Genomic DNA, 56815 nt, shown 5'->3' on the forward strand with positions numbered 1-56815 from the left:
GCCGTCCGGGGAGAGCCGGATCGACGGCGCGCACTCGCCGTTGACGGTGAGGCGGGACAGCCGTCTCCCACCGGCGAGTCGACGTACGTCGAGCTGGCATCGCGTCATGTCGGGCGGGCCGGTCACCGACACCACCAGGCCCGCCGCCAGCGCCGCCTCGCGGAACGGCAGCTGGCCGTCGGCGCCGGCCGGAGCGGTGATCATCGTCTTCTCCCGGCCCGTGGTCAGCTCGTGAGCCACCAGACCCACACCGTCGCGGACCAGGTAGGCGTACCGCGCGTCGGCGCCGGCCAGCTTGAGGCCCTGCCCCTTGATCCGGACCTCCCGGCTGATCTCGACCCGATCGTTCGCGTCCAGCACCATGAGCCGGATCGAGAGGCCCGCCACGTCCGGGCCGTCCGTCCGCCGCACGCCGGGCATGAGGTCGGTGAGCTTCAGGCCGACCAGCCGTCCGTCGGGCAGCGCGACGGTTTCCTGCCAACCGGCGGGGACCCGGTGCCGGAGCACCGAGCCGTCGCTTCGCAGCTCGTCCGCGACGCCCCCGACCAGACCGATCTCCGGGCCGGCCCGGTGCGGTCGCACGGTGCCGCCGTCACCACTGAGCATCAGCCGCTGCGCCGGCGCCGGTGTCGGCGGCGGCAGGTCGGGAGCGGCCGGTGACGCCGACGGTGCGGCAACCGTCGGTGCCGGCCGGCGCTCCTGGACCAGCAGCGGCACGGCGCCCCCGGTCAGGGCGATCAGCGCCACCAGCCCGGCCGCCCCGGTCACGCCCCGCCGGCGACGCCGGGCGCGGGCACGCCGACGGATGGCCGCCAGGTCCGCCGGGTGCGGGCCGGTGGCGCGAGCGGCGCGGTGGACCAGCTCGGCCAGTTCTTCGGGTACGGCGTCCACGGTCACTCCTCCTCGGCCAGCGCGGCCCGCAGCTCGGCCAGCCCCCGCGAGAGGCGGCTGCGGACGGTGCCCTCGGTCAGGTCCAGCACGGCGGCGGTCTCGGCGGTGGAGAGATCCAGCAGCACCCGGCAGACGATCACGGTGCGCCGGCTCACGGGCAGCAGTTCCAGGGCCGACCGGGCGGCCAGCCCGGCGGGATCCGGGGCGGCCGCTGCCGGATGCCGGTCCTCGGCCGGTGGCCGTTCCCGGCGCACCTTCCGCCACCAGGAGGTGGCCCAGTTCAGCCCGACCCGGAAGACCCAGCCACCCGGGTTGTCCAGCCGGCGCACCCGGTCCCACCGGGCGTACGCCCGGGCCATCGCCTCGTCGGTCGCCTCCCGGGCCACCGCGGTGTCCCCGACGGCCAGCGCGAGCGCGCGGTGGATCCGGTCCACGTGATCCCGATAGAACTGCTCGAACGGCAGGTGCGGGGGCGTGTCGCGCGAGCGCGTCAACACGTCCGCCGGACCGGCCGGCGCCGAGGGGTGGCTTCCCATGTCCGGTACACGCTCCGGGGGTCGATTTCGTTCCCGGCCCCGGCTCGTCGCGGCCGGACCGACCGGTCGGTACTGGCCCGGGGTGGAACTGACGGCCGCGCATGGTCACTCTGCGTTCCGTGGATCGGCGCCCCCGCCCCTCACCCCCGCTCGCTTTGCTCTGCAGCCATCGGCGCAGCAGCAACCCTCCGTGTCCGGTGCGTATGGGGCTGCAGAGCAAAGCGGGGTGGAGGGGGTGAGGCCACCGCGGCTGGTGCGCCTGCTTCGTCCATATTGAGGCCGTTTCGCGGTGCGGGCGGCTCGGGTCCGGGGCCAGGGGTGCCTGATCGCCGACCCGGAGCCCGGGGAGTGGTGGGCCGACCTGTACGGGCTGGCCCGCCCGCCGGAGACCTTCTACCGCGACCGGGCATACCGCGACGCCCTCCGACGGCGCAGCCAGTGGGAGGTGCGGGTGGCCAAGTACCGGGGCGTGCCGCCGCCGCGCGACCCGCAGCGGTGCGGCTACCGCAACGGCCCGCCGCCCGGCTGGTGAGCCGGGCGACGGGCCGCTTCGCGGTACCGCCGTCAGTCGTCGTCGCGGATGGTGCCCACGCCGACCGGGTCGGCGAGCCGGAGGCCCGGCACGCCCGCCACGTACAGCTTGAGCTGCTCGTCCCCCTCGCGCTTCCGGTCACCGCGGACGGTCACCGGGAAGGTCAGCGAGGTCTGGCCGGCGGCCAGGGTCTGGCAACCCACGTACGGGTCGTAGTCCGACCCGGCCTGCGCCGTCGTGCCGTAGGTGGTGGCGCAGAGCAGGGCCGGCTCCGAGAGCGGGCGGGAGACGGTCACCGTGAACGTCATGGTGCTGTCGCCCTTGTCGCCCTCGGCCACCGCGGCGTCGGAGACGCTCAGCGACGCGCGGGAACGGAACCGGGCCACCTGCGGGTCGTGGTCGCTGGCCCCGCGGTCACCCAGGCCCTCGGCGTCGGTGGGGTAGTCGGCGTTGATGTGCGCCGTGCGTACCTGCACCAGGTCCTCGTGCAGCGGGTCGTTGACGAAGAGGTTGTCCAGCGTCTGCGCCTGCCCGTCGTAGGTGTACGAGTACGCCGCCGCCGGCACGTCCGCCACCAGGTCGTCCCAGAGGTTGTGCAGGCCGGCCTGGTACAGCGGGGCGAGCTGGTCCGACGGCGTCGGGTTCGCCCCCGTGGCGATCGGGTCGTCCGGGCGCGGGAAGACGTTCAGGTCACCGCCGTAGATCACCCGCGCGTTCGGGTCGGCCGCCTCGACGGCCTGCACCAGCGCCGCCCCGTACGCGGCCTGCTCCCGCCGCTGCCCGACCCGGCTGTCCGGCCCGGACGAGAAGTGGTTGGTGGCCGCCCAGAGCGTGAAGTGCTCGGTCGAGCCGGGTGCCGCCGCCACGGTGAACCTGGCCAGCTGGACCGCCCGGGTGTAGACGTTGCTGCCGTCCACCCCGGTCGAGCGGTCCACGTCGGCCGGAAGGACCGCGTTGAACCCCTTCGGGTTCTGCACGTCGGCGTTCGACGACAGGGCCGCCGAGCGGTACTGCACGGTCGGCGCCGAGCCCAGCAGCGGGTCACCGGCGGTCGCCTCGGCCAGCGTCAGCCGGTCGGTGCGGTAGAGGAACGCCGAGGCGATGCCGCGGGCGTCCGCGCCGGTCCGGTCGTACGCCGCCGCGTAGGCGGGGCCGCCGTTGGCCGCGATGGCCAGCGCCAGCTCCTGGACGGTGTCCGGCGCGCCGTCGGCGTTGTTCGTGTCGCCGCAGACCAGCTTGCCGTCGGCCACGGTGCAGATGTCCTGGTCCTCGGCCTCCTGCACGAGCAGCAGGTCCGGGCTGTGCAGGGCGCCGATGATCTGCCGCGCCTGCACACCCAGCTTCTCGGTGTACGCCGCCTCGCTGGCCGGCACGTAGTCGAACGGCGGGTTCACCCCGGCGCAACCCGAGTTGCCGGCGAAGTCGCAGCCGTCGAACGGGTCGTCCCGGTAGTCGTACAGGTTCTCCACGTTGTAGGTGGCGACCGCCACCTCGCTGTTCCGGTCGGCCGGTTGCGGCGGGTTGTTCTCGGCCGGGTCCGCGCCGCCGGTCAGGGTGAGCTGCTCGGGCTGCACGCTGTACTTGCTGAACGCGTACGAGATGGCGCCGTAGGCGTCCTCGGTCAGCGTGTCGAAGGTGCGGGCCTCCGGCAGCAGGGCCTTCGAGTCCCCGGCGGTCGCCTTCACGCCGCCGGCGCCCAGCAGGATGCGCTGGTAGTTGCCGTTGTCGAAGAGCGTGCCCGGGATGTCGTCCAGCGGGTGCGCGTCCCGGAACACCCGGCGGGCGTACGGGTCGGACCGCTTCATGATCGGGTCCTCGCGGTCCAGCACGTAGACCTCAGAGTCCAGGGTGGACGCGAAGATGTGCCGCGGGGCGGAGACCCCGCTGCCGGAACGGACGCGCATCCGCTCACCCTCGTGCCGCTCCCAGAACAGGCCGGCGGCGGCCGCGTCGGCCGGCGGCCGGGCGTCGTCCACGCGTACGGCCGTGTCCACGTCCAGCCCGGAGTCGAGCTTGCGCACCAGGGAGGCGCTGGAGAGCTGGGTCTGGTTGAAGTACTCGGAGACGCGGCCGCGCAGCACCACCTCGTCGCCGACGGTCGGGGCGTAGCCGCCGATCAGCGTGGTGAAGGAGCCCATGAAGACGAAGATGCCGTCCGAGGTGAGCGGGTCGCCGTCCTCGGCGCCGGTGCGGCTCTGCAGGTAGAAGCCCCACTGGTCGGCCCCGGCGGAGGTGCGGGTCAGCGACTTCTGGGTGATCACGCCCCGCACGTCGTACAGCATGGAGCTGGTGCCGTTGCCGCTGGCCGGGGCGAGCGGCGACCGGTCGGTGCGGCCGTCCTCGTCGTCACCGGTGCGACCCTGCACCTCGCCCACTGACAGCACGGCGGTGGCCTGCACGGTCAGGGTGCAGGTCGCGGTGCCGCCCTCGGCGTCGGTCGAGGTCACGGTGACCGAGTAGGCGCCGGCCGGGAGGCCGGTGGCGGTAAGCGTCGCGGTGGCCGTGCCGCCGGCCGCGGTGGCCGGGGTGAACGCGGTACGGCTGATCGAGCCGCTCGCCGGCGCCGGGTTGACCGCGGTGACCGCGAGGTCGGTGACGGTGTCGTCGGCGTCGGTGGCGGTGACCTGGCGGGTCGCGGTGGCGCCGGCCTCAAGGGTCAGCGTGCCGCCGCAGGTCAGCGTCGGCGCCTGGTCGACCGGGCCGCCGCCGTCGATGCTGTGGCTGCCCAGCCCGTCGAAGGTGTCGGTGGCGAAGCCCGCCCACTGGGCGGCCGGGTCGAACGCGTCGGCCGGGTCGGTGTCGCCGGCGCTCACCGAGGGCAGCCGCCGCAGCGTGTTGTCGGCGGTGCTGGTGAGCCCGGTGCCCCACTCGGAGCCGGGGTCGACGCCGACCTGGCCGATCGAGTCGACAACGGTCGTGCCCTTGCGCAGCACGATCGCGTCGTCGCCGTTGTAGAGCGAGCCGCCGTAGGTCTGGTCGGCCTGGGCGAGGATCGCCGGGGCGGCCGTCGAGGCGGCGAAGACGAAGGCGTCACCGGAGGCGACCGTGCCGGTCAGCGGCACGTTCGTCGAGGTGGTGGCGCCGTTGAAGAAGAGTTGGAGCTGGTAACCGGCGGCGGCCAGGTCGATCGGCGCGCCGGTGCCGTTGTAGAGCTCGACGGCCTTGTTGTTGGACGAGCCCTCGACGTACTCGGAGATGAACAGATCGGTGGGCGCGGCGCTGGCCGCGGGGGGTGCGATCCCGATGGCCGTGACGGAAACGGCGGCGGTGGTCGCGAGCGCGGCGAAGGTGCGGCGCGTGCGCATGGAGCCTCCACGATGGGTGGACAGGAACTAACGCACGTTAAGTGCCGTTACGGTCCGCCGTCCATCCCCCGGGCAGCCGTTTGATGAATATCCGTCAGCGCTGGTTGTCGAGCCGGTGCACCAGCTCGGCCACGTCGACGCTGTATTCGCACCAGTCCCGGTCGGGACGGTAGCCCAGCTCCGCGTTGACCTTCAACATCGCCTCGTTGGCCTGCGCGTTCCAGGTCTGCACCTCGGCCAGCTCGGGCTCGGCGGACCGCAGCTCCAGCAGCATCCGGGCCTTAATGGCCCGGTCGATGCCGTAGCCCCGGTGGTCGCGGACCACGATGGTGTCGTACTGGTCGGCCCGGGTGGGATGCTGCGCCGGCACCACCACCTCGGTCAGGCCGGCCACCTCGCCGGTCTGCTCGTGCAGGGCCAGCACGATGTAGGGCTTCATGCCCCGCCGGTGCAGCGTGTCGAGGCTCTCCCGCAGCCGCTGCGGGTCGTAGGAGCTGGGCCGCAGCTCGCCGTCGTCGACGTCGCGCACCTCGGCCTTGGCCCGCGCGTACGCCTCGATCAGGTCGTCCGGCGGCCCGCCCGGGCAGAACTCGACGTGGTAGCCGGCGCCCACCTCGGTGGCCATCTCGGCCAGCGCCGGCCACTCCACCGCGCCCAGGTCGAGCACGCTGCGGGTCTCGACGTACTCCTTCGTGAAGCCGAGCGCCTCGTAGAACGCCACGGCCGGGGTGTCGCCGACCACCTCCACGCCGATCGACTGGAAGCCCTCGTCCCAGACCCGGCGGGCGGCCACCCGGACCAGCTCGCGGCCGAGCCCGGTGCGCCGCAGCTCCGGGTGGACGAGCACCTCCAGCACGCCCATGCCGCCGAGGAGCAGCACGTTGACGTGACCGAGCATCGGGCCGGGCGTGCCGTCGGCGGCGGGACCGCCCTCGGCGACCCAGGAGATCCGGCGCTCACCCGGCATGACCTCGGAGAGGTACTCCCGCAGGGAGTTCGCCCGCCAGGGCGGATCCTGCGGCAGGTCGGCCGCCAGCACCGCGTTCAGCGTGTCCAGCAGCGACGCGATCTCGGCGGACGACGCGGTCCGAGGGTCCCACTCGCGCACCATCACCCGTCTAGCTTGCCGTCAACGGCTGCCCGGGGGAAGGGTCCAGTCCGTGAATGTACGCGAGCGGTCACGTCATGTACCGCTCAGCCGTCCGTATTCGTCGGCCTTGTCGAAGACGTCCTGCGCATAGCGGCGTACATCGTTGTAGGAGAGGATGGCGCCCCACCAGTCGCCCGGGATGGTCATGTTCCGGCCGCCCTTGCACAGGTAGCGCCCGGCGGCCAGGGCGGCGTCGTCGATGTCGTGCGGGTTCTTGACGCCGTCGTTGTCGGCGTCCGCGCCGATCTCCTGCCACGTGCTGGGGATGAACTGCATCGGGCCGAGGGCCTTGTCGTAGACCGGGTCGTGGTCGAGCTGACCCCGGTCGGTGTCGAGGATCCGGGAGCGGCCGCCCTGCCCGTCCAGCGGGGCGCCGAGGATCTCCGGCGCGGCGACGCCGTTGGGTTGGAGCGTGGCCCTGTTGGCCGACCCGTGCCGGGACTCGACGTAGCCGATCGCGGCCAGCGTGGTCCAGCTCAGCTGGCAGCTGCGCTGCGTCTGGGCGAGCACCAGCTCGGCGTAGCCGTACGCCTGCATGGCGACCTGCGAGATGCCGGTGGCCGCGCTCACCTGTTGCGCCCAGGCGGCCAGCGCGTCGGCCGGCCGGCCGGGGGTCACCGGGCCGACGACGGGCCCGGTCGGCGTGCCACCGGGCGTGGCCGTGAGGGTCGGCAGGGGAGTGCCCGGCAGGCCGGTGACGCCGGGGACTGCCGGGAGGCCGGTCGCCCCGGGCACCGCGCCCGTCTGGGGTACGCCCTGGACCGGGGCGTTCGTGGTGGCGTCGACGGCCGCCGGCTGCGGCTTGCGGACCGCCGCGGGCACCAGCAGCGCGCCGGCCGTGGCGGTGGCCGCCACCAGGGCGAGCAGGAAGAGCGCGGGCAGGGTGGTGCGCCCGCTGGGCCGGCGTGACCAGGCGCGGGTGGCCCGGGCCGCGCCGACGGCGAGCTGTCGGGGCGGCGGCACCCGGAGCGCGTGCGCGAACGTCACCCGCCGCCGTCGACCGGCCTTCGGCCCGGCTTGCTCGGCCGCGGCGGCGGCCGGCTCCACCTTCGGCTCGGCCGGCTTCGCCTCCGGCTCGGCGACCGGCTCTGCCTTCGGCTCGGCCCGCTTCGGCTCGGCCGGCGCCGATGCCGGGGCCGGGTTGCTGCGGGGGCGGGGGACGGGGCCGGCGCCGCCGTCGGGCGGCGCGGCCGGTCGCAGGGGCCGAACCGTCGATCGCTGCTCGCCGTCCACCACCCGTCGAGTATCACCCATGGCTGTCGACGCGTCAGGTCCGGTCGTACGCTGATGGCATGCCCCGCTACGACTTCCGCTGCCGCGCCTGCGGCGACACCTTCGAGGTCAACCGCCCCATGGCCGAGGCCGGTCAGCCGGCCTCCTGCCCCCAGGGACACGCCGACACGGTGAAGCTGCTCTCCACCGTCGCGGTCACCGGCCGGGGCGGCTCCGGGCCGGTCGGCGGAGCCTCCGCCCCGTCCGGCGGTGGTTGCTGCGGCGGCGCCTGCGGCTGCTGACGGCCCCGCCCACCCTCGGCCCGCCGGTCGACCCGGTCTGCCGCCCGTGTGATCCTTTGGCACCTTGGGTCGGGATCTGCCCGACCGTTCTCACGATGCGTGACCGCGTGACCATAGGGCAGCATGAAGCCGACGTCACGGGGCGGAGGTTCCACGCATGTCGCCACGGATCGACCTCCCGAGCGGTTGGGTGACCTTCGTCTTCACCGACATCGAGGGCTCCACGCGGCTGGCCCAGCTGCTCGGTCCGGGCTACCGCCCGGTGCTGCGGGAACACCGCCGGCTGCTGCGCCACACGCTGGCCGGCACCGACGGGGCGGAGCTGCTGACCGAGGGCGACTCGTTCTTCCTCGCCTTCCCGGACGCGGCCACGGCGGTGCACGCCTGCCTCACGGCGCAACGCGCGCTGTCCGGCCACGACTGGCCCACCCCGGAGGCCGCGCCCCGGGTCCGGATGGGCCTGCACACCGGCTACGCCGAACCCCGCGACGGCGAGTACGCCAGCCCCGAGGTGCACCGGGCGGCACGGGTGGCCGCCGCCGCCCACGGTGGACAGGTGCTCTGTTCGGCCGCGACCGCCCGGCACGCCGACCCGCTGCCGGACGGAGTGTCCCTGTTGGACCTCGGTCTGCACCGGCTGCGCGGCTTCGACGACCGGGAGCGGCTGTTCCAGCTCGTCGCGCCCGGCCTGGAGCGGAGCTTTCCGCGGCCGCGTACCGCTGACGCGGTGGCCCACAACCTGCCCACCCAGGTCACCTCGTTCGTCGGCCGCGAGGCCGAGCGGGCCGAGCTGCGGCGGCTGGTCGAGACGTACCGGCTGGTGACCGTGCTGGGCGCGGGCGGCGCGGGCAAGACCCGGCTGGCGGTGGAGCTGGCCTCCGGCGTCGTCGAGGCGTACCCGGACGGGGTGTGGTTCGTCGACGTCGCCGCGGTGACCGACCCGGGGCTTGTCGCGTTCGAGATCGCCGCCGTGCTCGGGCTCCGCCCGGAGCCCGGCCGGCCCATGGTGGACACCCTCGTCGAGTACGCGGCGGCGCGGCGGATGCTCGTCGTGCTGGACACCTGCGACGCCCAGCCGGCCGCCTCGGCCGAGGTGATCTCCCGGCTGCTGGCCGGTGGCCGGGGCGTGCGGGTGCTGGCCACCAGCCGGGAGTCGTTCGGCGTGCCCGGCGAGGTGGTGTGGCGGATCCCGCCGCTCTCGGTGGATCCGGGCCCGGACGGCGGGGCGAGCGACGCGGTGGCCCTGCTGCTGGACCGCACCACGGCGGCCCGGGGCGGCCGGGCGCCGGACCCCGCCGAGCAGGCAGACCTGCGCCGGGTGGTCCGCCGGCTGGACGGTCTGCCGCTCGCCATCGAGCTGGCCGCCGCGCGGCTGCGGGTGCTCTCGGCCGGGCAGCTCGCCGAGCGTCTCGACGACATGCTGGGCACCCTGGACGCCGGGCGGGAGGAGCCGGAGCCGGGCCCAGTGGAGGCCGGCTGGACCGGCAACCAGCAGGACACGGTCGACCTGGTGGCCGCCGCGACCGGGGCCGCCCCGGCCACCGAGGCGAGCCGGGCGGTGCAGCGCTCGGCGAACGAGCGGCACCTGACGATGCAGGCCACGGTCACCTGGTCGTACCGGACGCTGGGGGCGCGCTCGGCCCGGCTGCTGCGCTGGCTGGCCGTCTTCGCCGGCCCGGTGGACCTGTCGACCGTGCAGTGGCTGCTGGACGACGACCCGCTCGACCCGCTGTCGGTGCTGGTGGACAAGTCGATGGTGCTGGCCGAGCCGCACGCCTCGGGCAGCACCTACCGGATGCTGGACCCGATCCGGGCGTACGCGGCCCGGCGGCTCATCGAGGCCGGCGAGGAGCAGCACGCCCGGGACCGGCACGTCGCCTGGTCCCGGCACGCCCTGGACCGCGCCCACCTTGGCCCGGACGGCCGGCCGGTCACCCTTTCCCTGTACGCGCTCGACCCGCTCGCCGGGGAGCTGCGGGCCGCGCTGCGCTGGTGCGCCACGGGCGGCAGCGCCCGCTCCGGGCTGCGCCTGGCCGGCGGGCTGGACCAGTGGTGGCGGGAGCGTGGGCTGGCCCGGGAGGGGCGCCTCTGGCTGTTCCGGCTCTACGGCCGGATCGCCGAGACCGGGGAGCCGATCCCGGAGGCCGAGCTGGCGGCGGCGTACCACATGCACTCGCTGCACGCCGGCGCGGACGGCGAGTTCGCCGAGGAGCTGCGCTACTCGCAGCGGGCCGAGGCGGCCGCCCGGCAGGCCGGCGACCTGGGGCTGCTGGCGCGGGTGCTCGCGGGCCGGGCCGCGCCGCTCGTCGACATGGGACAGTTCGTCGAGGCGGAGCGGGTCTGCCGGGAGGTCATCGACTGGGCGTACGCCCAGGACGTGGTCTCCGACGCGCTGCTCGCCGTCTACAACCTCGCCGAGTTGCTCTGGCGGCGGGGCGCGCTGGACGAGGCGGCCGAGGTGCTCGGCGCGGCCCGCCCGGTGGAGGCGGCCCGCCCGGTCGAGCGGGGCCGTCGCTCGGTGGACATGCTGCTCGGCCTGGTGGCCCTGGCCCGGGGCGATCTGGTCGCGGCGCACGAGCACCTGCTCGTGGCGCTCCGGTCCCGGATGAGCCACGGCTACCTGGGCCGGGCCTGCGACACGGTGAACGCGATAGCGGTGCGCTGCGCGCTGGGCGGGGAGCCGGTGAGCGCGGCCCGGCTCTTCGGCGCGGCCCAGGCGACCCGGGCCAGCCTGCGCGCCACACCGGGCATCTACGGCCCGTACTGGCTGGCCCGCCAGGCGGAACTGCGGCGCACCCTGGGCGACGCCGCGTTCGACGCCGCGTACGCCAGCGGCGCCGCCCTCCGCCTGGAGGAGGCCGCCGCCCTGGCCCTGGACCTGGAACACCCCGACCTGACCACCCCCGACTCCCCGCGCTTCACGGCCCCCGCCCCGCGCCGCTCCACCGCGAGTTGACCAGGAGGTTCGCGTCGGGATCCGGGCCTCCGGCGACGCGAACCTCCTGATCAACGACGGAGGAGCAGGATCAGCGGAGGGCGGCCCGGCGTTCGGCGTCGGACTTCATGCGGGCGGCGCGGTCGATGTCGGCCTGCTGGACGGCGGCGACGGAGCCGAAGACGCTCACCGCCTCGTAGTAGGTCCAGGCGAGGCTGTAGCAGGCCGGCCGGACGACGTAGCTGTAGGTGGCGCAGACCCGCTTGAGGTCGGCGTAGAAGGCGCTGTCCAGCCGGGACTTGTTGGCCGAGAACTGGCCCATGGCCTTGTAGTTGCGGTAGCCGAAGTCGTGCCGGTAGCAGGAGAGGCTGAAGTTGAAGCCGAGCGGGTTGTCCGGGCTGGACGAGCAGTAGTCGGTCGACCAGTCGAAGGCGTACTCGGTCCAGGCGGACTTGTTGAGCCGGGCGGAGTTCCAGGCGCTGTAGCTGCTGGCGCTGGTCTGCGTCCAGCTGGAGAGAACGGCGAGCTTCTGTTCGGTGCTCACCGCGGCGGCGGCGGGGGTGGCCACGCCGATGGCGGTGAGCAGGGCGATCGTGCCGGCGGCGAGCAGGGTGCTGAGACGTCGGGACACCGGTACCTCCCCGGGGGTGTTGGGTCAGATGTCGACGATTTTCGATCACCGGCGGAACCGGGGGCGATGCTCCGGCCGACGTGTTGGTGACATGCGTCGAAACAGACGAATGCCTTGTGCGGACGCGCCCGGACCGTATACTCGTACACGAGTAATCGCGTGCGAGGAGGACGGTGGTGGCGAAGCGACGCCGGGTCGGCAACCTGATGGCCCTCGCCGTGCTCGCGGCCCTGGCCGAGCGGCCCCGCCACCCCTACGAGATCGCCGCTGTGCTCCGTGAGCGCGGCAAGGACCAGGACATGCCGATCAAGTGGGGCTCGCTCTACACCGTGGTGGCGAACCTGGAGCGGCACGGACTGGTGGCGGCGGTGGAGAGCGGCCGGCAGGGGCGGCGCCCGGAGCGCACCGTCTACCGGATCACCGACGCCGGGCGCGCGGAGCTCGTCGACTGGACCCGGGAGCTGGTCGCCGTCCCGGAGCGGGAGCAACCCCGGTTCGAGGCCGGCCTGTCGGTGCTCGGCGTCCTCGGGCCCGACGAGGCGATCGAGCTGCTGCGGCAGCGTCTCGACCGGCTGGAGGGCCAGCTCGCCGCGCAGCGGGAAACGCTGGCCGGCCACGCCCGCGAGGTGCCCCGGATCTTCCTCATCGAGGCCGAGTACGACCTGGCCGTCCGGGAGGCCGAGGCCACCTGGGTGCGCGGCCTGCTCGACGAGCTGACCACCGGCGCGCTGCCGGGGGTGGCCGAGTGGCGGGCCTGGCACGAGACCGGCGCGGTCCCGCCCGAATGGGCGGACCTGGCGGAGAGGGGGATCGACCCGCACTGAGAGCGGACCCCGGCGGGGGTGCGGGAACACCACCGCCGGGGCCCTGACCTGCGAACCGAGACCGCGGGAACGGCAACCCGGCCGCAAGGTGGCAACCGCAACGATAACCGGGCTCCCGTCCCCGGGTCGGTTCGTGCCCGCACGACCCGAGACCGGAGGAAGAGATGAGCACGAAGGACCTGCACGCGCCCAAGCGCAAGCTGCTGCCCGAGATGGAGGGGCGGACCGCCCGCTGGTACGCCCGCAACCGCGGCTCCGCCGCACAACTGGCCGAGTACCGGCGGCAGGCCGCCCGGCTCGCCGAGGGGCTGCCGCCCGGGGCGGCGGTGCTGGAGGTGGCGCCCGGCCCCGGCTACCTGGCGATCGAGCTGGCCCGGCTGGGGTCGTACCGGATCACCGGGCTGGACGTCAGCCGGACGTTCGTCGAGCTGGCGGGGGAGGCGGCCCGGCAGGCCGGGGTCGAGGCGACCTTCCGCCAGGGCGACGTGCACGACCTGCCGTTCCCGGCGGACTCGTTCGACCTGGTCGTCTGCCAGGCGGCGTTCAAGAACTTCGTCCGCCCGGTCCGGGCGCTGGACGAGCTGCACCGGGTGCTGCGGCCGGGCGGCCGGGCGGTGATCCACGACCTGCGGGCCGACGCCTCGCCGGCCGACATCGAGCGGGAGGTGGCCCGGATGGGGCTGCGCGGGCTGGACGGCTTCTGGACCCGCTCCGCGCTGCGGATGCTGCGCCGGCGGGCGGTCACGGCCGGCGCATTCGCCCGGCTCGCCGCGGAGAGCGCCTTCGGCGGCGCCGAGGTGGACCGGGACGGGCTGATCGGGCTGGAGGTCCGGCTGCGCAAGGCCGGCTGAACACGGCGACGCCCGGGACCCGCGAGCGGGCCCCGGGCGTCAGCGGTCGGGTCAGCGCACGAAGCGCGGCGGGCTGACCGGGCCCTCGTTCCAGACCCGGTCCAGCGCGGTCACGTAGTAGGTGTGCGCGCCGGCCGTCGCGGTGGTGTCCACCCAGGACTGCACGTCGCCGTCCGTGCCGCGGACGGTGGCGACCAGGTGGGACGCGTCGGCGAAGTCGCAGCGGTCGGCCAGGCCGGCGCCGTCGAACCGGTAGATGGCGTACGAGGTGGCCTCGCCGAACGGGCCCTCGCCGTCGGCCGGCTGCCGCCAGCTCAGGTGCACCCCGTCGTCCTGCCGCTCGGCGCGGGTGATGACCGGCATGAGCAGCGGCTTGGACGGCAGCTGCGACATGGTCGGCACCAGCGCCGGGCGGGAGTAGTGCTCGGCCGCGTAGATGTCGGTGGCGCCGAGCCGGTTCGCCCGCACCTGCACCGCCGAGAAGTGCACGTTGCCGAGCACCTCCGGGTACGACCGGTTGAGCGTCAGGTGGTTCGACAGCTCCCGCGGGTTCATCCAGAACGAGCCGTACGCCGGCTCACCGCTCTTGTAGTCGGCCTGCCCGATGTAGAGCTGGACGTTGGTGCCCCGCACGGTCTCCGCCCACCACGGCACCAGGCGCGCGTAGTCGGCGGCCGGGTACTGGCCGATGTACCAGTAGAGCTGCGGCACGATGTAGTCGATCCACTCCTCCTTGACCCACTTGCGGGTGTCGGCGGAGATGATGTCGTACGACTGTGAGCCGGTGGTGTCCGAGCCGAGCGGGTCGGCCGACTTGTTGCGCCAGATGCCGAACGGGCTGACCCCGAACTTCACCCACGGCTTCTCCGCCTTGATCTTGGCGTTCATCTCCTGGATCAGCAGGTTGATGTTGTCCCGCCGCCAGTCGGCCTTGTCGCTGAAGCCCCGGTTGTACTGGGCGAAGGTGGCGTCGTCCGGGTACTGGTACGTGCCGCTCGGGTACGGGTAGAAGTAGTCGTCGAAGTGCACGCCGTCGATGTCGTACTTCTTGACGGCGTCCATCATCGCGGTCTGCACGAACTCGCGGACCTCGGGGATGCCGGGGTTGTAGTAGAGCCGGCTGCCGGCGACCCCGGCCGGCGGGTAGGCGAACACCCAGTCCGGGTGCTGGCGTACCGGGTGGTTCGGGGCGAGCTTCGAGATGTCGGCGCCCGCGCCGCCGGGAGCCGGCATGGAGACCCGGTACGGGTTCATCCAGGCGTGGAACTCCAGGTTCCGCTTGTGCGACTCCTCGACGAGGAAGGCCAGCGGGTCCCAGCCGGGGTCCTTGCCGCGGACCCCGGTCAGGTACTCCGACCAGGGCTCGATCTCCGAGGGCCAGAACGCGTCGGCGGTCGGGCGGACCTGGACCACGACGGCGTTGTGGTGGAGCTTCTGGGCCAGGTCGAGCCAGGCCAGGTATTCGGCCTTCTGCTTGGCGACCTGGTCGGGGGCGGTCCAGGAGTCCTTGCTGGGCCAGTCGATGTTCGTCACCGAGGCGATCCACATGGCCCGGAACTGCCGCTTGGGCACGGCCGGGTCGGTGACGCAGGTGGTCGCGGTGGAGTCGGTCGCCGTGTCGCTCTCCGCGGCGCTCGCGGGGGTGCCGGCGACGAGCGCGCCGAGCAGCGCCACGGCCAGCCCGGCGGCTCTGAGCCGAGTTGCCTTCATGCGGTGCGGTCCCTTCGTTGGAACTCACGGGGGGCGGTGTCGGGTGGCGGCGGACGGGCGGCGCATCCGGCAAGATTCGCCGCAGAGTAACTGTCCCCGGTAGAAAACTTTCATCAATCGGGACACGGCGCAAGACCTGCGGACGGATCGATGTGCAGGTGGGGCCGAACGTCCGAGGGTGAACCGGGCCACAGGCCGATTCGTGATCTGTCCGACACCTCCCGGATCGGATTAGCGGATCGAGGCCCTGGGTAGCTTGCCCGGTCACGGACCGCCACCGTGGTGGTCGCACGGTGGGAGGTGGTCATGTCCGTCCTGCGGACGAAACCGATCCGGGACGTGCTCGCCCAGGGTGAGGCCGACGGCGAGGACGGCCGGCCCGGGCTGCGTCGCCGCCTCGGCGCGACCGACCTCATGGGCTTCGGCATCGGCATCGTGATCGGCACCGGCATCTTCACGCTTACCGGTATCGAGGCGAAGAACCACGCCGGCCCCGGCGTGGTGATCTCGTTCGCCATCGCCGGCGTGGTCGCGCTGCTCGCCGCCCTCTGCTACGCGGAACTGGCGTCCAGCGTGCCGACCGCCGGGAGCGCCTACACCTACGCGTACGCGACGATGGGCGAGATCGTCGCCTGGATCATCGGCTGGGACCTGCTGCTGGAGTTCGCGCTCGGCTCGGCGGTGGTGGCCCGCGGCTGGTCCGGCTACCTCGCCGAACTGTTCGACCTGCCCAGCGCCTGGTTCGCCGAGGAGGGCAGCGTCGTCAACCTCGGCGCGATCGCCATCGTGCTGATCCTCGGCGCGGTCGGCATCGTGGGCATCCGCGAGTCCGCCCGGGTGACAAACCTGCTGGTCCTGGTCAAGGTCGCCATCTGCGTGTTCATCGTGGTCGCCGGGGCGTTCTTCGTGAAGGCCGCCAACCTCAGCCCGTTCATCCCGACCACCGAGCCGGCCGGGGGCGGCGAGGACGGCATCCGGCAGCCGGTCACCCAGGCCCTCTTCGGGCTGGAGCCGTCCGTCTTCGGCTTCGCCGGCGTGCTGACCGCCGCCGCGGTGGTGTTCTTCGCGTACACCGGCTTCGAGGCCGTGGCGAACCTCGGCGAGGAGACCCGCAAGCCGCGCCGCGACCTGCCGCTGGGCCTGCTCGGCACGCTGGGCGTCTCGACGGTGCTGTACATCGGCGTCTCGCTGGTCCTGGTCGGCATGGTCCGCTACACCGACATCGACGAGGGCGCCCCGATCGCGTCGGCCTTCGAGGCGGTCGGCGCCGGCTGGGCCGCCATCCTGGTCTCCATCGCCGCCGTCGCCGGCCTGACCAGCGTGATCCTGGTCGACCTGGTGGCCATGGGCCGGATCGGTTTCGCCATCGGCCGGGACGGGCTCATCCCGCCGTCGATCGCCAAGGTCCACCCGCGCTGGGGCACCCCGTACCGGATCTCCGCGATCATGACGGTCGGCGTGGCCCTGCTGGCCGGCTTCCTGCCGCTCTCCGCCCTGGCCGACCTGGTCAGCATCGGCGCGCTCTGCGCGTTCGTGCTGGTCTCGATCGCGGTGCCGATCCTGCGCCGGCGGCGCCCCGAGCTGGAGCGGCCGTTCAAGGTGCCGTTCTCGCCGGTGCTGCCGATCGTGTCCGCGCTGGCCTGCCTCTACCTGATGCTCAACCTGTCGGTGGAGACCTGGCTCCGGTTCCTCGCCTGGATGCTGCTCGGCGCGATCATCTACTTCGGCTACGGGCACCGCCGCAACCGGCTGGCCCGCCGCGAACAGATTGATAAGGAAGGGCCCCTTCTTAACGCCTCAGGTAGAGCAGGGGCCCCTTCTTAACAACGGGCGTTAAGAAGGGGCCCCTGCTTGCACGCTCAGGGCTTGGGCTGGGGCTCCGCCGTGGGGCCCTTCACCACGGGTTTGCCGTTGGTCCAGACCACCTCGTCGAGCCAGACCTGGCGGCCCGGGTCGGTGCTGCCCTCCTGACCGGGCGGCCAGGCGTGGTACAGCAGCCAGGTGCGGCCGTCCTTGGAGACCATCGACGCGTGGCCCGGGCCGGAGGCGACCGCGTTCGACTTCAGGATCGGGTTCTCCGCGGCCTTCACGCACGGCCCCGTCGGGCTCTCGCAGACCGCGTAGCCCTCGGCGTAGCTTGCCTGGTCGTAGGCGTTGGCGGCGAAGAAGAGCAGCAGCTTCCCGTCGTGCCGGTGGAAGAACGGCCCCTCGATCAGCGTCCCCTCCCACGGCTCGGTCTGCTTGAGCAGTTTCGTCGGCGTGCCGACGAGCCGCAGCCCGTCCGGCGAGAGGCGCTGCGACCAGAGCCAGGTGTCCACTCCGATGGCGTTGCCGTCGTTCTTCCAGAGCAGCCACAGGCTCCCGTCGGCGTCCCGGTACGGGCTGGCGTCGATCGAGCCGCCCAGGTCCGCCTGGCAGACCAGCGGCCCGTCCGCGTCGTCCCGGTACGGCCCGAGCGCTGTGCTAGCCACCGCCCGGCCGAGGCACTGCCGGCCGGAGGCCCGGTCGGCCACCGTGTAGTAGAGGGCGAACCGGTCCGGGGCGAGCTGGATGACCTCCGGCGCCCAGGTCTTCCCGGCGTCGGCCCAGGCCGGCAGCTCCGGCAGGGCGTCGCCGGCCGGCGTCCAGTCGACGAGGTCGGGCGAGGTGAGCACGGGGACGTTCCGGCCGCCCGAGTTGGTGTGGAACAGGTACCAGGTCTCGCCGACCCGGATCGCCTGCGGGTCGGGGGCGTCGGTCCGGACGACCGGGTTGGTGAACACGTGCGCGCCCTCCGGCGTACTCGACGGGGTTTCTCCGCTGCCGCAACCCGCGACGAGCAGCGCGGCGGCCAGGGCCGCCGCGCCGCGTCGCCGGATCCGCCGGTCGATCATCCCTTCAGGCCGCTGCGGGAGACGCCCTGGATGATGTGCCGCTGGGCGAGCACGAACAGGATCAGCACCGGCACGCTGGCCAGCACCGCCCCCGCCATGATCACCGGGTAGTCGGTCACGTAGGCGCCCTGGAGCAGGCCCAGACCGGCCGGCAGGGTCAGCCGCTCCGGGCTGAACAGCACGTAGACCGGCCACAGGAAATCGTTCCAGTTGGTCAGGAACGACAGCACCGCGAGGGTGGCCAGCGCCGGCTTCGACAGCGGCAGCAGCACCCGGGTGAAGACCTCCCACTGGTTCGCCCCGTCCAGCACGGCCGCCTCCTCCAGCTCGGCCGGGATGGAGAGGAAGAACTGGCGCAGGAAGAAGACGCCGAACGCGCTCGCCGCGCCGGGCACCACCACCACCGTGAGGGTGTCGATCCACCCCAGCTGGTCGGCGATCACGAAGTTCGGGATGATCAGCGAGGTGGGCGGCAGGAACAGCGTCCCGACGATCAGCGCGAAGCTCAGCTTCCGGCCCCGGAACCGCAGCCGGGCCAGGGCGTACGCGGCCATCGACGCGGTGACCAGGACCAGCAGCGTGTGCAGGCTGGCGGCGAGCATGCTGTTGAGGAACCAGCGCAGCACCGGGTTGGCGGTGTTGCCGAGGATCTGGTCGTAGCCGTAGGTGGAGAACGGGTTCGGCAGCCAGCTCGGCGGGTCCTGCTGCGCGTCGTCGTACGTCTTCAGCGAGGTCAGGGCCATCCAGACCAGCGGGGTCACGAACACCGCGGTGATCAGGACCAGCGCGGCGTAGCGCATGGCCCGACGCACGTTCGTCATGGTCGTCCCCCTCAGTCTTCCCGGTAGCGGAACAGCCGGAAGTTGACGATGCTGACCACCGCCAGCATCAGCGCGAAGAGCACGCTCATCGCGGACGCCTGACCCACGTCGTAGTTGCGCAGCCCCTCGTCGACGATCCGCCAGACCACCGTCCGGGTCTGCTCACCCGGCGCGCCCTGCGTGATCAGGAAGGACTGCCCGAAGACGTTCGCCGAGGCGAGGATCGTCGTGGTGAGCACGAACAGCAGCACCGGGCGCAGCCCCGGCAGGGTGACGTGGCGGAACCGGTCCCAGGCGCTGGCGCCGTCGACCCGTGCCGCCTCGTACAGCTCGGCCGGGATGTCCTGGAGCCCGGCCAGGTAGATCACCGCGTTGAAGCCGCAGGTCCACCAGACCGTCACGCCGACCAGGGAGACCCAGGCCCACGGCACGTCGGTCACCCAGGGGGTGTCCGCGGGCAGCCCGACCGCGCCGAGCAGCCGGTTGACCAGGCCGAGGTTCGCGTCCAGCAGGAAGCGCCAGAGCAGGCCGATGACCGCGACGCCGAGCACGTAGGGGGCGAAGAAGGCGGCCCGGAAGAACGTCCGGCCGGGGAACTTCTCGTTCAGCAGCAGGGCGAGGCCCAGCGGGACCACCACCAGCAGCGGCACCGACAGCACCGTGAAGATCGCCGTCGCCCGGACGGCGGCCCACCAGTCCGCGTAGTCGGCCGAGTCGCTGGAGAACAGGTCGCGGTAGTTCTCCAGCCCGACGAACGGCCGGTTCGGCAGCTGGAGGTCCCACTGGTGCAGGCTGAACCAGACCCCGAACAGGATCGGCGCGAGCCCGAAGACCAGGAAGAGAACCAGGTACGGCGCGAGGAAGAGGTAGGGCGTCGCCCGGTGCCCCCGTTCCGTCACGCCCCGGCGGCGGGCGTGGCCCGCCGGGGGCGGCGCGTCACCACGCGCCGCCCCGACCTCGATCACGTCCGCCACGGCGGATCAGCTCCCGTACTTCTTGCGGTTGTCCTCGAGCTGCTTGTTCGCCTTGGCCACGCCGTCGTCCAGCGCCTGCTTCGGCGACTTCTTGCCCAGCGCGGCCTCGTTGAAGGCGTTGTAGAAGGTGACCATGACCTCGCCGAGGCCGGGCGAGGCCGGCGGGAAGGCCGCGTACTCCAGCTCGGGAGCGAGCGCGCTGATCTCCGGCAGGGCCTTGAACTCGGCGCCCTCGCGGACCTCCTTGCGGGCCGGGATCTGGCCACCCTTGGCCCAGTCGAGGGAGTGCTCGCTGAGCCAGTTGATGAAGACCTTGGCGCCGGAGACCTTGTTGTTGTCGGCGCTGCGCTGCTTGACGATCGTGAAGTTGTGCGAGTTCGCCCAGGCGGCCTTCTGGCTGCCGATCTGCGGCAGCGGCGCGACGCCCCACTCCAGGCCGGCGCTCTTCTTCAGGTCGTTGATCTGCCAGATGCCGTTCCAGTTGAAGGCGTTCTTGCCGCTCTTGAGCGCCAGGTAGTCGGCGTCCTGGCCCACGTTGGCGGGGGAGAAGCCCTGCTTGATCATGTCGACCAGCCAGGTGCACGCCTCGACGGCCGGGTCCGAGTTGAAGGTCGCCTTCGCCACCTCGCCGTCGAAGAGCGTCCCGCCCCACTGGTGCAGCAGGCTGTAGAAGGTCATGCCGCCGGTGAACTGGAACGGGCTGACCCAGAAGCCCTGGACGCCCGACTTCTTCAGCTCGGTGAGCGCCGCCGTGTACTCGTCCTTCGTCGCCGGCGGCTTGTTCGGGTCGAGGCCGGCCTTCTGCATGACGGCCTTGTTGTAGTAGAAGCCGAGCGGGTGCATGTCCAGCGGGATGCCGTACCGCTTGTCGTGGTAGAGACCGCCCTTCCACACCGTCGGGGCGAAGTCGCCCTCGCTCAGCTGGAGGGTCTTGGCCACGTCGTCCAGCTCGGTGATCACGCCGCGGGCGGCGAAGGTGGCGAGCTGGTCCATGTGCATGACCGCGATGTCCGGCCCGTTGCCGCTGGAGACCGCGCCCGGCAGCTTGCTGTAGTAGTCCTGCCACTCGTAGGTGATCACGCTGATGGCGATGTTCTGGTGCTCGCTGTTGAACTGCTCGACCAGCTTCTTGAAGATGTCGCCGTCGCCGCCGGTGAAGCCGTTCCACAGCTTCAGGTCGACCTTCGGGCCGGTGTACTCCTTGCCGCCGTTGCCGGCCGCGGTGGACCCCTTGGTGCTGCTGCCGCCGCCGCAGCCGGCCAGCGTCAGCGTGGCGGCCGCGCCGAGCCCGACGCCGAGGCCGAGCAGCCGGCGCCGGCTCATCTCGTTCTGGATCATGCTTACTCCTTGGGGGGACGGGATGCAGTATTGCCTGGTCACGACTGAGGTGCGAAGCGCAGCAGGTTCCAGGAGCAGGCGGGCAGTGCCACGGAGCACCGGCCGCCGTCGGGGGTGGGGGTGGTGAGCTGCCGGGGCGTCACCCGGGTGGGCTCCGCCTCGGTGTTCGTGGCGGCCGGGTCGGCGCCGGCCGCGAGGGTGACGTGTTCGACCGCGCGCAGGCCGGGCAGGCCGCGCAGGTCCAGGTCGACCGGGAGCTCGTTCGGGCCCCGGTTGACCGCGAAGACGGCCAGCTCGCCGGTCTCCTCGTCGTGCACGGCGACGGTGTCCAGCACCGGCACCTCGCCGTACCGCTTCGTCTCGTAGGTCGGGCCGACCGGCTCGGTGCGCAGCACGGTGCCGCGCGCGTGCCGGGCGGTCAGGGCGAACGGGTGGAAGATGCTCTGCCGCCAGGCCGGGCCGCCGGTCCGGGTCCGGATCGGGGCGATCACGTTGGCGAGCTGGGCCTGGCAGGCCACCCCGACCCGGTCGGCGTGCCGGAGAAGGGTGATCAGCAGGTCGCCGACCACCACCGCGTCGACCGCGGTGAAGTCGTCCTCGATCAGGGCGGGTGCCTCGACCCAGCCGCGCCGGTCCAGGTCGGCCTGGAGGCGCGACTCGTACCAGACGTTCCACTCGTCGAAGGAGATCTTCAGCTTGCGCTTCTGCCGCTGCTTGGCGGCCACGTGGTCGGCGGTGGCGACCACCTCGCGGATGAAGTTGTCCATGTCCACGGCCGAGGCCAGGATGCTGGCCCGGTCGCCGTCAGACGGGTCGTAGTAGGTGTGGGCCGAGATGTAGTCGACGTGTTCGTAGGTGTGCTCCAGGACTGTCGCCTCCCACGCCGCGAAGGTCGGCATCCTGCGGTTGGAGCTGCCGCAGGCGACCAGGCTGATCGAGGGGTCGATCATCTTCATGGCGCGGGCGGTCTCGGCGGCGAGCCGGCCGTACTCGTCGGCGGTCTTGTGGCCGACCTGCCACGGGCCGTCCAGTTCGTTGCCGAGGCACCAGAGCCGCACCCCGTACGGGTCCTCGGCGCCGTGCTTGCGGCGCAGGTCGGACAGCTGGGTGCCGCCCGGGTGGTTGGCGTACTCCAGCAGGTCGCACGCCTCCTGCACGCCGCGGGTGCCGAGGTTCACCGCCATCATGGGCTCGACGCCGGCCTCGACCGCCCAGGTCATGAACTCGTCCAGCCCGAACGCGTTGGTCTCCACGGTCTTCCAGGCCAGGTCGAGCCGGCGCGGGCGGTCGCCGACCGGGCCGACGCCGTCCTCCCAGCGGTAGCCGGAGACGAAGTTGCCGCCCGGGTAGCGGACCACGGAGACGCCCAGCTCGCGGGTCAGCTCCAGCACGTCGCGCCGGAAGCCGCGCGGGTCGGCGTCCGGGTGGCCCGGCTCGTAGATCCCGCCGTAGACGCAGCGCCCCATGTGTTCGACGAAGGAACCGAAGAGGCGACGGTCGGCCGCGCCGATGGTGAAGGTCGGGTCGATCGTCAGCTGCGCGTTCGGCACGGATGCCACCTTTCCTCGGTGCTGTCCCGGTGACCTCGGTCACCGGTGTCCCTGGTTTGTACAACGTTGTAAGCAACGATGTAAAGGGGTCGTTACGTCGTCGTGACGCGGTAGAGTGCGCCCCAGCAGTCACCCGGGAGGAAGTTCAGTGCGGCACAGGCTCAAGGACGTCGCGGAACGGGCCGGCGTGTCGGTGAAGACCGTCTCCAATGTGGTGAACGGCTACCAGCACGTCCGCGCGGACACCCGCGCCCGGGTCGAGGCGGCCATCGCCGAACTCAACTACCGGCCCAACCTCTCCGCCCGCAACCTGCGCAAGGGGCGCACCGGGGTGATCGCCCTGGCCGTGCCCGAGCTGGACATCCCCTACTTCGCCGAGCTGGCCCGGCACGTCGTCACCGCCGCCGCCGAGCACGGCTGGACGGTGCTTATCGACCAGACCGGCGGCGGCCCCGAGCAGGAACGGAAAGCCGCGAGCGGCATCGGCGACCACATGATCGACGGCCTGATCTTCAGCCCGCTCGCGCTCACCGCCGACGACCTCGCCGGCCTCGACGGCATGCCCATGGTGCTGCTCGGCGAGCGGGTCGACCACGGCCCCGCCGACCACGTGGTGGTCGACAACGTGGCCGCCGCCCGGGAGATCACCGCCCACCTGGTCGGGCTCGGCCGCCGCCGGATCGCCGCGATCGGCTCGCAGCGCACCCCCGAGGGGGCCAGCGCCCGGCTCCGCCTGGCCGGCTACACCGCCGCGCTGGCCGACGCCGGCATCGCGTACGACGAGCGGCTCGTGGCGCCCGCGCCGGCCTGGCACCGCGCGGACGGCGCGGCCGCCATGCGGCACCTGCTCTCCACCGGGGTACGCCCCGACGCCGTCTTCTGCTTCAACGACACCCTGGCCCTCGGCGCGCTGCGGGCCCTGCACGAGGCCGGCCTGCGGGTGCCCGACGACGTCGCGGTGGCCGGCTTCGACGACATCGAGGACGGCCGCTTCTCCATCCCCACCCTGAGCACGGTGGCCCCCGACAAGGAACGGATCGCCCGTCTGGCGGTGGAACTCCTGGCCGACCGCCTGACGGCCGACCGGGAGGCCCCACCCCGCGAGCTGGTGGCCCCCCACCGCCTGGCCCTCCGCGAGTCCGCCCCGTCTCGTTGATCATGAGGTTGGCGGCGAAGTCGATCTCCTGAGGTGCCGCCATCCTCATGATCGACGGCGCGACCTGCGGGGTCAGTCGAAGAAGCGGGCCAGGTGGGAGCTTGACGGGCCGGGCGCGTCGGGCCCCAGGGGGGTCAGGTCGGCGAAGATGGAGGCGCCGTCGTTGCCCACGTGCAGCGGGTACCAGCGCGGTGTGCCGGGCGGGCGCTGACCGCAGACGCCCTTGATGGTCTGCACGTCCAGCAGGCGGACGTGGGTCGGGTCGGCCACCGCGTTCACGTGCCGCCACCAGGGGCTCATCACGTGCAGCACGCCGCCCGGGCGCAGCACCCGGTGGCACTCGTCCAGCAGCGGCAGGAAGTCGATCAGGTGCTCCAGGATGTGCACCGCGAAGAACACGTCCACCGAGTCGTCGGCCAGCGGCAGCGAGCCGGACAGGTCCGCTACCGCGTTCACCCCGGGCGCCGGGTAGATGTCCAGCCCCAGGTTGCCGGGCCACTGCTTGGTCGCCCCGCAACCCAGGTCCACCACTACGGGGGCGCGCCCGGCGACGCTCACCTTGCACCACACGGCGAGCACTCCGGCCAGCCGGCCCACCAGGTCGCGGACCAGCCGCAGCTGGGCCGGGTCGGCGACCGCGCCGTCGAGGTGGGCGACGCCCCGGTCGAAGCGCACCTCCACGGCCAGCCCGCGCAGCCGCTCGTCGTGCCGGGCCAGGTCGACCCACGCCTCGGTGAGGAAGCCGTCGACCTCCCGCAGCCGCTCGCCCGACAGTGCGGATTGCGCCATCGCCACCATGCGCCCACCTCCGGGCGGCGCGATACCCGCATCCCCGCCCGATATGCCTCACCTGCCCGAATCCGGGCCGGTGCCGGACGGCGCGCCGGTCAGCCGGCGATGGTGCGGCGGGCGGTGCGGGAGCCGCGCATCCGCTGGCGGGGCTGCGGGGCGGCCGCCTTCGGCCGCTTCAGGTGGTAGCGGTGCAACTCGTTGTTGCCGGGCAGCGACGGGTCCTCGCTCATGGCGACCAGTTCCCAGCCCTGGTCACCGGCCCGGTTCAGGTGGGCCAGCGCGGTGTCGCCGTACGGCGTGACGTCGATCATGGAGCCGTCCGGGCCGTACCAGATGAAGACGACCTCCCACCCGATGTCGGTGGTGGCGGCCTGGCGGCGGCGGACCAGCAGCGCGTACTCCCACTTGAGCATGGGCTCATTCTCACCCCGCGCGACCGGGTCGGCACGGATCAATCCTCGGCGATCCGTCCGCCCGCCACCCGCAGCCGCCGGTTCACGCTCACCGCGTCCAGCATCCGCCGGTCGTGGGTCACCAGCAGCAGGGTCCCCGGGTAGCCGGCCAGCGCCGACTCCAGCTGCTCGATCGCCGGCAGGTCCAGGTGGTTGGTCGGCTCGTCCAGCACCAGCAGGTTCACCCCGCGCCCCTGGAGCAGGGCCAGCGCCGCCCGGGTCCGCTCGCCGGGGGAGAGGGTGGCCGCCGGCCGCAGCACGTGGTCGGCCCGCAGGCCGAACTTGGCCAGCAGCGTCCGCACATCCGCCGGGCTCTGCTCGGGTACGGCGGCGCCGAACGCGTCCAGCAGCGGCTGGTCGCCGAGGAAGAGCCCCCGCGCCTGGTCCACCTCGCCCACCACCACGCCCGGGCCGAGCGCGGAGTGCCCCTCGTCCAGCGGCAGCCGGCCGAGCAGCGCGGCCAGCAGGGTGCTCTTGCCGGAGCCGTTCGCCCCGGTGATCGCCACCCGGTCGGCCCAGTCGATCTGGAGGTCCACCGGGCCGAGGGTGAAGTCGCCACGGCGTACGACCGCGCCCCGGAGCGCGGCCACGACGGCGCCGGCGCGGGGCGCGGCGGCGATCTCCATCCGCAGCTCCCACTCCTTGCGCGGCTCCTCGACCACCTCCAGCCGCTCGATCAACCGCTCGGTCTGCCGGGCCTTCGCCGCCTGCTTCTCGCTGGCTTCGGAGCGGAACTTGCGGCCGATCTTGTCGTTGTCGGTGGCCTTGCGGCGGGCGTTCTTCACGCCCTTCTCCATCCAGGACCGCTGCGTCCGGGCCCGCGCCTCCAGCTGGGCCCGGGTGCCGGCGTACTCCTCGTACTCCTCGCGGGCGTGCCGGCGGGCCACCTCGCGCTCCTCCAGGTAGGCGGCGTAGCCGCCGCCGAAGTGGTTGACCTGCCCCTGGTGCAGGTCCAGCTCCACGATCCGGGTGACCGTCCGGGTGAGGAACTCCCGGTCGTGGCTGACCAGCACCGTGCCGGCGCGCAGCCCGGTGACGAACCGCTCCAGCCGGTCCAGGCCGGCCAGGTCCAGGTCGTTGGTGGGCTCGTCGAGCAGAAAGACGTCGTACCGGCTCAGCAGCAGCGAGGCCAGCCCGGCCCGTGCCGCCTGGCCGCCGGACAGGCCCGTCATCGGGTGCTCCAGGTCGACCCGGAGCCCCAGCTCGGCGGCCACCTGCTCGGCCCGCTCGTCCAGGTCCGCCCCGCCCAGGTCGAGCCAGCGCTCCAGCGCCGTGGCGTACGCGTCGTCCGCGCCCGGAGCGCCGGCGGTCAGCGCCTCGGTGGCGGCGTCCAGGGCCGCCTGTGCCGCCGTCACCCCGGTACGCCGGGCCAGGAAGTCCCGGACCGTCTCACCCGGCCGGCGCTCCGGCTCCTGCGGCAGGTAGCCGACGGTGGCGGCCGGCGGGTTCAACGCCACCGACCCCTGCTCCAGGGGCTGGAGCCCGCCGAGGGTGCGCAGCAGGGTGGACTTGCCGGCGCCGTTCACCCCGACCAGCCCGACCACGTCGCCCGGGGCGACCACGAGGTCCAGGTCGGTGAAGAGGAGGCGGTCGCCGTGCCCGGCGGTGAGGTCCTTGGCGATCAACGTGGCGCTCATGAGGAGACCGAGCCTACCGGCGCGGCGAATCGGTTGACCCGCGCTCGGGGCCGGCCGGGGGTGAGGAAGACTCACAGCCGTGGTGACCACTCTGGCGATCGACTGCGGGGGCGGCGGGATCAAGGCCTCCGTGCTGGACGCCGCGGGGACGATGCGGGCCCGCCCGCTGCGCGTCCCCACGCCGTACCCGCTGCCGCCGACCCTGTTCGTCAAGACGCTGCTGGACCTCGGCGGCCGGCTGCCCGCGGCGGACCGGCTCACCGTCGGGATGCCCGGCATGATCCGGCACGGCGTGGTGGTGGCCACCCCGCACTACGTGACCCGCTCCGGCCCGCGCAGCCGCGTCGACCCCGCCCTGGTCGCCGAATGGTCCGGGTACGACGTGCGCACCGCCCTGGCCGAGGCGTTCGGCGTCCCGGCACTGGTGCTCAACGACGCCGAGGTGCACGGCGCGGGCGTGGTCGCCGGCACCGGCTGCGAGCTGGTGCTGACCCTCGGCACCGGGCTGGGCAGCGCGCTCTTCGACGGTGGGGTGCTCGCGCCCCACCTGGAGCTGTCGCACGCCCCGGTGCGCTGGAACACGACCTACGACACGTACGTCGGGGAGCCGGAACGGCGGCGGCTCGGCGACGCGTTCTGGTCCCGGCGGATCCGGCAGGTCGTGGACGGCCTGCGGCCGGTCTTCCGCTGGGACCGGCTCTACCTGGGCGGCGGCAACTCGCGGCTGATCCGGCCGGAACAACTGGCCCGGATGGGCGACGACGTCGTTGTCGTCCCGAACACGGCCGGAATCGTCGGTGGTGTCCGGGCCTGGGACCTCGTGGGCGACCGGTTCGACCCGACCCCCTGACCGCGATCACACCCGAAGGAACACTCGCGGTACGGCTGGTGTTGTGCCAGCGTCGGACAAAGGGCTGGCGCGACACGAGGAGGTGGGTCGAGTGGATCTTCTGGCGGAGTACCGGCGGGCGACCATGTTCTTCGAAGCAGGTGACCCGACCGGAGCGGCCCGGCTGCTCGAACCCATCGTCGAGGCCGAGCCCGGCAACTCCTCGGTCCGGCAGCTGCTGGCCCGGGCGTACTTCCAGTCGGCCCAGCTCAACCGGGCCGAGGAGCAGTTGCGCGAGCTGGTCGACCGGGACCCGAGCGACCACTACGCGCACCACGTGCTGGGCCGGACGCTGGAGCGGATGAACCGCCCCGCCGACGCGCTGCGGCACCTGCGCATCGCGGCGGCCATGTACTCGACAAACACCGACTACACCGAGGCGCTGCGTCGGGTGGAGGGCAAGGTCGGCGGCCGCTGACGGTCGACCACGAAGGGCAGCCCCGCCGGGCTGCCCTTCGTCGTACCTACGATGGTCTGGTGAAGCTCAAGCTGGATCTCCACGACATCTACAACCGGGGCCACGACATCGACCGCGCACTGCGCGGGATCATGGACGAGGCGGTCGCGAAGAAGGCCACACTCGTGGAGATCATCACGGGCAAGGGGTCCGGCCAGCTCAAGAAGAAGGTGCTGCGCTTCCTCGACCAGAAGGACGTCAAGCAGCTCTACCACCGCGTCGAGAAGGACTCGAAGAACTTCGGCCGCCTCTTCGTCCACTTCCGCTGGAAATAGCGGGATCTATCCGCTCCGGATGCCGGTGGACAGGTGGGGTGCGAGGTAGCGGATCATCGGCCCGTCCGGGTCCTGGTAGTCGAGCACGACGTCCGGATCACCGCCGTCCTGCGCAGGAGCGCCGGTCACCCGGACGTCCACGCGGAACACGCCGCGATCGGTGTCGCTGGCGGGCCCGCCCGTGATGACCACGACGCCCGGGTCGCCGGCCTCTCCCGGCTCCGACCCGGCCGCACGACAGCGGCAGACGCGGCCCCGGGCGTGCAGGGCCTGTGCCAGGTGGTCGACCACGGCGAGGCGGGACGCGGGGCAGGCCACCTCGATCCGTAGGCCCTTGTCGACCGATGCCGCGACGATCGCGTCGGCGATCGTCGCCAGCGCTGCCCGCTCCCTCGCGATCGCGGAGAGGTCAGTCACGGCGGTGCCGTTCGACCAAGCTTGGCTTCACCTTCGTACAGGCGCGACGGGGCCGGCCGCTTGTTACATCGCCGGGAACGCCGATCCGGGGACGGGCCACCGGGGCGGCCCCGATAATCGGCGGGGACGCAGCGGCGCCCGCGACCCGGCGTCGACGGGTGGCGGGAGGCCGGGCATGACGACCGGAGGCAGCAGCGAGCTGGTGCGCCGGCCGAACGGTTCGACGCGCGCGACGCTGCTGGAGCTGCTCTTCGACGTCGTGTTCGTGGCGGCGCTCGCGCTGGTCTCGATGCTGATCGCCGAGCGGGCCTCGTGGAACGGCCTCGCGCCGGTCGTGATCATGCTGATGGCGGTCTGGTGGACCTGGTCGATCACCTCGACCACCACCGACTTCTACGACCCGGACCAGCTGCCGATCCAGGCCATCCTGATGGTCACCATGCTGGGTGCCGTGGTGACGGCGGCGGCGCTGGCCGTCGACTCGCACGCGCTGGTCTTCGCGGTGGGCTACGTGATCCCGCACCTGGTGCGAGGGGTGGTGCTGGTCGGCGTGCTGCACCGGCGCCGGCACATGGCCGAGCAGCGGGCCGCCCGCTTCCTCTTCTGGTTCGTGGTCTCCAGCTTCTTCTGGGTCGGTGGCGCGCTGCTGCCGGAACGGCCGTGGACGCTCTGGGCGGTCGCGGTGACGATCGACTACGTCTCGGCCGCGGCGCGCTACCCGACGCCCGGGCTCGGCCGGGTGCCCTTCGGGCAGTACGAGAAGACGACCGAACACCTGGGCGAGCGCTACCAGCAGTTCGCCATCCTGGCGCTGGGCGACGTCATCCTGGTGCCGACGCTGGAGATCAGCCGGTCCGAGTTCACCCTGGCGCGGGCGACCGCGTTCCTGAGCGCCTTCGCCGTCATGCTGCTGCTCTGGCAGATCTACGTCCTGGGGGCGGGCGACATCGTGCGGACCACCGCCCCGCGGCTGCTGCGGCGGGCGACCCGGCTGGCGCCGTACACGCACCTGCTCATGCTCGCCGGCATCGTCTGCACCGCCGCCGCGTTCGACCTGGTCGTCGAGCGGCCCACCGGCGACACGCCGCAGCGGTGGATCGCGCTCATCCTCGGCGGGCCGGCGCTCGCCCTGCTGGGGCGGACCCTGTTCACCTACCGGATCGTCGGCACGCTCCCGTGGCACCGCGTGTTGTGGCTGTTGCTCCTGCTGGCCGCGATGCCCTGGGTGGGCGGGTGGCCACCGGTACTTGTCGCCATCCTCGTCGTGGTGATGCTCGCGGGCGTGGTGACCGGCGACGCCCTGGGCGGGCGGTCGCGCCGGCCCCGGCTGCGGGGGCGCCCCGGTTGATCATGCTCAGCCGAGTGGCCGGGTCACGTCCCCCAACCAGTTGCCCTGGGTAACTGATTGTCCGGCAGCAAGCACCGTGCTGGTCGATCTTGTGCCGGTGTGCGCCGTGGCACTCTCTGGCCGGGCCGCCCCCCGCTGAACCGTGGCCCCCGGGCGATCCCCCGGGGGCCACACGGTTCGCGGCCGGCGGCGTCAGCCCTGCTTGCGGACCCGGTAGGCCAGGTGGGTGACCCCGTTGCCCTGGACGACCCGGGTGGGACCCTCCAACTGGACCGGGGCGATCTTCAGGCCGGCGAAGAACGGGATGCCGTCGCCCAGCAGGACCGGGACGAGGTCGACGTGCACCTCGTCGAGCAGGCCGGCCTCCAGCACCTGCGTGGCGATGGTGCCGCCGTTGACGCCGACCTCCTTGTCGCCGGCGATCGCCTTCGCCCGGACGACGGCGGCCTCGATGCCGTCGGTGACGAACACGAACGAGTCGCCCTCCCGCTCCCAGCCCTCCGGCACGTGGTGCGTGACCACGACGACCGGCACGTCCATCGGGTGCCGGCCGCCCCAACCGTTCGTCATGTCGAACAGCCGCCGGCCGACGACGAGCGCGCCGGTCCGCTCGACCAGGTCCCGAATGTGCTTCGCGCTCACCGCCGAGGTGTGCCAGGTCATGTCGGGATCGGCCGTCGGAACCTCCACGTCGCCGTTGCCGTACCACTGGAAGAGGTGCTCGAACCCGCCGTGGGTCGCGTCGGCGATGTAGCCGTCCAGCGACATGGTGGCTCCGGTCGTCACCTTCGTCATGATCTGCTCCTCGGGCTCGTGGGTCTGTCCTTCACCCAGGGGTAGAAGCTGCGTCAGCTCCCCTCGACATCCGTCCGGAACTTTTCCTACAGGGGATAGGTCCGCGCCACCGCCAGCATCTCGGAGCTGTGCGAGCCGACCACGCCGACGTCCGCCGGCCGCGCCCGGAACCCGGGCAGCCCGCCCAGACCGTCGCTGGCGTCCATCGCCCGCAGGTTCACCTGTGCCGCTCTCGGCACCAGGGTCAGGGTCACCTCGACGCCCTCCGGCGGCGGGGCGTGGAAGACGACGCCGAAGCCCCACCGGCCGTCGCGGGCCTTGACCGGCACGTCCCGCCCGGCCACCGTCGCCGAGCGCACCTCGGCCGTGGACGTGTCCACGTGCAGGGTCAGCAGCCGGACCGGCCGCTGGGGCAGCACCCGGACCCGCAGCACCCGCTGGTCTCCCGAGCGGGTGTCGGAGAGCGTCTCCAGCTTCGGGGCGGGCAGGTCCGCGGCCGGCGCCGGCCCCGCCCGCAGCTCGCCGTCGCCCAGGCCCGGGAAGTCGTCGGAGACGTCGACCTGCCCGTCCACGTAGCCGTCGGTCCAGGGCTGCGGGTCCTCCTCGTGGCTGAGCCACCGCGCCGTGCCGGTGCCGGCGTCCAGGGCGTACATCAAATGGGTCGGCACGGGGTGGGCGGCGTCGAAGCGGTCCACGGCCAGGCCGACCCCGGCGAGCACCACGGCCGCGAGCGCGGCGGCGCCGGCCGGCAGCGCGCCGAGCCGGCGGGCCCGCAGCGCCCCCAGGCCACGCTGGCCGCCGGCCTGCGGGTGCAGCAGGTCCACCACGGGCAGCGCGGCCAGCCCGAGCAGCACCGCGAAGAGCGCCGCCACCCCGCCCATGCCCATGCCGAGGGCGGGGAAGAGCAGCACGACGGTGGGCAGCAGGATCACCACGGCCACCGCGCCGGACAGGGTCACCGCGACCACCGGCCAGGGGCCGTCCCGCCGGGTGGCCAGCGCCGCCAGGCCGGCCAGCGCGCCGGCCAGGGCGGGCAGGGTCGTCAGGTACGCGCCACCGGGTACCAGCACCGCGAGCAGCACCCCGAACAGGGCCAGCCAGACCAGCCCGCCGAAGGCCAGGGCGGCCGGGCCGGCCCAGCGGCGGGTCAGCGCGTACCAGGTGAACAGGATCGCGGCGGCGAGCGCCACCACGGCGAGCCGGTACCAGACCGGCCGGTACGGGTCGAGCAGTTCGGCGTAGCCGGGGCGGACGGTGGTGACCGCGGTCCATAGCAGCCACGCGCCCAGCGGGGCGGCGACCACCGGCACCAGGGCCAGCCCGGCACCGGCCGCGAGCCGTCCGGCGGTGGCCCGGCCGCGCCGGCGCAGCAGCCAGCCGAGCACGCCGACCGCGAGCAGGGCGGCCAGCGCCAGCGGCAGGGTCAGCCAGCCGGGGTAGCGGACCAGCCCGCCGGGCACCGGGAAATAGGTGTCGTCGTGGTCGGAGCCCAGGTCGCGCAGGTCGGTCCGGCCGAACTCGCGGGCCAGGCCCAGGGCGTTGTCGCCGTGCATCTGGAGACTGCCCCGGTTCATCGCCGCCGGCACGTCGAGCGGGGTGTGGTAAACGGCGCCGCCGTCGATGTACGCCGAGTTCAGGCCGACGAACCGCTTGTCGAGGAACGCGGTGAAGTCGGTGTCGTTGGGCAGTGCCCGGTAGATCTCCACCGCGAACGAGGTGCCCACCGGGTGCGGGGCGGCCCGGCCGAAGGCCTCCACCAGCTTCGCGTTGTTCCGCGACGTCTCGAACATGATCACGGGACCGGTGGAGCCGCGCGCCTCCAGGTTGAGCACCACGCCGCCGTCGGCGGCCAGCGGGTGGTCGGCGGCGAAGCCGGCGGCCCCGCAGAGGCACGCCTCCTCCGCGTCGGTGAGCACCAGGACCACCTCGTTGCGGGGGCGCGGGCCGGCGGCAAGCGCCCGGGCCACCTCCAGAATGGTGGAGGTGCCGGCGGCGTCGTCGTTGCCGCCCGGCCCGGACTGCACCGAGTCGTAGTGGGCCACCAGGAAGACCCGCCCGGTGGGGTCGGTGCCGGGCAGCCGGGCCACCACGTTGCGCACCCGGGCCAGGGTCGCGCCGCCGGCCGCCCCGCTGAGCTGCCCGGCCTCCGGGGCCACGGTGTCCTGCACCTCGGTCTCCAGGCCCAACCCGCGCAGCACGCCCGCGACGTGCTCGCGGACCTGGTCGTTGGCGGCGCTGCCGGCCACGTGCGGCCGCGCCGCGATGACCTTGACGTTCTGGTACGCCCGCTCGGCGCTGAACGCGTCCGCGGGCGCGTCGGCGGGGCGCGGCGCCGGGGTGGCCAGGTCGACCAGGACGCCGGCGCCGACGGCGAGCAGGGCGGCGAGCGCCGCGAGCGCGGCGGGCAGCCGCCGCCGCGGCCGGGACAGCGCCCGGTCCGCCGGGCGGGTGGGAGGGATGCCCGGCCGGGCCGGCGCACGGTCGGCGGGGCGGGTGGGGGGTACGCCCACGGATGGCTCCTCGGGGGTGGTTCGGGGGTGGGCATCATCCTGCACCCCCGCGGCCTGCGGCGGCACTCCCGCCGGCCGGTGCGCTCCGGGTCGCGGGCGGGACGCGGCGTAACATCGGTCCCCGGCCGTGCCGCTGTCCGTGGGGTGGGACTCGCTCGCCCCGCCCGCGCCGACTCCGGTCGTGTTGTGTGCGACCGTTGTCTGATACAGGATCAGCAGGGCATTCGGAAGGAGCCCCGACATCACCAGCGAACTCCCGCGTCTCGCGGCGGTGACCCGGCCGCACCGGGGTAGCGGCCTGCCGGGTGCCTCCGTCGTGCCGCAGGCCGGGCTCGGGCACTACGCCAGCGTGCCGCCCGGCGAGCGGCTGCGGGTCCTGCTGGTCGAGGACGACGAGGGCGACGCCTTCCTGGTCGGCGAGCTGCTCGCCGAGACCAACTCGATGATCGACCTGCTGATCGCCACCAGTCTCAGCGAGGCCCGGCAGCGGGTCATGGGGGTCGACTGCGTCCTGCTCGACCTGGGCCTGCCCGACGCCCAGGGCCTGGACGGGCTCCGCCAGGTGCTGGAGATGGCCAGCGGGGCGGCGGTCTGCGTGCTCACCGGCCGCTCCGACGAGCACCTGGGCATCGTCGCGGTCGCCGAGGGCGCGCAGGACTACCTGGTCAAGGGGCAGGTCGACGGGGTCCTGCTGACCCGGGCGCTGCGCTACGCGGTCGAGCGTAAGCGGGCCGACGAGAACGCCCGCCGGCTGCGCGAGGTGGAGCTGCGCCAGGCCGAGTCCGCGCGCCTGGAGCGCGGCCTGCTGCCCCAGCCGCTGATGACGACCGACCAGGTGTCGGTGCACACCTTCTACCGGCCGGGCCGGCACGCCGCGCTGATCGGCGGCGACTTCTACGACGTGGTGCAGACCCGGCCGGACCGGATCGACCTGATCGTCGGCGACGTCTGCGGCCACGGCGTGGACGAGGCCGCCCTCGGCGTCGAGCTGCGGGTCGCCTGGCGGGCCCTGGTCCTGGCGGGGGTGCCGGACGACGAGGTGCTGCCCGCGCTGGAGCAGGTGCTGATGAGCGAGCGGCGGCTCCAGGAGATCTTCGCCACGGTGGCCACCGCCCGGCTCGACCTGGCCGCCGACCGGGCCACTGTGAGACTCGCCGGTCATCCGCCGCCGCTGCTGCTCAGCGGGGGTAAGGTCGCCCCGGTGCCGGCCAAGGGCGGTCTGCTGCTGGGCGTACGGCCGCGCCGACCCGTTGCCTTCGACCTGGAGTTCGACACCGATGACTGGTCCCTGCTGATGTACACCGACGGCCTCATCGAGGGTCGGGTGGGCACCGGTGACGACCGGCTGGACGTGCCGGGGCTGACCGACCTGCTGGCCGACCCCGCCAACCGCGCGGTGCCCCTGGCCGAGCTGCCCGCCTGGCTGGTCGGCCGCGCCGAGCAGCTCAACGGCGGCCCGCTGGCCGACGACGTGGCGATGCTGCTGGTCACCCGGGGCGGCGGCCGATGAAGGCGTACCAGCAGGGGTGGACCCTGCGGCGGCGGGTCGTCGCGCTGCTCGGCGTGGTGCTGGTGCTGCTGCTCGGGCTGGCCGCGGCGGAGGCGACCCTGGCCGCCAAGAACCGGCAGAACATCGACGCGGTGCTGCTCAAGACCGGCCCGCTGCGGGTCCAGGCGCAGGAGCTGATGAGCGCCCTGCTCGACCAGGAGACCGCCGTCCGCGGCTACGCGGTGAACGCCGACCGCAAGGACCTGGAGCCATACCAGGTGGGTGTGGACCGGGAGCGGGACACCTTCGCGGAGATGCGGAAGCTGGCCGTCGACTACCCCGAAGTGCTGCGCGCGCTGGACGTCGTCGAGCAGCGCGCGGCGCAGTGGCGGTCCGGCGTCGCCGAGCCGGTCATCAGCACCACCGAGCGCAGCGGCCCGTCCGCCGGCCGGGCGCTGATCACCGACCAGACCCGGCAGCAGTTCGACGGCATCCGGTCGGCGGTGGACGGCCTCCAGGGCGAGATCCTGGAGGTGCGGCAGAAGACCGCCGACAAGGTCAAGGCGACAAGCAACGTGCTGGTGGTGCTCCTGATCATCGCGGCTCTCGTGGTGGCGGTGGCCGGCGCGGTGCTGCTGCTCTCGCTGGACCGGATCCTGATCCGGCCGCTGGCCGGCCTGGTCGGTCAGGTGCGCGAGGTCGCCTCGGGCGACTACCGGCACCGCATCGAGGGGTCCGGGCCGCCGGAGTTCCGCCTGCTCGCCGACGACATCGACATCATGCGGCAGAAGATCGCCCGGGAGCTGGACGAGGTACGCGAGGCCCGCGAGCGCATCGAGTGGGTCAACAGCCAGCTCCAGAAGCAGGCCGAGGAGCTGACCCGCTCCAACCGCGACCTGGAGCAGTTCGCGTACGTCGCCTCGCACGACCTCCAGGAGCCGCTGCGCAAGGTGGCCAGCTTCTGCCAGCTCCTCCAGCGGCGCTACTCGGGTCAGCTCGACGAGCGGGCCGACCAGTACATCGCCTTCGCGGTGGACGGCGCGCAGCGGATGCAGCGGCTGATCAACGACCTGCTCGCGTTCTCCCGGATCGGGCGGCTCACCACCGGCTTCACCGAGGTCGACCTGAACAAGGTGATGGGCGACGTGGCGGGCCAGACCGAGGCGGCCCGGCAGTACGCCGACGCCGAGCTGACCTGGGACCGGCTGCCGGTGATCCGCGGCGAGGAGCCGCTGCTGACGAACCTGCTGGCCAACCTCGTCAGCAACTCGATCAAGTTCCGCCGACCGGACGTGCCGCCGAAGGTGCACGTCTCCGCCCGGCTGGTCGACGACGAGTGGGAGATCAGCTGCCGGGACAACGGCATCGGGATCGAGCCGGAGTTCGCCGACAAGATCTTCGTGATCTTCCAGCGGCTGCACTCCAAGGACGCGTACCCGGGCACCGGCATCGGGCTGGCCATCGTCAAGAAGATCGTGGAATACCACGGCGGCCGGGTCTGGGTGGACACCGAGGCCGCGGAGGGCACCACGATCCGGTTCACCCTCCCGGCCCTGCCGGAGGACGTCGAGGCGGCGCGGGCCGCGGAGCAGGCCGCGGTCGAGGAGTCGACCGGGGACCCGGAGACGACCGGGGACGGCGCCGAGGACGTCGCCGTGAGTGTGGCGCGGCAGCCGGACGGCGCGGGACGCGAAGAGACGCCCGAGGGGGCGGCCCGGGACGGTACAACGGGTGGCATGAAGGAGACGGTGGGATGACCGCGCCGGCGGACGGCAAGAGCCCGATCGAGGTCCTGCTCGTCGAGGACGACCCGGGTGACGTGCTGATGACCCAGGAGGCGTTCGAGGAGCACAAGCTCCGCAACCGCCTCACGGTCGTCTCGGACGGCGCCGAGGCGCTGGCCTACCTGCGCCGCGAGGGCCAGTACGCGGACGCGGTGACCCCCGACCTGGTCCTGCTCGACCTGAACCTGCCCCGCCGGGACGGCCGGGAGGTGCTTGCGGAGATCAAGAGGGACGAGCAGCTCTGCCGGATCCCGGTCGTGGTGCTCACCACCTCCCAGGCCGACGAGGACATCCTGCGCAGCTACCAGCTGCACGCCAACGCCTACGTGACCAAGCCGGTGGACTTCGAGCGCTTCATCTCGGTGGTCCGCCAGATCGACGAGTTCTTCGTCAGCGTGGTCAAGCTGCCGCCGCGTGGCTGACCCGCTGCTGGAGGAGGTCGGCGCGCTGCTGCGGGAGGCCGCGGCCGACGTCGTGGTGCCGCTGTTCCGCCGCCTCGACGACGCCGACATCTCCGAGAAGGCACCCGGTGAGGTGGTCACCGTCGCCGACCGCAAGGCCGAGGCGTTGATCTCGGCCGGGCTGCGCCGGCTGCGTCCCGACTCCGTGGTGGTCGGCGAGGAGGCGGTCGCCGAGGACCCGAGCCTGCTGCGGCACCTGCGGGGCGCCGGTGACGTCTGGCTGGTCGACCCGGTGGACGGCACCTCCAACTTCGCCGCCGGCCGGCGCCCGTTCGCCCTCATGGTGGCGCTGCTGACCGACGGGGTGCCGGCCGCCTCCTGGGTCTACGACCCGCTGGACGGCACGATGGCCACCTGCCGGGTGGGCGAGGGCACCTGGCTGGACGGCGGCCAGGTGCGTACCGCCGAGCGGGAGCCGGTGGCCGGCGCGCTGCGCGGCACCGCCATGACCCGCTTCCTGCCCCCGGACTTCCGGCGCAGCGTGGAGGCGGGCGGCGAGCGGCTGGGCGAGCTGCTGCCCGGCCAGCACTGCGCCGGCCGCGAATATCTGGACCTGCTCACCGGCGCGCAGCAGTTCGTGCTGTTCTGGCGCACCCTGCCGTGGGACCACGCCCCGGGCACGCTGCTGGTCCGGGAGGCCGGCGGGGTGGCGCGCCGTTTCGACGGCACCGACTACCACCCGGCCGACGACGGCAAGGGCCTGCTGGTCGCGGCCAGCGAGGAGATCTGGAACGAGGTCCGGGCCGCCCTGCTGGGCGACTGACCGTGCGGTCCGCGACGGCCCCGGCACGGTCCGTCGACGATCGGCGTCCGCCGAGGTCGGGGGCCTGGCGTGGAGCGCAGGGTCCGGTATCGTGACCGGCGGTCTCCGCCAGCAGGCCGCCGCCCGGCGCCGGTGGAGCCGCCGCCGCGCAAGGTCGACTCGGGGGTCGGCGGTCGACGGAAGGACCTTCACGTGCCCAGGACCAGGCTCACCCGCCGGCGCGTCCGCCGGTCGTTGTTCGCCCTGCTCGCCGCGACGGCCCTGCTGCTGGGCGCCGGTCCCGCCCCCGCCGGGGCGGCCGCCGCCGCGCCCACACCGAGCGCCCCGAACGAGGGCGGCAGCAAGCAGCTCCGGGCGGCCCTGGAGGCGGCGGCGAAGGGCCACATCGAGGCCAAGAACCGGCTGGACAACTCCAAGCGCCGGCAGGCCGCGCTGACCGGCCAGCTCAAGCAGCTGGAGGTACGCCTGGTCGAGCTGACCGCGCAGGTCGGCGAGGTGGCCGGGCAGTCCTACCGGATGGGCCGGTTGACCCCGGTGTCGATGCTGCTGGCCAGCTCCGACCCGGACGCGTTCCTCCAGCGGGCGGCCGAGCTGGACATGATGGCCCAGCGGGACAGCAAGCGCCTGCACGACCTCACCGAGGCGAAGGCCCAGGCGGCCGAGGCCAAGGTGGCCATCGACACCGAGGTCCGGGAGCAGCAGAAGCAGCTCGCCGTGCTGGCCAAGAAGAAGCGGGACGCCGAGGTGGCGCTCGCCAAGGTCAGCTCCGGCTCCGGTTCCGGTTTCAGCGGCGGCTCGTCGTCGGCCAAGCCGGCGCCCCGCAACCCGGACGGCTCGTGGCCGTCGGAGTCCTGCTCGGTGAACGACCCGACGCCGGCCGACGGCTGCATCACCCCGCGCACCCTGCACATGCTCCAGCAGGCCCAGGCGGCCGGCTACAAGCGCTACGCCTCCTGCTTCCGCAGCGGCGGGGACGGCGAGCATCCCAAGGGGCGAGCCTGCGACTTCTCCGCCGCCGCCGGCGGCTTCGAGGACGTCACCGCGACCGGCGGCGACAAGGCGTACGGGGACAGCCTCGCCTCCTGGGCCAAGAACAACGCGAGCCGGCTCGGCATCATGTACGTCATCTGGTACCGACAGATCTGGATGCCGAACACGGGCTGGCGGGCGTACAGCGGGGGCGGCAGTCCCGCCGCGGACCACACAAACCATGTTCACATCTCGATGTATTGACCTCTCCGTCCAGGAACGCTGCGTAGCATCGCCACGGTGAGCAGCACATCGTCCGACGTCGTCGCGGAGCCGGCGCCGAGCGCGCCGGTCCCGCCCCGGGCCCTGCCGAACGGGCTCGCCGCGTTCCTGGTCTTCCTCTCCAGCGGGGCGGTGCTGGTGCTGGAGACGGTCTCGCTCCGCCTGGTCGGCCCGTACGTCGGGGTGACCCTCCAGGTGACCAGTTCGGTGATCGGCATGGCGCTGGGCGCCATCGCGTACGGGGCGTGGATGGGCGGCTGGCTGGCCGACCGGCGGGACCCGCGCACCCTCCTCGCCCCGGCCCTGGTGCTGGCCGGCATCGCCACCGCGGTCACCCTGCCGGTGGTCCGGTACGCCGGTGAGGCCCTGCGCGGCGGGGCGGCGAGCGCGGTGCTGCTGCTGACCGCGCTGGCGGTGCTGCTGCCGGCGGCGCTGCTGGCCGGGGTCACCCCGCTGGTCGTGAAGCTCCAGCTCGCCGACCTGCGCCGCACCGGGCAGGTCGTCGGCCGGCTCTCCGGCATCGGCACCCTGGGCGGCATCACCGCCACCCTGGTCACCGGCTTCGTGCTGGTGGCGGCGCTGCCCAGCACTGTCATCGTGCTGGCGCTGGCCGGCGTGCTGGGGGTGACCGGGCTGGTGCTGGGGGCGTACCTGCGCCGGGGGTCGGGGACGGGGCTCCCCGGTCCGACCCGGGCGAAGGCCGCCCTGGCGGTGCTCGGCCTGGCCGGGGCCGGCCTGTCCGCGGTCGCCCCGAACCCGTGCGACGTGGAGACCGCGTACCACTGCGCCCGGGTGGAGGTGGACGGGCAGTGGACACAGGGGCGGACGCTCTACCTCAACTCGGCGGAGCACTCGTACGTGGACCTGGCCGATCCGACCCACCTCAAGTACGCGTACACGCAGTGGATCGGCCTGGTCGCGGACCTGGCCCGGCCGCCGAAGCAGCGGATGGACGCGCTGCATCTGGGCGGCGGCGGCTTCACCATGCCGCGCTACCTGGCCGCGACCCGGCCGGGCAGCGACAACCTGGTCTTCGAGATCGACGGCGGCCTGGTCGAGCTGGACCGGCGGGAGCTGGGCGTGCGCACCGGGCCGCAGTTGCGCGCACGGGTGGGGGACGCGCGGGTGCTGCTCGGCGCCGAGCCCACCGACAGCCGCGACTTCATCGTCGGTGACGCCTTCGGTCACCTGGTGGTGCCCTGGCACCTGGCCACCCGGGAGATGGCCGCCGACATCCGCCGGGTGCTCCGCCCGGACGGGATCTACGTGCAGAACGTCATCGACTACCCGCCGGACCGGTTCATCCGGGCCGAGCTGGCCACCGTCGCGGCCGAGTTCCGCAACGTCGCGCTGATCGCCCCGCCCGGCGCGATCGCCGGGCAGGCCGGCGCGAACTTCCTCATCGTGGCCTCGGACGCGCCGCTGCCGCTGGCCGGGATCCCGGCCCAGCTGCGGCTGCTCCCCGAGCCGGCCCGGCTGCTGCACGGCGACAAGCTGGCCGCGTTCGTGGGGGACGCGCTGGTGCTCACCGACGACTTCGCCCCGGTGGACCAGCTCCTGGCGACCGCCTGAACGGGTGACTTCGCTGACCGATTTCGACCGGTGAGGTGTACGAGGGCCGACCTCGGGCAACTGGACCGACCATGGGTGCAGCGGTCAGGAACGGCGCGCAGCTGCTCGGTGAGCGGTACCGGCTGGTCGAGCAGCTCGGCGCGGGGGGCATGTCGGTCGTCTGGCGCGGCTACGACGAGGTGCTCGGCAGGCAGGTGGCGATCAAGGTGCTCGCCTCTCGGCTGGCGAGCGACAAGGCGTTCCGGCATCGGATCCGGATCGAGGCGCAGGCCGCCGCGCGGCTCTGCCACCCCAACATCACCAACGTGTACGACTACGGGGAGTCCGAGCAGGTCGGCCTGACGGTCCCGTACGTGGTGATGGAGCTGGTCGACGGCGGGCCGTTGAGCAGCCGGCTCGGCCGGGGCGGGCAGCTGCCCTGGCGGGAGGCGGTGACGATCGGCGCGGAGGTGGCGTCGGCGCTGGCCACCGCGCACGCCCGGGGCGTGGTGCACCGGGACGTGACCCCCGGCAACGTCATGCTCACCTCGACCGGGGTGAAGGTCGTCGACTTCGGTATCTCGGCGCTGGTGGGGGAGAGCGAGAAGGGCCCGGACGGGGCGCTGCTCGGCACGCCCGCCTACCTGGCTCCGGAGCGGCTGGACAACGGCCAGGTCTCCCCGGCCACCGACGTCTACGCGGTCGGCCTGCTGCTCTACCGGATGCTCACCGGCCGGCTGCCCTGGCAGGCCAGCACCACCACCCAGATGCTCCGCGCCCACATGTACAACGAGCCGGACCCGATGCCCCCGGTGGTGGGCCTCCCCGACGAGGTCGCCGAGCTGGTCCGGCGCTGCCTGGCGAAGCGCCCCGAGGACCGCCCGGCCACCGCCGAGGTGGCCCGTACGCTCGCCGAGGCCGCCGGGATCGCGGCGATCGTGCCGGTCTCCCCGGCGCTCGGCCAGTTCGACCCGGCGCTCATGGAGAACGCGGGCACCACCATCCTGCCCTGGTCCACGGCCACCGACGCGCTGCCCTTCTCGGCCCTGCGCACCCGTACCCGCCGGGCCGCCGCCCGCCGGCGCAAGGTGGAGGCCGGGGTGGCCGCCGCCGGCCTCATCGCGGTCACCGCGACGCTGTGGGGGATGACCTCGAAGAGCCCGGCCAGCGGTGGGGTCGAGCCGACGGAGGCCCGGATGGGGCTGCCCGAGCCGATTCCCTGTGCCGTCGACTACGCGCTCCGCCGCGACTCCGGCAAGGACTTCACCGCGGACCTGACCCTCACCAACACCGGCACCCGCGAGCTGCGCGACTGGACCATGAGCTTCACCTTCCCCGGCAAGCAGACCGTCGGCACGGCCCAGCCGGCGGTACGCCAGCAGGGCAGCACGGTGCAGGTCCAGGCGCCGGCCACCGAGGCCGCGCTGGCCCCGGGCGCCTCGAAGAAGGTCTCGCTGACCGGCAGCTACACCGGGAGCAACCCCCTGCCGGTGCAGTTCAAGGTCGGGGACAGCACCTGCGACGTGCAGGTGTCCGGCGTGGCCGGCTCGGTGCCGACGACGACGCCGCCGACCACCAGGCCGCCGGCCAAGGTGCCCGCCAAGCCGCCCGCCAAGACCGCCACGAAGAGCGGCACCGCCGGCCGGGCCAAGCCCGACAAGGCCGGCAAGGGCAAGGAGGGCGGCAAGGGAAAAGGCAGGTAGACCGGCCGAAGGGGGGTGGGCACGGCGATAAGGGCAAGAAGAAGTGACGGTCAGCCCAGCCCGGCGAACTGCTGCACCCGGGCGATCGCGCCTTCCACGATGAGCACGCTGTCCGGCTGGAGGACGGTGTCCGGGCCGGTGTAGTGGAACGGCTCGCCGGGGGGCTTCGCGCCGATGACCCTCACCCCGTACCGGTCGGTGGGGGTCACCTCGCGCAGCGGCCGGCCGACAAGCGACGCGGGCACCCGGACCTTGGCGATGGCGAAGTCGTCGTCGAACTCGATGAAGTCGAGCATCCGGCTGACGATCAGGTGCGCTACCCGTTCGCCGGTCTCCGCCTCCGGGAAGATGACGTGGTGCGCGCCCACGGACGTGAGGATCTTCGCGTGCTTCTCCGAGGTGGCCCGCGCCCAGATCTGCGAGATGCCCAGCTCGGTCAGCGCCAGCACGGTGAGCACGCTCGCCTCGACCGACTTGCCGATGGCGACCACCACCCGCCGGAAGTCCGCCACACCCACCTGCCGCAGCACGTTCTCCTCGGTGGTGTCCGCCTGCACCACCCGGTCCAGCCGGGACGCCCAGCGCTGCACCCGGTCCTGCTCGTGGTCGATGGCGAGCACGTCCTGGTCGAGTTGCAGCAGCGAGCCGGCGAGCCGGGAACCGAACCGGCCCAGGCCGATCACCACGACGCTGTTGTCGTCCGTCCTCCTAGCCGACAATGGGTTGCTCCTCCGGGTAGCGGTACAGGTGTCGCCGGGTGTTCAACGCGATAGCGGACCCGAGGGTGAGCGGGCCGACCCGGCCGATGAACATCAGCACGATGAGCACGTACTTGCCGGGCTGCGACAGCTCCGGGGCGAGGCCGGTGGACAGGCCCGTGGTGCTGAACGCGGAGGTCACCTCGAAGACCGCGGCGAAGTTGCGCAGGTTGGCGGTGAACACGATGAGCAGGATCGTGCCGAGGACGACAAGCGCCACGCTGAGCAGCGTCACGGTGAGCGCCTGGCGCTGGCTGGCCGTGGCGACCCGCCGGCCACCCACGTTCACGTCCGGCTCGCCCCGCAGCTCGGCCCAGATCACGAAGCCGAGCAGGAAGAACGTGGAGACCTTGATGCCGCCCGCGGTGCTGGCGCTGCCACCGCCGATGAACATCAGCACGATGAGCAGCGGGTAGCTCTCGTTGCTGAGCTTGTCGACGTTGATCACGTCGAAGCCGCCGGTGCGGCTCAGCGCGATCTGGGTGAACGACGCCAGCACCTTGCCGGGGGTGTCGTAGGTGCCGATGGTGGCCGGGTTGGTCCACTCGGAGAGCAGCAGGAAGACGAAGCCCAACCCGATCAGCCCGACGGTGCCCCAGATGGTGAGCTTCGTGGCGACCGCCCAGCGGCTCGGACCGCGCCACTCCCGGATGGCCTCGAACAGCGCGGGGAAGCCCAGGCCGCCGATGATCGCGCCGAAGCCGAGCGGCAGCGCCACCCAGGGGTCGCGCGAGAAGGCGACCAGGCCGTCCGAGTAGAGGGTGAAGCCGCCGTTGTTGAACGCCTGGATCGCGTGGAACGCGGCGAACCAGAGCGCCCGCCCCGGTGGATAGTCGTAGACCAGCCAGAGCCGGCCCGTGATGATCGCGGTCATCACCGCCTCGGTGGCGAAGACCGTCGCGACGATCCGCACCAGCAGCCAGCGGACGTCGCCGATGCCGAACTCGGCGGTCTCGGCCTGCACCAGCAGCCGGTTGCGCAGGCCGAGCTGCCGGGACACCACGAGGATCACCAGCGCCGCGACGGTCAGGATGCCCAGGCCGCCGAGCTGGGTGAGCACGGTGATCATCGCCAGGCCGAAGTCGTTCCAGTAGTTCGGTGTGTCGTTGACGGCGAGGCCGGTGACCGAGACCGCGGAGGTCGAGGTGAACAGCGCGATCACGAACGGGGTGAAGTGGCTCTCGCTGGTGGCCCAGGGCAGCATCAGCAGGCCGGTGCCGAGCAGGATCACCGCCAGGAACCCGAACGGCACCAGCCGTACGGGATTCCGGAGCAGGCGTCGCACCAGGTCATCTTCCGCCCGGAGATTCACCGGCAGGTCAGGAACCGACCAACTGCCGGCCAACCCGGACCGGTCTGCTGTGCGTACCCCTCGACGACAGGAGACGGCGTTGCGACGTACCCTTTCCGCCCTCGGCGTGGCCGGCGCGCTGCTCGCGGCGGCCGTGGTGGCCCCGGCGGTGGCCGCCCAGGCCGACCCGGAGCCCCGCGCCGAGCGGTCCCGCGCGGTCCAGCGGCCCATCGTGATCGGGCACCGCGGCGCCAGCGGCTACCGCCCGGAGCACACCCTGGAGGCCTACCGGCTGGCGATCCGCCAGGGCGCCGACTTCATCGAGCCGGACCTGGTCTCGACGAAGGACGGCGTGCTCGTCGCCCGCCACGAGAACGAGATCTCGGGCACCACCGACGTGGCGGCGCACCCGGAGTTCGCGGCCCGGAAGGCGACGAAGACCATCGACGGGGTCACGGTCACCGGCTGGTTCACCGAGGACTTCACCCTGGCCGAGCTGCGGACGCTGCGCGCCAAGGAGCGGCTGCCCCAGGTGCGGGTGGCCAACACCGCCTTCGACGGCAGGTTCCCGGTGCCGACCTTCCAGGAGGTCATCGACCTGGCCCGCGCCGAGTCGAAGGCGCGGGGCCGCACCATCGGCGTCTACCCGGAGACCAAGCACCCCAGCTACTTCGCCTCCATCGGGCTGGCGCTGGAGGAGCCGCTGGTCGCCACGCTCAAGGCCAACAAGCTGACCCACCGCAACGACCCGGTCTTCGTGCAGAGCTTCGAGACGGCCAACCTGCGCAAGCTCGACCGGATGATCGACGTGCGGCTGGTGCAGCTCATGGACGCCGCCGGCGCCCCCTACGACTTCACGGCGGCCGGTGACCCGCGCGGCTACGCCGACCTGGCCACCGCCGCCGGCCTGGCCTGGGTGGCCACGTACGCCGACGGCGTCGGCCTCAACAAGAACCTCATCGCGCCCCGGGACGCCGCCGGCAGGCTGCTCGCCCCGACCTCGGTGATCCGGGACGCGCACCGGGTGAAGCTGCTGGTGCACGCCTGGACCTTCCGCGCCGAGAACCAGTTCCTGCCGGCCGACTTCCGGATCGGCGCCGACCCGAACGCCCGCGGCGACATCACGTCCGAGTACGAACTCTTCTTCGGCCTGGGTCTGGACGGCGCCTTCGCCGACCAGCCCGACACGGCCGTGGCGGCCCGCACGGGACTCTGACCCCTACCCGCGGGGGCGGTCCACCGTCCGGGGGATTCGTGCCTGTGTTGCGTAACATGTCCTATTAGTGGTCGTTTCGACCCGTGTCAACGGTTCACGACACGGGGGACGTACATGAGAATTACCTCTGCGCCGAGTAGGCGGGCGAGCATCGGAGCGCGGGTGGCCGCCCTCGGGGTGCTGGCCGGCGCACTGCTGCTGGGTGGCACGCCGGCCCTGGCCGCCACGACGATCAGCATCGATCCGGACGACGTGCCGACGACGGCGGCGGACGCTCCCCAGTTCTGCTATCCGGGCGGCGGGCCCTTCCCGGACGAGGAGACCTGGGTGTTCGACCTGTCCGGCGACCCGGAGACCAGTGGCGTCTTCCAGTCGTTGTCGACGACGTTCCGCACGCCCGGCGGCACCGTCACGCGGCCGATCCCCGGCTCGCCGAACAGTGAGATCGTCGACTTCGAGGGTGTGAGCCGGGCCTTCATCCGGCTGCCGGCCCATTGGACGCTCACCGCCGCCACCGCGGTGATCTCCGGGACGGCCGAGAACTTCGTGCTCGCCCACACCTGCGCCGCCTCGGGCGATCCGGGGGACCCTGGCGACCCCGGGGATCCAGGTGACCCCGGCGACCCGGGCGACCCGGGCGATCCAGGTGACCCGGGCGATCCGGGCGACCCCGGCTACCCGGGTTACCCCGGGCACCCTGGCTACCCCGGGGACCCGCAGGTCAGCCTGTCGATCGACAAGAAGGCCCGGGTCGAGTCGGACTGCCGCGAGCGGTGTGCGAACGACGGCTACGCGGCCGAGGGCGACAGGATCTTCTACACCTACCGGGTGGCCAACACCGGAACCGCGCGGATCACCGACGTCGAGGTCGACGACCCGACCGCCGGGTACGTGGTCTGCAACAACACCACGCTGGCGCCGGGCACCAGCACGGACTGCCACGCCGTCCGTCCCCACGAGGTGGACTGGCGCGACGTCAAGAACGGCAAGGTGGAGAACACCGCCGTCGCCACCGGCCGGTACCGCTACCGGACCGTGGTCTCCGACCCGGTCACCGTCACGGTCTGCATCCGGGACGGCAAGTTCGACCACCGCAAGGACGGCAAGGACGACAAGGGCGGCTGGGACGACAAGGGTGGCTGGAGCGGCAAGGGCGGCAAGCCCGAGTTGCCCGTCACGGGTGACAGCGTCGCCCAGACCTCCTACCTCGGTGGCGGCCTGCTGGCGGCCGGCGGTCTCCTGATCGGGCTCAGCCGGGTGCGCCGGAAGGCACGCCTCCAGCCCTGACCCGTACCCGATCGAGGCGGCCCGGCGGAACACTCCGCCGGGCCGCCGCGCGTTCCGGATCGATGGCGGGGCGCGACACAGCGGTGTCCCGCCGGGTGGTGCCCGCGCCCACCGGGCACGGGGTGGCGATCCACCGGTCGGGGGCGGTTGTAACGGCCGGCCACCCCACCCTGGTTACTTGTGTGTTTCGGCCACATAGCCCGTGCGTGACGTCACTTCTAGCGTGAGCCGACAACTGACACTTCCCCCTGTCCCCACCTGGAGTCGCAATGACGATCCGGCACACGCGACGGGTGTTCCTTTCCGCCGCCACGGTGATGGCGGCCGCGCTCGCCACCACGGCCTGTGGCAGCCCGCAGGACACCGCCTCCGGCGGCGGCGACGCCGCACCGGTCAAGGTCGGCCTCGTGTATTCCCAGTCCGGGCCGCTGGCCAGCTACGGCAAGCAGTACATCGAGGGCTTCAAGGCCGGCCTCGACTTCGCCACCAAGGGCACCGGCAAGGTCGGTGACCGGAAGGTCGAGCTGACCGAGGTCGACGACGCGGGCGACCCGGCGAAGGCGGTCTCCGCGGCCAAGGACCTCATCGGCAAGGGCACGAAGATCATCGCCGGTTCCACCTCGTCCGGCGTCGCCCTCCAGGTCGCCCCGATCGCGGCGCAGAACAAGGTCCTGTTCATCTCCGGCCCGGCCGCCACCGACGCGGTGACCGGCGCGAACAAGTACACGTTCCGCTCCGGCCGGCAGTCGTACCAGGACGTGGTGACCGCCAAGTCGTTCATCGGCGACGCCGCAGGCAAGAAGGTGGTCGTCTTCGCCCAGGACGGTGCCTTCGGTGACGCGAACGAGGCCGCCGTGAAGGCCGTGATCGGCGGCGCCGGCGCGACCGTGAGCAGCGTCCGGGCCCCGGCCAGCGCGACCGAGTTCACCCCGTTCGCCAGCCAGATCAAGGCCGCCAAGCCCGACCTGCTCTTCGTGGCCTGGGCCGGCACCACCGCCCCGGCCATGTGGCAGACCCTCGACCAGCAGGGCGTGCTGTCCTCCACGACTGTCGTCACCGGCCTGGACATCCGCGCCTCCTGGCCCACCTTCGGCGCGGCCGGCAGCAAGATCTCCTTCCTGTCGCACTACTTCGACGGGGCCAGCGACACCGAGGCCGCCAAGGCCGCCAAGGCCAAGATCCCGGGCGGCACGCTCGACCTGTTCCACCCGGACGGCTTCGCCGCCGCCCAGATGGTCGTGCGCGCCGTGCAGGAGGGCGGGGACGACGTGGACAAGATGATCAAGGCGCTGGAGGGCTGGCAGTTCGACGGCGTCAAGGGCAAGATGACCATCCGCGCCGAGGACCACGCGCTGCTCCAGCCGATGTACCAGGCGAAGCTCTCCGGCAGCGGGACCGCCTTCACGGCGGCCGCCCAGAAGACCCTGACCGGTGACGAAACCGCGCCGCCGGTCGCGCAGATGAAGGGCTGACAAGTGCTCGCCACCCGCGGTCTGACCTGGCGGATCGGTGAGGTCGCCATCGTCGACTCCGTCTACCTCGACCTCGCGCCCGGGGAGTTCCTCGGCGTGATCGGGCCGAACGGCGCCGGCAAGACCTCCCTGTTCAACCTGATCACCGGCCTGCGCCGGCCCACCGAGGGGCGGATCCTGCTGGACGGGGCGGACGTCACCGAACTCCCCCCGCACCGGCGGGCCCGGCTCGGCCTGGGGCGCACCTTCCAGGCGTCCTCGGTCTTCGGTTCGCTGACGGTGCGGGAGAACGTCCGGCTCGCCGTACAGGCGCACCGGGGTGGCTCGATGAAGCTGTGGCGGCGGGCGGCGGCCGACCGGGAGGTGGCCGCCGCCGCCGACGCGGCGCTCGACCGGGTCGGCCTCCACCACCGGGGTACGGCCCTCGCGGGCACCCTTGCCCACGGCGAGAAGCGCAAGCTGGAGATCGCCCTGCTGCTCGCCGGGGAGCCCCGCGTGATGCTGCTGGACGAGCCGATGGCCGGGGTGAGCGCCGAGGACGTGCCCGAACTGGTCAGCGTGATCAGGTCGCTGACCGGGGACAGCGGCCGGTCGGTGCTCATGGTGGAGCACCACATGGACGTGATCCTGGAGCTGGCCGACCGGATCGCCGTGATGCACCACGGCGCGCTGCTGGCCTGCGACACCCCGGACACCGTGATGGCCAACGCCACCGTGCAGGAGGCGTACCTGGGGGAATCGCTATGACGGAACCTGTCCTCAGCGTCGAGAACCTGTCGGTGCGGATCGCCGGGCTGCACATCCTCCAGGGGGTGTCGTTCGAGGTCGCGCCGACCGGGGTGACCGTCCTGCTCGGCCGCAACGGCGTCGGCAAGACCACCACGCTGCGCGCGATCGTCGGGCTCACCCCGCGCAACGGCGAGGTCCGGGGCACGGTCCGGATGGGCGCGCGCAGCCTGCTGGCCCGCCCCACCCACCGCCTGGTCCGCGACGGCCTCGGCTACGTGCCGGAGGACCGCTGCGTGTTCGCCGGGCTCACCGTCACGGAGAACCTGCGGCTGGCCGAGCGGCGGGGCACGACACCGGCGTACGACAAGGTCTATGCCCTTTTCCCCGAGCTGGACCGGCGCGGACGGCAACGGGCCGGCTCGCTCTCCGGCGGGCAGCAGCAGATGCTCGCGATCGGCCGGGTGCTGCTCAACGACAACCGGCTGCTGCTGGTCGACGAGCCGACCAAGGGGTTGGCGCCGAAGGTGGTGACCGAGGTGGCCGAGGTGCTGGAACGGGTCGCGGAATCCGTGCCGGTGCTGCTGGTCGAGCAGAACCTGGCCGTGGTGCGGCGACTGGCGAAGGACGCCGTGGTGCTCTCCGCCGGCCGGGTCGCCTGGACCGGCGATGCGCACGACCTGCTGCTGGAGACTGCGCTGACCAAGTCGCTGCTGGGCGTGGGCGCGGAGGTCAAGGCATGAGCACCGTGATCCTGTTGACGCTGACCGGGCTGGGCCTGGCCGCGCTCTACTTCCTGGTCGCCTCCGGCCTCTCCCTGGTCTTCGGCCTGGCCGACGTGCTCAACTTCGCGCACGGCCTCTTCCTCGGCGTGGGGGCGTACGCGACCTGGTGGGCGGCGGGCAACCTGCCCGGCGCCGGCCCGGACGGCCTCGGCTTCCTCGTGGCGGTCGCCTTCGGCGTGCTCGCCGGCGCGGTGGTGGCCGTGCTCGTCGAGCTGGTGCTGATCCGGCCGCTCTACTCCCGCACCATCGAACAGGTGCTGGTCACCGTCGGCCTGTCGCTGGCCGGGGTGGCGCTGCTCCAGGCCACCTGGGGCGCCGACGCGCGGCCGTTCCCGCGCCCGCGCTGGACCCGCGACGTGACCTCGGTGCTCGGCGCGCAGGTGCCGAACGCCGGGCTGCTGCTGATCGTCGCCGCCGCCGTGGTGCTCGGCGCGCTGCTCGCGTTCCTGCGGTTCACCCGGTACGGCCTGATCATCCGGGCCGGCGTGGAGAACCGGGAGATGGTGACGGCGCTGGGCATCGACGTGCGCAAGGCGTTCACCCTGGTCTTCGCGATCGGCGGGGCGGCCGCCGCGCTGGCCGGCGCGCTCGGCTCGGTCTACTTCGGCACCGTCTCGCCCGGGCAGGGCGGTTCGCTGCTGATCTTCGCGTTCATCGTGGTGGTGATCGGCGGCATGGGCTCGGTGGTCGGGTCCGCGTACGCGGCGGTCGCGGTGGGGCTGCTGCAACAGTTCGTCAACTACTACGGCACGTCCGGGCTGGGTGACCTCTGCGTGGTCGGCCTGCTCGCCGTGGTGCTGCTGCTGCGTCCGCAGGGCCTGGCCGGAAAGGTGGCTCACGCATGACCGAGGTCAAGAGTCCCGAGGTCCCCGCGCCGCCCGCGGCGGTGCCCGACGAGCTGACCCCCGGGCACTCCCGCTGGCACGGCCTGCGCCCGTACGCGCCGCTGGTCGCCCTGGTCGTGGCGGCGATCCTGCCGTACTCCACGGTCAACCTGCCGGGCATCTTCGAGGGGCCGCTGAACTCGCCCGGCACCCTGCAACTGCTGGCCATCTGCCTGGTCTTCGGCGGGCTGGCCGCCGGCTACGACCTGCTCTTCGGGCGGACCGGGATGCTCTCCTTCGGGCACGCCCTCTACTTCGCCGCCGGGGTCTACGGCACCGACGTGCTGGTCACCCGGGCCGGGCTGCCGCTCTGGCAGGCCGCCCTGCTGACGGTCACCGGCGGGACGATCCTCGCCGCGCTGCTCGGTGCCGTCGCGCTGCGCACGGTCGGCATCGCGTTCGCCATGGTGACGCTCGCCTTCGCCCAGGTCGGGGCGATCCTGGTGGCCAGGGACTTCGGCGGGCTCACCGGCGGCGAGGAGGGGCTGCCGCTGGACGTCTCCGGGCTGCCGGCCGCCCTCGTCGGGGTCACCAACACGGTGAACCTCTACTGGCTGGCGCTGGCGTACCTGGCCCTCGTGGTCCTCGTGGTGCACCGGGTGAGCGGCTCGCCGACCGGGCGGGTGCTGGCCGGCCTGCGCGACGACGAGCGGCGGATCGGGGTGCTGGGGCTCGACCCGTACCGGTTCAAGCTTGTCGCGTTCACCCTGGCCGGCGGCCTGGCCACGGCCGGCGGGGTGGTCTACTGCCTGATCGTCGGCGGCGCCAGCCCGCACGTGACGTCGAGCGAGCTGACCCTGTCGCTGCTGGTCATGGTGGTGCTCGGCGGCCCCGGCACCCGCTGGGGCCCGGTGCTCGGCGGCATCCTCTACATGTACCTGGACCACCGCCTCACCGCCTTCGGCACCAGCGACGCGGTCAACAACCTCCCGGCCGTCCTGAGCCACCCCCTGAGCCAGCCCCTGTTCGTCCTGGGCACGGTCTTCATCCTGGCGGTCTACTTCTTCCCCGGCGGCCTGGCCAGCCTCCGCACCCGCCTGACCCCCCTCCTGACGGCCCTCCGCCGTCGCTGACCCCCCCGTCCCTCGCCGTGTCGATCAAGAAGTTCGCGTCAGGAAATCCGCCGTAGGATGACGCAAACTTCTTGATCAACGGGGAGGGGTCATGGGGGAGAGCAGGCTCGCCGTCGTCAGTGGGGGTGGGACCGGGATCGGGGCTGCCGTTGCTCGGGGGCTCGTCGACGACGGGTACGACGTGTTGATCGTGGGGCGGCGGCTTGATGTGCTGGCTGGTGCCGCCGAACGGATCTCGAAGGAGTCCGGGCGGGCGGGTGCTGTTACCGCGGTGGCCGCCGATCTGACCGATCCGGCACAGGTGTCGGCCGTCGTTTCGGCGGTCGGGGAGCGGGCCGTCGATGCCGTGGTGAACAACGCCGGTGGTTACCTGGGCGGGGCGACCGACACGCTCGCCGACGTGGCGGGCTGGTGGCGGGCCAACCTGGACGCCAACGTGCTCACCGCGGTCCTGCTCACCGAGGCGCTGCTGCCCGCCCTGCGCCGCCCCGGCGGCCGGGTGGTGCTGCTCAGCTCGATCGCCGCGCAGCGGGGCGGCGGCGGGCCGTACTCGGCGGCGAAGGCCGCGCTGCACGGCTGGGCGTACGACCTCGCCGCCCAGCTCGGTCCGGAACAGATCACGGTCAACGTGGTCAGCCCCGGGTACGTGGCCGAGACCGAGTTCTTCGGCGACCGGATGACCCCGGAGGGGCACGCCAAGCGGGTGGCCGCCACCCTCGTCGGCCGGGCCGGCGTGCCGGACGACATCGCGGCGGCCGTCCGCTACCTGGTCGGCCCGTCCGCCGGCTACGTCACCGGCCAGGTGCTCGGCGTCAACGGCGGCTCCGTCCTCGGCCGCTGAGACGCGGAAGGGCGGCGGCCCCCCGTGTGGCCACCGCCCTTCCCCGCGTCGCGGGTCAGCCGTTCAACATCTCGTACGCCGACGCCGGCGCCTTCTGCACCTCGTCACCGGCGGGCGCGGTGAGCTTCGGCGCCTTGCCGAAGTCGTAGTACCGGGTCACCAGCTTCATGGCCTTCTGCTTGCCGGCGGCCGGGACCTCCAGCGTCAGCGAGGCGAGGTTCCCGTCCGGGCCGACGACCGCGGTGAACGGGACCTTCTTCGCCGCGTCGCCCAGCGCCGCCACGTCGACCGCGTCAAAGGCGCTCTGCACGTCGGCGTTGTCGGTCAGGTCGGCGAAGCCGGTGTACGTACCGTTGCCCTTGTCCTCGACCGTGTCCGAGGTCCGGATGATCGCGGCGGTGTTGGCCGGGTCGGCCCCCTGGTAGACGGGCGCCTCCGACCCGTCGGACAGCTTGGTCCGGTCCAGCGCCATCCAGCGCTTCGGGAGCTTCAGCATGTCGTGCAGGCCGGGCATGCCGGTCAGCTTGACCCGCATCCAGAGGTCCTTCTCGATCACCCGGAACGTCATGTTCATGGTGAACTCCGGGTCGTCGTTCTTCTGCGACATCCCCAGCTCCATGCCGTGCGCCGCCGGGTCGACCACGCCCGTGAACTTGTCGGCGCCGTCCAGCGTCGAGAAGCGGAACGCCGGGTCCTTCTCGTCCGGCACGGCGGCCAGGAGCGTGGCTTTGGGGTCGGCCGACGCGGACGCGCCAGGGGTGAACTCGGCGCCCTCGGAGGCGCCGTCGCCGGTGCCGCATCCCGTGGACAGGGCGGTGGCTGCCAGCACGGCGGTCGCGAGGGCCGCGACCCGCCGGAACGTCGCGGCGGTGCCGGTACGCTGCGTCATCTTCGTTCGACTCACTTTCCCAGGTGGCTGTTGCACCGGGAGTCTGGCACTCCGTCACGGCCGTCCCGCTGCCGATATGCTGCCGTCCGACTGCCGTGGGCCGCCGCGGCGGGCGGCCGGGGGGTACAGGAGCGGAAACTCGCATGTCAGAGGCGTTGCGCTTCGAGATCCTGGGCCCGCAGCGGGCCTGGTACGCGGACCGCCCGCTCGACCTCGGCCCCGGCAAGCAGCGTGCCGTGCTGGCCGTGCTGCTGCTCGCCGAGGGGCGTCCCGTGCCGACCGGGCAGATCGTCGACGCGGTGTGGCCCGAGGAGCCACCGGCGAACGGCCCGAACGTGGTGCAGAAGTACGTGGCCGGGCTGCGCCGGGTGCTCGAACCCGACCGGTCGCCGCGTACCCCGGCGCAGGTGCTGACGCTCACCGACGCCGGGTACCTGCTGCGGATCCCGCCCGAGGCGGTGGACGCGGTCCGCTTCGAGCGGGGCGTGCGACGGGCCCGGCAGTGGCAGGCGGCGGGGCGTACCGAGGACGCGCTGGCCGAGGTGACCGGCGCCCTGGAACGGTGGCAGGGGGAGCCGTTCACCGGGTTCACCGGCGCGTACTTCGACGCCGCCCGGCACCGGCTGGTGGAGCTGCGGGCCGTCGCCCTGGAGACGCGCACCGAGCTGGAGCTGGCCAGCGGCCGGCACGGCGAGCTGGTCGGCCGGCTCGTCGAACTGGTGGCCGAGTTCCCGGTCCGCGAGCGGCTGCGCCACCAGCTCATGCTGGCGCTGCACCGCGGCGGCCGGCAGGCCGAGGCGCTGGCCGCCTACCGGGACTTCGCCGACCTGCTCCGCGAGGAGTACGGCATCGAGCCCGGCGAGGCCCTCCAGGACCTGCACCGGCGCATCCTCCGCTCCGACCCCTCCCTGACCCCACAGGCGCCACCGGCGTCGTCCGAGCCCCTCGCCCCGCCCGCGCCGGAGGCCGTGCCGGCACCCCGGGCCGGCGACACCCCGGACGGCACGGGCCTGCCGGACGGGTCGACGTCCGCCGCACCGGAAGCGGTCGCCGTCCGGCCGGCGCCCGCCCCGATGCCGAGCGGACCGGTTCCCGCGCCCGCCCCGACGCCGAGCGCCACCGGACCGGCCCCCGCTGCCGCGCCGGTCCCGCCGGCCGCGCCGGGCTGGGCCCCCGGGCCCGCCGGACCGCTGACCCCGGTGCCGCACGCCCTCCTGGTCGCCATGAACCAGCCGGCCGACGCGCCGGCCGACCGCCGCGCGCCCGGCTGGGTCCGGCTCGCCGCGACGCTGGCCGGCACCGCCACCGTGCTGGTGTCGTTCGGCTCGCTCACCTGGGCCGTGGTCCTCGGGTACGCGCTCTGGCGGCGCAGCTGGCGTCTCGCCCTGGCGGGCATCGGCTACTTCCTGCTCGTCTTCAGCGTCTTCGTCCTCGCGGTCACCAGCCCGGAGACCGAGGAGATCAGCGACGGGGAGGCCATCTACCTCATCGTCGCGATGGGCACCTGCTGGCTGCTCGGCACCGCGCACGTCGTGCTGCTCAACCCCACCATCTGGGCGGCCGTCGGCGGGCTGTTCTGGACCGGCCGGCAGCGCACCGACGAGCAGCGGCGGCTGCGCCGGGAGCAGGCCCGCTACCTGCTGCACCACTATCCGGCCGCCCGGGCCGAGCTGCGCATCGGCCGCCCGGACCTGCTCCGCACCTACGACGACGGCGGCCTGGTCGACGTCAACGCCGTGCCCGATGCGGTGCTGGCCACCCTGCCCGGGCTGACCGTCGACCAGCGCCGCCAGGTGGCGGTCGACCGCTGGCTGCGCGGCCCGTACCTGTCGCTGGAGGAACTGGCCGGGCGGTGCCACCTGCCGCCCGCGGCGACCGAGACACTCCGGGACGTGCTGCTCTTCCTGCCGCCCGAGCCGCCGCCCGTCCGGCACTCGTGACTCGGACCGGCGACGCCCCGCCTGGTAGAAATGCCGGATGGGTCAGGATCGGATGGTCGTCCGGGAGCGCGCCGAGGCGGTGCTGCGGCGGCTGGCGGGTGAGCACGCCCGGCTCCGCGAGGACCAGTGGCGGGCCATCGAGGCGCTGGTGGTCGACCGGCGGCGGGTGCTGTGCGTGCAGCGCACCGGCTGGGGCAAGTCGGCTGTCTACTTCGTGGCCACCGCGCTGCTCCGCGAGGGTGGTGAGCACGGCCCCACGGTGATCGTCTCGCCGCTGCTGGCGCTCATGCGCAACCAGGTCGAGTCGGCGGCCCGGGCCGGCATCCGGGCCCGCACCATCAACTCGGCGAACCTCGACGAGTGGGACGAGATCACCGCCGAGATCCACGCCGGGGCGGTGGACGTGCTGCTGATCAGCCCGGAACGCCTCAACAACCCCGACTTCCGGGACGGGGTGCTGCCGAAGCTGGCCGCCACCACCGGGCTGCTCGTGGTGGACGAGGCGCACTGCGTCTCCGACTGGGGGCACGACTTCCGTCCCGACTACCGGCGGCTGCGCACCTTCCTCGCCAACCTGCCCGAGCGGACCCCGGTGCTCGCCACCACGGCCACCGCCAACGCCCGGGTCACCCAGGACGTGGCCGAGCAGTTGGGCGACGCCCTGGTGCTGCGGGGCACCCTCGACCGGGAGTCGCTGCGGCTCGGCGTACTCGATCTGCCCAGCCCGGCGCACCGGCTGGCCTGGCTCGCCGACCACCTGGACCGGCTCCCCGGCTCGGGGATCATCTACACGCTGACCGTGGCGGCGGCCGGCGAGACCGCCGAGTTCCTCCGCGCCCGGGGCTGGTCGGTGGCCTCCTACACCGGCCAGGCCGAGGACGCCGACCGGCGGGCCGCCGAGCAGGACCTGCTGGACAACAAGATCAAGGCGCTGGTCGCCACGAGCGCGCTCGGCATGGGCTTCGACAAGCCCGACCTCGGCTTCGTGGTGCACCTGGGCGCGCCGCCCTCGCCGATCGCCTACTACCAGCAGGTCGGCCGCGCCGGCCGGGCCGTCGAGCACGCCGAGGTGCTGCTGCTGCCCGGCGTCGAGGACGCCGCGATCTGGCGGTACTTCGCCTCGCTCGCCTTCCCGCCCGAGGAGCAGGTCTGGGCCGTGCTCGCCGCCCTGGACACCGAGCGGCCGATCTCCACCCAGGCCCTCGAACCGGTGGTCGACCTGCGCCGGGCCCGGCTGGAGCTGATGCTCAAGGTGCTCGACGTGGACGGCGCCGTCCGCCGGGTGCGCGGCGGCTGGCTCGCCACCGGCGAGCCCTGGGTCTACGACGAGGCCCGGTTGCGCCGCGTCGCCCAGGCGCGCACCGCCGAGCAGCAGGCCATGCGGGAGTACGCGACCACGCCCGGCTGCCGCATGCGCTACCTGCGGGAGTGCCTGGACGACGCCGGGGCGGGGGACTGCGGCCGGTGCGACAACTGCGCCGCCCCGCT

49 protein-coding genes (2 of these 49 running past the window's edge) are annotated in these 56815 nt (G+C 73.0%); 28 read left to right on the forward strand and 21 right to left on the reverse strand.

The genetic code is table 11. From position 1 onward, the window contains the following. Both GA0070603_RS22840 and GA0070603_RS32410 read right to left on the reverse strand, forming a co-directional pair. Positions 1-891 carry the 5' portion of a hypothetical protein gene (locus tag GA0070603_RS22840; RefSeq protein ID WP_139131919.1) on the reverse strand. Its footprint begins 270 nt before the window's first position, so 891 of the gene's 1161 nt are visible here — the first part of the coding sequence; it begins with the start codon at positions 889-891; its stop codon lies beyond the left edge, outside the window. A 2-nt stretch (positions 892-893) separates the two neighbouring features. After that, positions 894-1427, reverse strand: coding sequence for an RNA polymerase sigma factor (locus tag GA0070603_RS32410; RefSeq protein ID WP_091317652.1), 534 nt, complete (start codon positions 1425-1427; stop codon positions 894-896). Between the two features lie 289 nt (positions 1428-1716). Here GA0070603_RS32410 and GA0070603_RS22850 point away from each other — a divergent pair, with 289 nt between their 5' ends. Further along, positions 1717-1959, forward strand: a complete 243-nt coding sequence (locus GA0070603_RS22850) for a hypothetical protein (protein WP_244282590.1) — start codon at positions 1717-1719, stop codon at positions 1957-1959. 32 nt (positions 1960-1991) lie between these two features. Here GA0070603_RS22850 and GA0070603_RS22855 read toward each other — a convergent pair whose 3' ends face one another. The 3 genes from GA0070603_RS22855 to GA0070603_RS22865 form a co-directional block, all read right to left on the reverse strand. Continuing rightward, positions 1992-5264: a lamin tail domain-containing protein gene (locus GA0070603_RS22855; RefSeq protein ID WP_091317654.1), complete on the reverse strand. Its 3273-nt coding sequence runs from the start codon at positions 5262-5264 to the stop codon at positions 1992-1994. Between the two features lie 94 nt (positions 5265-5358). Continuing rightward, positions 5359-6375: a GNAT family N-acetyltransferase gene (locus GA0070603_RS22860; RefSeq protein ID WP_091317657.1), complete on the reverse strand. Its 1017-nt coding sequence runs from the start codon at positions 6373-6375 to the stop codon at positions 5359-5361. Positions 6376-6447: 72 nt separating this feature from the next. Continuing rightward, positions 6448-7668, reverse strand: coding sequence for a lytic transglycosylase domain-containing protein (locus GA0070603_RS22865; RefSeq protein ID WP_139131920.1), 1221 nt, complete (start codon positions 7666-7668; stop codon positions 6448-6450). Between the two features lie 38 nt (positions 7669-7706). On the opposite strand from GA0070603_RS22865, the gene GA0070603_RS22870 reads away from it, so the two are divergent. Continuing rightward, a complete protein-coding gene (locus GA0070603_RS22870) occupies positions 7707-7928 on the forward strand; it encodes an FmdB family zinc ribbon protein (protein ID WP_091317662.1) in 222 nt (73 codons plus the stop codon). A 157-nt stretch (positions 7929-8085) separates the two neighbouring features. Further along, on the forward strand, positions 8086-10884 hold the full coding sequence (locus GA0070603_RS22875) for an ATP-binding protein (RefSeq protein WP_091317665.1): 2799 nt from the start codon (positions 8086-8088) through the stop codon (positions 10882-10884). Positions 10885-10954: 70 nt separating this feature from the next. Here the strand turns inward: GA0070603_RS22875 and GA0070603_RS22880 are convergent, their stop codons facing one another. Continuing rightward, entirely contained in the window at positions 10955-11494 is a 540-nt protein-coding gene (locus tag GA0070603_RS22880; protein ID WP_091317668.1) for a phospholipase, read from the reverse strand. A gap of 176 nt (positions 11495-11670) precedes the next feature. Here GA0070603_RS22880 and GA0070603_RS22885 point away from each other — a divergent pair, with 176 nt between their 5' ends. Further along, complete coding sequence (locus tag GA0070603_RS22885; protein ID WP_091317671.1) at positions 11671-12318, forward strand: PadR family transcriptional regulator; 648 nt, start codon at positions 11671-11673, stop codon at positions 12316-12318. A 164-nt stretch (positions 12319-12482) separates the two neighbouring features. Continuing rightward, positions 12483-13169, forward strand: coding sequence for a class I SAM-dependent methyltransferase (locus GA0070603_RS22890; RefSeq protein ID WP_208862940.1), 687 nt, complete (start codon positions 12483-12485; stop codon positions 13167-13169). Between the two features lie 51 nt (positions 13170-13220). On the opposite strand, the gene GA0070603_RS22895 is transcribed toward GA0070603_RS22890, so the two are convergent. Then, complete coding sequence (locus GA0070603_RS22895; protein WP_091317673.1) at positions 13221-14879, reverse strand: glycoside hydrolase family 10-like protein; 1659 nt, start codon at positions 14877-14879, stop codon at positions 13221-13223. A 306-nt stretch (positions 14880-15185) separates the two neighbouring features. On the opposite strand from GA0070603_RS22895, the gene GA0070603_RS22900 reads away from it, so the two are divergent. Then, entirely contained in the window at positions 15186-16703 is a 1518-nt protein-coding gene (locus GA0070603_RS22900; protein ID WP_091322226.1) for an amino acid permease, read from the forward strand. Positions 16704-16738: 35 nt separating this feature from the next. Here the strand turns inward: GA0070603_RS22900 and GA0070603_RS22905 are convergent, their stop codons facing one another. From GA0070603_RS22905 to arfA, 5 genes are read right to left on the reverse strand one after another with little or no spacing between them, the layout of a single operon-like run. Beyond that, the gene (locus GA0070603_RS22905; protein ID WP_091317676.1) at positions 16739-17752 is read right to left on the reverse strand and encodes a glycoside hydrolase family 43 protein; all 1014 of its coding nucleotides are present in this window, start codon (positions 17750-17752) and stop codon (positions 16739-16741) included. Further along, entirely contained in the window at positions 17749-18573 is an 825-nt protein-coding gene (locus tag GA0070603_RS22910) for a carbohydrate ABC transporter permease (protein WP_091317678.1), read from the reverse strand. Before GA0070603_RS22910 ends, GA0070603_RS22905 begins: the two co-directional genes overlap by 4 nt. An 11-nt stretch (positions 18574-18584) precedes the next feature. Further along, entirely contained in the window at positions 18585-19547 is a 963-nt protein-coding gene (locus GA0070603_RS22915) for a carbohydrate ABC transporter permease (RefSeq protein ID WP_091317680.1), read from the reverse strand. A 6-nt stretch (positions 19548-19553) separates the two neighbouring features. Then, positions 19554-20885, reverse strand: a complete 1332-nt coding sequence (locus GA0070603_RS22920) for an ABC transporter substrate-binding protein (protein WP_091317683.1) — start codon at positions 20883-20885, stop codon at positions 19554-19556. Positions 20886-20923: 38 nt separating this feature from the next. After that, entirely contained in the window at positions 20924-22435 is a 1512-nt protein-coding gene (gene arfA, locus GA0070603_RS22925; protein WP_091317686.1) for an arabinosylfuranosidase ArfA, read from the reverse strand. 148 nt (positions 22436-22583) lie between these two features. On the opposite strand from arfA, the gene GA0070603_RS22930 reads away from it, so the two are divergent. Further along, positions 22584-23591 carry a LacI family DNA-binding transcriptional regulator gene (locus GA0070603_RS22930; RefSeq protein WP_091317688.1) on the forward strand — a complete coding sequence of 336 codons (1008 nt, stop codon included), beginning with the start codon at positions 22584-22586 and terminating at the stop codon, positions 23589-23591. A gap of 72 nt (positions 23592-23663) precedes the next feature. On the opposite strand, the gene GA0070603_RS22935 is transcribed toward GA0070603_RS22930, so the two are convergent. From GA0070603_RS22935 to GA0070603_RS22945, 3 genes are all read right to left on the reverse strand, one after another. Beyond that, positions 23664-24389, reverse strand: coding sequence for a methyltransferase domain-containing protein (locus GA0070603_RS22935; RefSeq protein ID WP_091317691.1), 726 nt, complete (start codon positions 24387-24389; stop codon positions 23664-23666). An 89-nt stretch (positions 24390-24478) separates the two neighbouring features. Beyond that, the gene (locus GA0070603_RS22940) at positions 24479-24796 is read right to left on the reverse strand and encodes a hypothetical protein (protein WP_091317692.1); all 318 of its coding nucleotides are present in this window, start codon (positions 24794-24796) and stop codon (positions 24479-24481) included. Positions 24797-24834: 38 nt separating this feature from the next. After that, entirely contained in the window at positions 24835-26472 is a 1638-nt protein-coding gene (locus GA0070603_RS22945) for an ABC-F family ATP-binding cassette domain-containing protein (protein ID WP_091317694.1), read from the reverse strand. 79 nt (positions 26473-26551) lie between these two features. On the opposite strand from GA0070603_RS22945, the gene GA0070603_RS22950 reads away from it, so the two are divergent. The 3 genes from GA0070603_RS22950 (at position 26552) to GA0070603_RS22960 (ending at position 28093) form a co-directional block, all read left to right on the forward strand. Then, positions 26552-27322, forward strand: a complete 771-nt coding sequence (locus tag GA0070603_RS22950; protein WP_091317697.1) for an ROK family protein — start codon at positions 26552-26554, stop codon at positions 27320-27322. A gap of 91 nt (positions 27323-27413) precedes the next feature. Then, the gene (locus GA0070603_RS22955; protein WP_091317700.1) at positions 27414-27779 is read left to right on the forward strand and encodes a tetratricopeptide repeat protein; all 366 of its coding nucleotides are present in this window, start codon (positions 27414-27416) and stop codon (positions 27777-27779) included. Positions 27780-27838: 59 nt separating this feature from the next. After that, entirely contained in the window at positions 27839-28093 is a 255-nt protein-coding gene (locus tag GA0070603_RS22960; protein ID WP_091317703.1) for a Smr/MutS family protein, read from the forward strand. Positions 28094-28099: 6 nt separating this feature from the next. Here GA0070603_RS22960 and GA0070603_RS22965 read toward each other — a convergent pair whose 3' ends face one another. Continuing rightward, entirely contained in the window at positions 28100-28510 is a 411-nt protein-coding gene (locus GA0070603_RS22965; RefSeq protein WP_091317705.1) for a hypothetical protein, read from the reverse strand. Positions 28511-28685: 175 nt separating this feature from the next. Here GA0070603_RS22965 and GA0070603_RS22970 point away from each other — a divergent pair, with 175 nt between their 5' ends. Beyond that, positions 28686-29858, forward strand: a complete 1173-nt coding sequence (locus GA0070603_RS22970) for a low temperature requirement protein A (RefSeq protein WP_091317708.1) — start codon at positions 28686-28688, stop codon at positions 29856-29858. A gap of 192 nt (positions 29859-30050) precedes the next feature. Here the strand turns inward: GA0070603_RS22970 and GA0070603_RS22975 are convergent, their stop codons facing one another. After that, positions 30051-30653 carry a dihydrofolate reductase family protein gene (locus tag GA0070603_RS22975; RefSeq protein ID WP_091317710.1) on the reverse strand — a complete coding sequence of 201 codons (603 nt, stop codon included), beginning with the start codon at positions 30651-30653 and terminating at the stop codon, positions 30051-30053. A gap of 86 nt (positions 30654-30739) precedes the next feature. After that, positions 30740-33163 (reverse strand): M28 family peptidase, encoded by a 2424-nt coding sequence (locus GA0070603_RS22980; protein ID WP_425270459.1) that lies wholly within the window; start codon positions 33161-33163, stop codon positions 30740-30742. A 316-nt stretch (positions 33164-33479) separates the two neighbouring features. Between GA0070603_RS22980 and GA0070603_RS22985 the strand changes: the two genes are divergently transcribed. The 7 genes from GA0070603_RS22985 (at position 33480) to GA0070603_RS23015 (ending at position 42165) form a co-directional block, all read left to right on the forward strand. Further along, on the forward strand, positions 33480-34673 hold the full coding sequence (locus tag GA0070603_RS22985) for a PP2C family protein-serine/threonine phosphatase (RefSeq protein WP_167544579.1): 1194 nt from the start codon (positions 33480-33482) through the stop codon (positions 34671-34673). Next, the gene (locus tag GA0070603_RS22990) at positions 34670-36409 is read left to right on the forward strand and encodes a sensor histidine kinase (RefSeq protein ID WP_091317713.1); all 1740 of its coding nucleotides are present in this window, start codon (positions 34670-34672) and stop codon (positions 36407-36409) included. The genes GA0070603_RS22985 and GA0070603_RS22990 overlap by 4 nt, the downstream gene beginning before the upstream one ends. Next, complete coding sequence (locus GA0070603_RS22995) at positions 36406-36858, forward strand: response regulator (RefSeq protein ID WP_091317715.1); 453 nt, start codon at positions 36406-36408, stop codon at positions 36856-36858. The genes GA0070603_RS22990 and GA0070603_RS22995 overlap by 4 nt, the downstream gene beginning before the upstream one ends. After that, positions 36851-37660 carry an inositol monophosphatase family protein gene (locus GA0070603_RS23000; RefSeq protein ID WP_091317717.1) on the forward strand — a complete coding sequence of 270 codons (810 nt, stop codon included), beginning with the start codon at positions 36851-36853 and terminating at the stop codon, positions 37658-37660. The genes GA0070603_RS22995 and GA0070603_RS23000 overlap by 8 nt, the downstream gene beginning before the upstream one ends. A gap of 192 nt (positions 37661-37852) precedes the next feature. Beyond that, positions 37853-38893: a coiled-coil domain-containing protein gene (locus GA0070603_RS23005; RefSeq protein WP_091317720.1), complete on the forward strand. Its 1041-nt coding sequence runs from the start codon at positions 37853-37855 to the stop codon at positions 38891-38893. Positions 38894-38929: 36 nt separating this feature from the next. Then, positions 38930-40483 (forward strand): fused MFS/spermidine synthase, encoded by a 1554-nt coding sequence (locus GA0070603_RS23010; protein WP_091317722.1) that lies wholly within the window; start codon positions 38930-38932, stop codon positions 40481-40483. 71 nt (positions 40484-40554) lie between these two features. Beyond that, positions 40555-42165, forward strand: coding sequence for a serine/threonine-protein kinase (locus tag GA0070603_RS23015; protein ID WP_091317725.1), 1611 nt, complete (start codon positions 40555-40557; stop codon positions 42163-42165). Between the two features lie 50 nt (positions 42166-42215). On the opposite strand, the gene GA0070603_RS23020 is transcribed toward GA0070603_RS23015, so the two are convergent. Next, positions 42216-42884, reverse strand: a complete 669-nt coding sequence (locus GA0070603_RS23020; RefSeq protein ID WP_091317727.1) for a potassium channel family protein — start codon at positions 42882-42884, stop codon at positions 42216-42218. After that, the gene (locus GA0070603_RS23025; RefSeq protein WP_091317729.1) at positions 42874-44208 is read right to left on the reverse strand and encodes a TrkH family potassium uptake protein; all 1335 of its coding nucleotides are present in this window, start codon (positions 44206-44208) and stop codon (positions 42874-42876) included. The genes GA0070603_RS23020 and GA0070603_RS23025 overlap by 11 nt, the downstream gene beginning before the upstream one ends. A gap of 106 nt (positions 44209-44314) precedes the next feature. On the opposite strand from GA0070603_RS23025, the gene GA0070603_RS23030 reads away from it, so the two are divergent. The 8 genes from GA0070603_RS23030 to GA0070603_RS23065 all read left to right on the forward strand — a co-directional run bounded on the left by GA0070603_RS23030 (position 44315) and on the right by GA0070603_RS23065 (position 52498). Then, positions 44315-45430 (forward strand): glycerophosphodiester phosphodiesterase, encoded by a 1116-nt coding sequence (locus GA0070603_RS23030; protein ID WP_091317732.1) that lies wholly within the window; start codon positions 44315-44317, stop codon positions 45428-45430. A 162-nt stretch (positions 45431-45592) separates the two neighbouring features. Further along, complete coding sequence (locus tag GA0070603_RS31795; RefSeq protein WP_139131921.1) at positions 45593-46717, forward strand: CLIPPER-2 domain-containing protein; 1125 nt, start codon at positions 45593-45595, stop codon at positions 46715-46717. A gap of 269 nt (positions 46718-46986) precedes the next feature. Beyond that, positions 46987-48189 carry a substrate-binding domain-containing protein gene (locus tag GA0070603_RS23040; protein ID WP_091317735.1) on the forward strand — a complete coding sequence of 401 codons (1203 nt, stop codon included), beginning with the start codon at positions 46987-46989 and terminating at the stop codon, positions 48187-48189. Positions 48190-48192: 3 nt separating this feature from the next. Continuing rightward, positions 48193-48936, forward strand: a complete 744-nt coding sequence (locus GA0070603_RS23045) for an ABC transporter ATP-binding protein (protein WP_091317737.1) — start codon at positions 48193-48195, stop codon at positions 48934-48936. Beyond that, on the forward strand, positions 48933-49658 hold the full coding sequence (locus GA0070603_RS23050; protein WP_091317739.1) for an ABC transporter ATP-binding protein: 726 nt from the start codon (positions 48933-48935) through the stop codon (positions 49656-49658). The genes GA0070603_RS23045 and GA0070603_RS23050 overlap by 4 nt, the downstream gene beginning before the upstream one ends. Further along, complete coding sequence (locus GA0070603_RS23055; RefSeq protein WP_091317742.1) at positions 49655-50545, forward strand: branched-chain amino acid ABC transporter permease; 891 nt, start codon at positions 49655-49657, stop codon at positions 50543-50545. Before GA0070603_RS23050 ends, GA0070603_RS23055 begins: the two co-directional genes overlap by 4 nt. Further along, complete coding sequence (locus GA0070603_RS23060) at positions 50542-51657, forward strand: branched-chain amino acid ABC transporter permease (protein WP_091317746.1); 1116 nt, start codon at positions 50542-50544, stop codon at positions 51655-51657. Before GA0070603_RS23055 ends, GA0070603_RS23060 begins: the two co-directional genes overlap by 4 nt. A gap of 91 nt (positions 51658-51748) precedes the next feature. Then, on the forward strand, positions 51749-52498 hold the full coding sequence (locus GA0070603_RS23065) for an SDR family NAD(P)-dependent oxidoreductase (protein ID WP_091317748.1): 750 nt from the start codon (positions 51749-51751) through the stop codon (positions 52496-52498). Between the two features lie 55 nt (positions 52499-52553). On the opposite strand, the gene GA0070603_RS23070 is transcribed toward GA0070603_RS23065, so the two are convergent. Beyond that, the gene (locus GA0070603_RS23070) at positions 52554-53387 is read right to left on the reverse strand and encodes a hypothetical protein (RefSeq protein ID WP_091317751.1); all 834 of its coding nucleotides are present in this window, start codon (positions 53385-53387) and stop codon (positions 52554-52556) included. Between the two features lie 143 nt (positions 53388-53530). On the opposite strand from GA0070603_RS23070, the gene GA0070603_RS23075 reads away from it, so the two are divergent. Continuing rightward, complete coding sequence (locus GA0070603_RS23075; protein WP_091317753.1) at positions 53531-55327, forward strand: AfsR/SARP family transcriptional regulator; 1797 nt, start codon at positions 53531-53533, stop codon at positions 55325-55327. A gap of 37 nt (positions 55328-55364) precedes the next feature. Next, positions 55365-56815, forward strand: the 5' portion of a protein-coding gene (locus tag GA0070603_RS23080; RefSeq protein ID WP_091317756.1) for a RecQ family ATP-dependent DNA helicase. 670 nt of this gene lie beyond the right edge of the window; the window shows 1451 of its 2121 coding nt (coding positions 1-1451); the start codon lies at positions 55365-55367; its stop codon lies beyond the right edge, outside the window.

Origin of the sequence: Micromonospora chersina (assembly GCF_900091475.1) — a bacterium.
GTDB lineage: Bacteria > Actinomycetota > Actinomycetes > Mycobacteriales > Micromonosporaceae > Micromonospora > Micromonospora chersina.

Excerpts from the sequence above, each read along its gene's own strand:
- GA0070603_RS22970 (WP_091317708.1), top strand. The coding sequence starts at position 28,686 with ATGACGACCGGAGGCAGCAGCGAGCTGGTGCGCCGGCCGAACGGTTCG.
- GA0070603_RS23040 (WP_091317735.1), top strand. The coding sequence starts at position 46,987 with ATGACGATCCGGCACACGCGACGGGTGTTCCTTTCCGCCGCCACGGTG.
- GA0070603_RS23050 (WP_091317739.1), top strand. The coding sequence starts at position 48,933 with ATGACGGAACCTGTCCTCAGCGTCGAGAACCTGTCGGTGCGGATCGCC.
- GA0070603_RS22945 (WP_091317694.1), bottom strand. The coding sequence starts at position 26,472 with ATGAGCGCCACGTTGATCGCCAAGGACCTCACCGCCGGGCACGGCGAC.
- GA0070603_RS22870 (WP_091317662.1), top strand. The coding sequence starts at position 7,707 with ATGCCCCGCTACGACTTCCGCTGCCGCGCCTGCGGCGACACCTTCGAG.
- GA0070603_RS22990 (WP_091317713.1), top strand. The coding sequence starts at position 34,670 with ATGAAGGCGTACCAGCAGGGGTGGACCCTGCGGCGGCGGGTCGTCGCG.
- GA0070603_RS22910 (WP_091317678.1), bottom strand. The coding sequence starts at position 18,573 with ATGACGAACGTGCGTCGGGCCATGCGCTACGCCGCGCTGGTCCTGATC.
- GA0070603_RS23055 (WP_091317742.1), top strand. The coding sequence starts at position 49,655 with ATGAGCACCGTGATCCTGTTGACGCTGACCGGGCTGGGCCTGGCCGCG.
- GA0070603_RS22890 (WP_208862940.1), top strand. The coding sequence starts at position 12,483 with ATGAGCACGAAGGACCTGCACGCGCCCAAGCGCAAGCTGCTGCCCGAG.
- GA0070603_RS22940 (WP_091317692.1), bottom strand. The coding sequence starts at position 24,796 with ATGCTCAAGTGGGAGTACGCGCTGCTGGTCCGCCGCCGCCAGGCCGCC.
- GA0070603_RS22865 (WP_139131920.1), bottom strand. The coding sequence starts at position 7,668 with ATGGGTGATACTCGACGGGTGGTGGACGGCGAGCAGCGATCGACGGTT.
- GA0070603_RS23075 (WP_091317753.1), top strand. The coding sequence starts at position 53,531 with ATGTCAGAGGCGTTGCGCTTCGAGATCCTGGGCCCGCAGCGGGCCTGG.
- GA0070603_RS22875 (WP_091317665.1), top strand. The coding sequence starts at position 8,086 with ATGTCGCCACGGATCGACCTCCCGAGCGGTTGGGTGACCTTCGTCTTC.
- GA0070603_RS22855 (WP_091317654.1), bottom strand. The coding sequence starts at position 5,264 with ATGCGCACGCGCCGCACCTTCGCCGCGCTCGCGACCACCGCCGCCGTT.
- GA0070603_RS22935 (WP_091317691.1), bottom strand. The coding sequence starts at position 24,389 with ATGGTGGCGATGGCGCAATCCGCACTGTCGGGCGAGCGGCTGCGGGAG.
- GA0070603_RS23015 (WP_091317725.1), top strand. The coding sequence starts at position 40,555 with ATGGGTGCAGCGGTCAGGAACGGCGCGCAGCTGCTCGGTGAGCGGTAC.
- GA0070603_RS23070 (WP_091317751.1), bottom strand. The coding sequence starts at position 53,387 with ATGACGCAGCGTACCGGCACCGCCGCGACGTTCCGGCGGGTCGCGGCC.
- GA0070603_RS32410 (WP_091317652.1), bottom strand. The coding sequence starts at position 1,427 with ATGGGAAGCCACCCCTCGGCGCCGGCCGGTCCGGCGGACGTGTTGACG.
- GA0070603_RS22975 (WP_091317710.1), bottom strand. The coding sequence starts at position 30,653 with ATGACGAAGGTGACGACCGGAGCCACCATGTCGCTGGACGGCTACATC.
- GA0070603_RS22900 (WP_091322226.1), top strand. The coding sequence starts at position 15,186 with ATGTCCGTCCTGCGGACGAAACCGATCCGGGACGTGCTCGCCCAGGGT.
- GA0070603_RS22905 (WP_091317676.1), bottom strand. The coding sequence starts at position 17,752 with ATGATCGACCGGCGGATCCGGCGACGCGGCGCGGCGGCCCTGGCCGCC.
- GA0070603_RS22895 (WP_091317673.1), bottom strand. The coding sequence starts at position 14,879 with ATGAAGGCAACTCGGCTCAGAGCCGCCGGGCTGGCCGTGGCGCTGCTC.
- GA0070603_RS23060 (WP_091317746.1), top strand. The coding sequence starts at position 50,542 with ATGACCGAGGTCAAGAGTCCCGAGGTCCCCGCGCCGCCCGCGGCGGTG.
- GA0070603_RS22860 (WP_091317657.1), bottom strand. The coding sequence starts at position 6,375 with ATGGTGCGCGAGTGGGACCCTCGGACCGCGTCGTCCGCCGAGATCGCG.
- GA0070603_RS22995 (WP_091317715.1), top strand. The coding sequence starts at position 36,406 with ATGACCGCGCCGGCGGACGGCAAGAGCCCGATCGAGGTCCTGCTCGTC.
- GA0070603_RS22920 (WP_091317683.1), bottom strand. The coding sequence starts at position 20,885 with ATGATCCAGAACGAGATGAGCCGGCGCCGGCTGCTCGGCCTCGGCGTC.
- GA0070603_RS23065 (WP_091317748.1), top strand. The coding sequence starts at position 51,749 with ATGGGGGAGAGCAGGCTCGCCGTCGTCAGTGGGGGTGGGACCGGGATC.